We start from the raw sequence: 48387 nt of genomic DNA on the forward strand, positions 1-48387 counted from the left end.
CTGTAATCAAGATCGGCAAAACTCGTTTGGTGTGGCATGGCGTATTTAGAAGGTCGTTAATAAATCTATTATCTCAACAAACCTCGGGATTTGTTCAGCGGTTCCCTAGGGTATAGTCAATAATAAGCTCTTGTCCGGATAGGTAGTTTGTATCTTTATTTTGGAGATTATATGTCCACATCGCCTTGATACCCATATTCAAGCCGATTGGATCAATACGAGTAATGCCAAGAACAGGTTGAATTGCCCAGTAATTTCGGCCAATATTTGCAATGTTATCCTTATGATAATTTCCAGTTGGAGCAAACAAATCAAGTGCAACCACGCTATGTAATTTATTACTGAGCTGCCAGCCTAATACTCCTCCTACCGTCATATCCCCGATACCTGCTTTATTTTGAGAAACTTCTGGAGCAACCTTAACATTGAGGTTCACAATAGGCATGATCGTGTGAAAACCTAATGAGGCTCCTATAATTTTTACCGGTGTGATCCATACAATTCGAGGAACAATAGCGCTGGCAGTCACCTTAAAAGACGGGTGTGATACAACATCTCCCTCATTATCACGAATTTTATCAGCACTGTAATGCCGTCCCCACAGCATCCCGTAAACCCCGGGTTTAGGTAACGCACAACAGATATATTCCTCAGCCCCAAGCGGATAAATACTGCCTCCGCCCTCAGTAGCAAGTGCTGTACCAGTCTTACTTACTATTACCAGTACAAAAAGTGTGTGCCTATAGATCGTCATTAAGATAGATCAAGGTGACATTTCTGCCACTTCCTGATATGAGTCACCATTGAATAATTACTGCTACACAATTTATTACTAGGCGGTTAAGAAAAGTGAGCACAAAAGATCAGATAATAGTGGCTCTTAGTTCAACTTAAAAAAAACCTATTCCCAGATTGTTAAAGTATTTGCGCTCAAATATAGCTAAAAAAAGATCCTGGTTTTTTGTTACAGAAATGGTAGCAGCCATAATTACCAGATGCCATCATCACCTTCTTCTAGGCATGATCCATTAGCATCCAGACCGAATGGACACTCTATTTTTTTACCAGCAAGTTTTTTTTCATAATTTTCCCTTTCTCTTTCATTAATCGTCACCGTAGGACGACCACACGCAGCTATCAGCATAACTAACAGAGCAATAGTAACTGCGTTGATAATATGCTTCATAAAATACCTCCATATAAACTTTATACAAACCTTTCTTTTTGCCAGTCAGAGATAAATTTATCGAATGGGATTAATAGGTTATAGATGCAAGTATCGAACCTTCTGCTGGATAGGACCGATTTAGTCCGACTTGGTACTGGTGTAATAGAGCAAACTCCAACAAGGTCAACATAAAGCCGATCGGCTCAATGTTCTCCCATTTTTTTAATATTCTCATGCAATTATTCATGATGATTTCACTAAATTTTTCGATGTAGAATTGTCTACTGCTTCTTATATAGAATAAAGACTGATTTTTGGATAAGATTGCTCTAATAATGGAGCAATCTTATGGAATTTCTGAATGACATGGCCTTGTTCGTGGAAGTTGTCAAGGCCAGGAGTTTTCGGGGGGCTGCCGATATTATCGGAATGCCGAACTCAACCCTATCGCGTCGGATCAGTGCGCTGGAGAAGACGATCGGATTGCGTCTTTTGCATCGTACAACGCGCAGGATCACATTAACGGAGGCTGGTCAGATTTATTTTGAGCGCTGTAAACGTATCGTTGATGAAGCCAAACTCGCGCACGAGCAACTCGGCGAAATGCTCGAACAGCCCAGTGGCGTGCTACGCGCTTCGTTACCTGTAGATTTTGCCGTGACCTATATGGCACCATTGATCGCCGAATTTGCGAGGCTCTATCCGGGCATCGTCTTCGATTTCGATCTAACATCACGACGGGCCGATCTGGTGAGCGAACCTTTCGATGTAGCAATCCGCATCGGAGAACCGGAGAACTCGCAATTGATCGCACGTCCATTGGGCGTTCTCCCTGTGTACCTATACGCCTCGCCTCGTTATCTTGACCGCTCGGGAGAGCCTGCCGAGCCTGACGATCTGGCGCACCATGAGTGTCTGGGCATCAAGAAGAGTAATACGTGGACACTACACAATGAGGCACGCACCACCGAAGTTTCTATTGGTAGCCGATTCAAGCTCAACAGTGTCGGGATGATTTGCCGCTTGGCAGCGCTCGATATGGGCATCATCATGATGTGGGAAAAAATTGTCGCTGATGATCTTGCCAGTGGACGATTGTGTCGCGTACTACCTCAATGGCATGGGACTCCAGTATCCGTCTACGCCGTTACGGAAACTCGGTTACTACCCGCAAAAACACAGCACTTCATTAAGTTCCTGCAGAAACATTTAAGTAAGGTTTAACAGGAAGCCAAGATGAAAGCTCCGCTAGCTGCAGATTGCAATGTAAAACATTAGCTTGCGCCCTGGTCAGCGCCGACTGGACAAAATAGCGTGATTATGTAAGAGAGTATTTAATATTAGAAGGGAATTTCTACTGAAGCTCGCCACTACTATAATATCATTGTCGCATATTAGTATAGTTACTACTTTCTTACTTTCGCGTACAGCTATTAAGAAAACTCTAAGAATAAAACGTGACAAATCTGACAATTATTGGCGAGTGTTGGCGAGCACTGGCGATGTTAATATTAATGAAAACAATTAGTTAAAACACATATTAATCCGCAGGTCCCAGGTTCGAGCCCTGGTCGGGGAGCCGTCCATCGCTTGGATTTTTATCACCGCTGGCAATGTCCGCTTTCAAGCCGGGCCGGGGTGACCACAACTGCGCAGTAAAGGTAAAACCTGTATCAGAAGCAACTGTCCAGGCACTGATAGCTTGACTGCCGACATGGCCAATCTGAAACACCGCTTCCAGGTTCCAATCCCAATTCTTTGCAGAACCGAAAAGCCGTGTGCCGAAAGAATGCCTGTGTTCCCGTCCCTGCGCTGCTGCAAACCGACCTTGATCTCTTTCATAATAACCTAGCCAGTAGAGATCGATTTTGAGCGGCGCAATACTTTCCGGTGCGAATGTGGCATATAAGCCGTACAGCGCCTGCGACTTGCTAGTCACATCATCAAAAGCTTCCGGTTTATTGAAAACCGGACGAAAGGCGAGAGCATCAATGCGATATGGCCCCTGTTTCCAACTGGCGCGGCGCCATCGAAAGCAAGACGGATACTGGGACTCTCTCGTACCGCGATCAAGCGCGAGGTGCCCAAAATAACTTCCTGTCTGCCCGCACGGAGGGAAAATCTATCGCCGTTCCAAGCCAGAAAACCCTGCTGCAAGTCGATATTGCTTTGATCGGTGCTCTCTGCACCCCCACGGCGCCCAGATTCATCATAGGCCCCGAACTGCATGAACATCTGAGCATGCTTGCCGACACGTAGGTCGCCATGCATTAAGCCCCGAAACAGTGTATAGCTGTCACCCCTATGGCTGTTCATTGTGTTACCGATACCGAAATCCAGAGGCCAATAACCTTGGGCGCGCACGCGCGCGTCAGAACCGAGCGTAAGAATAGTTTCCTCGGTGATACGCCAGCATTTGGGTGTAATTTTGTTGCAATTTGACCCTCAGTTCTCCTCGAATCGTAGCGACATATATTCGGATGCAGCCACTGACAATGACATGGCAAACAGTACAACGGTAATCAGACTGGTTTTATATTTTCTGGCCGTCTGTTGGCACATATAGAGGTTTACTGAGCAAGCGAGGTTTTATATGCATCATATTACCCAGCACGAACAGCCGAGCACACCCCAGAAGCCACGCTGGTCACCAATATTCACAGCATCTTGATACGCACGTCCATGAGCATGTCCATGCAAGGAACAACTGATCCCGCAGCCGCAAGCTGTCTGAGCAAACGCATTTAATGCGGCCACATTAGCCGCAGGCTTGAAATAGCCGCTGTAGTGATTCACCGGAGACCAATCTGGCATGGCTGGTGGCAAGGGTGGAGAAAGCGCGCTGAATTCGTCATCACCGTAAACAATGCGCCCGCCGACGATCGTCAGCACCGAAACAAGATTGCGAATTTCGTCTTCCGGCACGCTAGAGTAGTCGGCGGACAGTACGGCGAGGTCCGCGTATTGACCGACTTTAATCTGACCTTTGATACCCTCCTCGTTCGAAAACCAGGTATTTGCCTGCGTGTACAGACGTAACGCAGTCTCGCGATCGACAAGGTTCGCTACCGGGTACAGCGAGAGACCGCCCAAAGTTTTACCACTAGTCAGCCAATAAAGGGCATTCCATGGATCGTAGCTGGCCACACGAGTGGCGTCAGTACCAGCGCCGACATTGACGCCCATTTGCAGCATACGCCGATAAGGCGGCGTGCGCTCCGCAGCTTTGCGGCCGTAGCGCTGCACGAAAAATTCACCCTGATAAGCCATGCGGTGCTGTATGGCGATACCGCCGCCAAGTTTGGCGATACGCTCAAGATTGGCATCGGTTACGGTTTCGGCATGATCAAAAAACCAGTGCAGTCCGTCAAAGGGAATATCCCGATTCACCTTTTCGAATACATCCAGCGCACGTGAGATGGTCTCATTGTAGGTGGCGTGCAGACGGAATGGCCAGTGATTACTGACAAGAATGCGCACCACCGCCTCCAGATCGTTCTCCATATTCGGCACCATATTCGGACGTGGCATGCGAAAATCCTCGAAATCTGCTGCAGAAAAGACCAGCATTTCGCCTGCGCCGTTATGCCGGTAGTAACTATCACCGTCGCCAGGTTTTCCCATCTTTGTCCACTTAGTGAAGTCGGCAACCTCTTCTCCAGCTTTTTGTGTGAACAGGTTATAGGCGATACGTAGGGTCAGCTCACCCGTTTGGTGCAATTCTTCAATAATCTTGTAATCGTCTGGGTAGTTCTGAAAACCGCCACCGGCATCAATGACGCTGGTTATACCCAGGCGGTTCATTTCCCGCATGAAATGGCGCGTGGAATTGAGCTGATACTCGTAAGGCAGCTTGGGACCTTTGGCAAGCGCCGAATACAGGATCAGCGCATTGGGCTCTGCCAGCAGCAGACCTATCGGTTCTCCGTTGGCGTCCTTGGCAATCAAACCGCCTGGCGGATTAGGCGTGTCACGATCGTAGCCGCAGGCGCGCAGTGCTGCGCGATTTAGCAGGGCGCGATCGTAAAGATGCAAGATGAAAACCGGGGTATCCGGTGCGACTGCATTGATTTCGTCAAGTGTCGGCAAGCGTTTTTCAGCGAACTGCATTTCTGTAAAGCCGCCGACGATGCGCACCCATTGCGGTGCGGGCGTGCGTGCTACCTGTTCTTTCAGGCGGCGCATGGCATCAGCCAACGAGGGGATGCCGTCCCAGCGCAACTCCATATTGTAATTGAGTCCACCGCGGATGAAATGCAGATGCGAATCGATCAGACCGGGAATGACGCGGCGGCGGTTAAGATCAATTACCTGTGCATGGTCATCGGCAAAGCACATCACCTCGTCGTCGTTTCCCACAGCAATGAAACAGCCTTTCGCAATGGCAACGGCCGTGGCTTGCGGATTCTGGCGATCCAGCGTCGTGAATTGACCGTTGTGTAGTATCAATTGGGTTTTGTGGTTCTGCATTGATGCACCTCGCGAAGTTTCAGCAAGCACGCCAGTTTTCGAAAAACAATAACGACGCTCCGGCTGCTTGCAAAATACGCCGACGGCGCAGGGTTACCGCGCTATCACCCATGTTTCATCCCTTTCGGAGCCTGACTATTTATTTCTTGGTAATGGCGAAGTAGCTCGTCATGAGGTTACGGTAGTTAGGCAGATAACTGGAAAATAAAGCACCCAACCCTTCGATATCATTACGCCAGTCGCGGTGCAATTCGCAAGCCACGCCAAACCAGCTCATCAGTTGCACACCGGAAGCTTGCATGCGTGCCCAAGCGGCGTCACGAGTTATTTCATTAAAAGTACCGGAAGCATCGGTAACTACGAATACTTCATAACCTTCTTCGATCGCAGATAACGCTGGAAAAGCGACGCAGACTTCAGTGACTACACCGGCGATGATCAGTTGCTTGCGGCCAGTTTTTTTGATCGCATTGACAAAATCTTCGTTATCCCAGGCATTGATATTGCCGGGACGAGCGATATACGGTGCAGTAGGGTGCATCTCCTTGATTTCCGGAACCAGCGGCCCATTGGGGCCTCCTTCAAAGCTGGTGGTCAGGATGGTGGGCAACTTGAAATATTTACCACAAGCTGTGATGGCTAATACGTTATTTTTGAACTCATTCGGTGAAAAATCCTGCACCAGCGAAATCAACCCTGCCTGATGATCCACCAATAGCAAAACAGCATCATCTTTAGAAAGCCGGTTGTATTTGAAAGTCTTGTTCATTGTAGTGCTCCTTTCATTGGTTGTTGTTATGCATTTTTATTCAATACAGCGCATAGAATCGGTCACTGATGATCTTGCCATCTTTCCAGTGCTGTACCGCTACTTGATCAAACTTCTTGTGGCCTAAATCTTTATGCTTGTATTCATAATGCCACTCGGTCATCGTGACGTTTTCTCCTACGGCGGTCGATACAATTTCCGATTTGAGCCATACTTCAACACCTTCGAATAATTCGGATTCTCGATCTTTGGCTTGTTTCAAGCCTTTCGCCACCACATCATTTCTTTCGACTACGATGCAATCGGGATGGTAATACTTATCCATCGATTCCAATATCTCGCCATTTAAAATCATCCGATTTAAGTCGTTAAGTTTTTCTTCCAAGGTCATTTTTATTCCTAATTCTTCGCTTTCTAAAAGAACTGCAACTTAGAAACAAGACTGTGTGGATGTTCGCCCACACCATGGCGTTGCTCAGTCGGTGAGAATTCCATGGGTCCAGCATAATCAACCAGCAAAAAAGGACTGGTCATAGGGCCCAGTATTGAATAGGAAAATAATGTGCGTACAGGAAAACCATCACCAACCCAGTGCTGATCTGTATTCCGTTGGATACGTAACAGTTTCTTAACGGATGGATCAGATTTTAATGTCTGCATAGCTTATTATCCCCCAACTAGATTTTGTGTTTACGTGATAGATTAATACCGTCAGGATAAATTACAAGTACGCACAAAAAGGATACTGCCACGCGAAGGATGTCAAATGTCAAAGAAAGAAGCCTGTTGTCCCGTAGAAGTGACGTTGAAAGTGATTGGAGGGCGTTGGAAAGTTCTGATTATCCATAGCCTATTAAACGGTACGATGCGATTTAATCAGTTACAAAGGGATTTAACAGGAATTACTCACCGTACCCTCAGCCGACAATTGCGAGAAATGGAAGCAGACCAATTAATTATCAGGAATAATTTCAACGAGATTCCCCCGCACGTAGAATATTCATTATCTCCGTTAGGACATTCACTTAAAACTATCCTGTATGCGATGGACGAATGGGGAAAAAATTATGATGCAGGAGGCAAATAAAAGTGAGTACTTTAAGTGTGTTACGAACTGCATCAGCTACTCTCAATACACTTGTGCTACACAGTGCCGTTGCAAATAGCCTATTTTCAGGTTTATCAACATAACAGTAAGACATCATGATACAAATCATCGGAATTACAGGAAGTCTACGTAGCGGTTCGTACAATACTGCACTGCTCTACGTATGGCCGCAGGACTAATGCCGAACGAAGCCAAGTTGGAGATCGCGACACTCAAAGGCATTCCGCTCTATGATGAAGATATCGAGGTCAATGAAGGTATTCCTCAAACAGTTATTGTGCTGCAAGAACAAATTGCTGCTGCGGATGGATTATTGCTGGCTACCCCAGAATACAATAATTCCATACCGGGCGTGCTCAAAAATGCGAATGACTGGCTATCTCGGCCACCAAGCAGTATTGCACGAACTTTCGGCGATCGTCCAGTTGCACTAATGGGTGCATCGCCCGGCGGATTTGGCACAGTCCTGTCTCAGAATGCCTGGCTCCCTGTGCTACGGGCATTAGGCATGCGTCCATGGTTCGGTGGACGGTTGCTCATATCACGAGCACATCACGTCTTCAATGAATCGGGTGAAACGGTAGATGAGGCAGCACATGAGCAACTCCGAAGTTTTCTTGCTGGGTTCGCCGAGTTCATCCAAGCTAGTAGTAGCCGCGCTGGAGATTGAGTGTTGCCAGAACCATTTGGCTATGTGCTTGCTCAGCGTAACGGGCGCCCGAAGCGGGATGCCTGCAGGGTGACATCTGCACGCTCCCAAGCTTTTTTGAAGCGCGCTTCGATAAGCCTTGCCTGATCATCCTTTTTTTGCGCGCGCAATGCCTGTATCAGTCCGTAGAGTGCCCAACCATTGTTACGATTTCGCCGCAAGTCTTCCCAGTAAACGGTTTCCGCTTCAGTCGGCTGACCTGCTTCCAGCAAGATAGCACCCAGTGCCAAGCGTGGCGGGAGATGAAATTCTGATGGCTCTGTATATACCAGGGCATCCTCTAGGCGAACCGCTTTTTCAAGGTATGCAATAGCCTGATCGAATTGACCGTGAGCAGCGGCAATTTCACCTGCCAGTACTTCAGGTGCGATACTAAGTATGGTGCTGGTAGTATTTTTAGACAACAGCGAATTGTCTAGTGACGGGTTTTTCATGATCTTGCGCAGCGCTATTAACTCCTGCTCAGCTTGTAGCGGTTGCCTCATCGCAACAAATGCTAGACCGCGTACATAATGCCAGCTCCCGGTCAAGAATGGATTGGTTGACGGTGGCGCAGGTTGTTCAAGAATTTCTTGCCAATGTCCAAACCTGGCTAATGCCCAATAAGGTGTCACGCGGAAAATAGCCGCTAATGGAATCGCTTTTAGCACTTCATCGTCAATTTTGCCAGCAGCTTGTTTGGCAGATTCGATTGCAATCTTGCTTTGACCATCCATAGTGGCTGCGAACCAGAGAAAGTGAATGTTGTGCGGATAATAGACCATCGGGTATACCCCTTGGGCATGGCATTGTGTAATGTAATTTTCGTCTGCCGCGATTGCCAATTGATTGCTTTTCATGGAATCGGCGTAGCGTCCGATCCGCTGATAAATATGCGATGCCATGTGTATTATGTGCCCTGCCTCCGGCATTAAGTTCAGCAAGGTATCGGCTGCCTTCTCTGCACGCTCAGGTGTACTGGTCGGCTCAATCAGGTGAATATACATGTGCAGCGCGCCAGGATGTTGCGGATTGCGATGTAATACATCTTCAGTAAGCGCGACGATTTCGGCTGTGCCTTCATACGGAGTACCGTCGAGCATCCAGTAGCCCCAAGGTCGCAAATCCATCATGGACTCGACATACAGCACCGCGATATCCGCATCATCCGGAAAACGCTGATGCACCTCCCGCATTGCCTCCGCGTAAGCCTTATCATTCGTTGTTCTGTGTTCGGTTTTTCCTGAATAGCGCTTTTCCAGTGCGCTGATGAGTGCTTGTTCCTTTGGCGAAGCATTCATCATCAGTGACTTGGCTTGCTGCATAATTTCCAAAGCCTGCGGCTCTTCGTTCGGCTCCATCATGGCGTTGATATTAGGACCGAGTACGAGTGCCTGACCCCAGTAAGCCATCGTAAGTCCGGGGTCAAGCCTTGCCGCTTCGCGAAATGCGCGGCGCGCCTCAGCATGATTGAATGCATACGCTAGATTGAGGCCCTGGTTGATATATTGCTGTGCCAGTGGATTGCGTGTACTGACTGGAAATGTGTGCGTACCCAGATTTTGCAGTCTAGGTATAAGCTGTCCGTCTGATTCAGTTGCTGCAAATGATTCAAAAGTACTTGCGACAACCAGGGTCAGAGTTAGTATTGCAAGGCGAAAAGTATGGGGTTGCATAATCATTACTCCCTTGATGAAAAATATTTTTCATGAGCGGCAAAGTTTTTGCATGCTATTCAGCCGTACTTGGATCAATCACGGATCTGATTTGAGAAATACGATTGGCTGGAAACTCGCCTTGTTCAGCATGTGCTCTAACGGTGGTCTCATCGGGGGCAATGTAGACGCAATAGACTTTATCGTCAGTTACATAACTTTCCAGCCACTGGATTCGTGGCCCCATACTGTTTAAGATACCGCATGATTTCTGCGAAATGGCTTTTAGCTCTTGTTGTGTCAGTGAACCTGCTCCAGGAATTTCGCGTTCAATAATATATTTTGGCATTTTTATCTCCTCTAAAATTGAATTAATAATATGACCGGTCGTCTATTTATTCGATAAAAAATAATCAAGCCCTAAAATAATCTTCCAGCAAATCCTGACAACATTGCTTAACCGGCGCAGATGATTTCTCTATTTGCATTCGCAGTAAAGCTCCTTGCCAGGCATTGATCAGCAAATCAGCCATTGCTTCGGACGATTTGTCTGACCTTACTGTTCCTTGCTGTTGCGCCTTGGCCAATCCAGACTGCAATAAATCTCGATAGCGCCTGATAGCCGATTGCAGGGATTGCTGACAAACATCGTTGGTGCTGCCGATTTCTCCCATCAGATTACCCAGCAGGCAACCGCCTTTAAATTGGTTATTTTCGAGTTCCACAATTAGCTCGTCAAAATATCTCCTGATTGCGTTTAGCGCATCCGTGTCGGTTTTGCTCAGATGTGTGGACAACCTCACAATAAAAGGATCAATATAGTGCTGAATGACCTCAGCACCAAAATCCTCTTTGCTGCCGAAATAATTATAGAAAGAACCCTTTGGAACGCTCACCGCATCGAGAATTTCCTGCAACCCGGTACCGTGATAACCTTGCTCAATAAATAAAGCGACGCCTTGGTTTAAGAGGTTTTCTCTATTGAGTTCTTTTTGGATCGATTTTGCCATACGCACACAATACGACCGGTTGTCTTAATTGTCAAATAAAATTTGTTAAACGCTTTTGCGGCAAGATGTAAATTGATGCATTTAGATTTCTCGCATGTTGACACCGGTCGAATATTGCTTAGATTTTTTTGACTGGTGGATGCCCAATCCAGCTTACTAATTGGCAATTGATTTAAACGTTAAACCAATAATGAATAAGTTTCAAGCACTGTATCAGTAGGGCAGACAAGAAGAAAATTGCATTTAATCGTTCCTGAAAGCTTTTTCAACGGGAAAACCATATTATGCAAGCGCTTCATACTTAGTATTTATAAAATATGGTCATTTAGAATAATTCATTTTTTTCTAAAGTATCCAGTTACTATATTGGATTGGATTTTTACAGTTTGAAAACTATTTCATTCTGGAGACCTATATTTTTAGGTGAAAAAGTATTGAAGTGCGATAACGCTTGTTCTATAAGGATTACAAGTTATGACTTACGAACATCACAAGGATATACAGCATAAACACGATCATCACACGAATCACCGTGCTATAGCGGCCGATCCCGTTTGCGGAATGCAGGTCGATGCATCCACAGCAAAATACCGTGCAGAACATGATCATCAAGCTTACTATTTCTGCTCTGCCCACTGTCACGATAAATTCGTTACTGAACCCAATACCTATTTAACCGGCAAGTCCCCAACCGGGGAATCCATGCCCGGCAATATTTATACCTGCCCCATGCATCCGGAAATACGGCAAGCCGGTCCGGGCAGCTGTCCGATTTGCGGCATGGCATTAGAACCGGCGGAAGTATCCCTCAGTGCCGGACCGAGTGCGGAACTTACGGACATGAGCCACCGCTTCTGGATTGGTCTCATATTGACCGCACCCGTTTTTATCTTGGAAATGGGCGGTCATCTGATCGGGCTGACGCATTTACTATCTCCTCAAACTTCCAATTGGCTACAACTGCTGCTGGCAACACCAGTCGTGTGGTGGTCAGGATGGCCGTTCTTTGTGCGCGGCTGGCAATCGATAACAAACCGCGCGCTGAACATGTTCACACTGATTGCGATGGGCACCGGTGTGGCATGGATCTATAGCATCGTCGCCACCGTTGCACCCGATCTCTTTCCCGATGCCTTCCGCAGCAGCGATGGATCGGTCGCAGTGTATTTCGAGGCTGCGGCGGTTATCACCGTGCTGGTGTTATTGGGCCAAGTGCTCGAATTACGCGCACGTGAACGTACTTCCGGTGCGATTAAAGCCTTGCTCAATTTGTCACCGACGACGGCCCGCCGTCTTGACGATGGCGATGTTGAAGTGGAAATCAACTTGGATCAGGTAGTAGCAGGTGATCGGCTGAGAGTTCGCCCCGGCGACCGGGTACCGGTCGATGGCAAAGTGATCGAAGGTAGTTCGAATATCGATGAATCGATGGTGACGGGCGAATCCATGCCGGTTCGCAAGCAACCCGGAGACCAGGTAATCGGCGGGACTATCAATGGTCAGGGCAGTTTCGTGATGCGCGCGGAAAAAGTCGGGCGTGAAACGATGCTAGCGCAAATCGTCCGCATGGTATCGGAAGCGCAACGATCTCGCGCACCGATTCAGCGCTTGGCGGACATCGTTGCCAGCTGGTTTGTGCCGTTAGTCATTGTAACTGCCATCTTGGCCTATGCCGCTTGGTCGGTCTGGGGACCGCCGCCCGCCATGGCATATGCGCTTATTACCGCCGTCAGCGTGCTGATCATCGCTTGTCCATGCGCACTGGGTCTAGCGACACCGATGTCGATCATGGTGGGTGTCGGACGAGGTGCGACCGAAGGCGTCCTGATCAAGAACGCCGAAGCATTGGAACGCATGGAAAAGGTCGACACGATCGTTATTGACAAGACCGGTACGCTGACTGAAGGTAAACCCAGGGTCACAGCAATTCACACTATGGACAATATCGGCGAAAACGAGCTGCTACACGTTGCAGCTAGCCTGGAACAAGGAAGCGAACACCCTTTGGCTGCCGCTATCGTTGCCGCGGCGAAGGAACGCTCAATCGTGCTGGTCAAGGCAGTCAACTTTGATTCACCAGTTGGCAAAGGTGTGCTCGGCAACGTCGATGGTCACCGGATTGTGCTGGGTAACAGCAAATTTCTCGCAGAATTGAATATCGATACCCGGGTGTTGGAAACGAAAGCAGATGAACTGCGTCAGGATGGGGCGACAGTCATCTTCGTGGCCGTCGATGGAACATCTGCCGGTATTGTCGCTATCGCCGATCCGGTGAAGGAATCGACACCCGCCGCTATCAAAGCTTTACACGCCGATGGCATCCGCATCGTCATGCTAACCGGGGATAACCGCACTACGGCTGAAGCAGTCGCCCGGCAATTGGGTATCGACGAAGTGGAAGCGGAAGTGTTACCCGATCAGAAAGCGGCAATCGTCATGCGATTGCGCGAACAAGGGCGAGTGGTCGCCATGGCGGGGGATGGTGTCAACGATGCTCCGGCTTTGGCCACCGCCGATGTTGGCATTGCCATGGGTACTGGCACCGATGTTGCCATTGAAAGCGCGGGGGTAACCTTGCTGCGCGGCGATCTGCTGGGCATTGTCCGGGCACGGCGCCTATCCGAAGCAACCATGCGTAACATCCGCCAAAATCTGTTCTTCGCCTTTATCTACAATACGGCTGGCATACCGATCGCAGCCGGGGTGTTGTATCCGTTCTTCGGTATTTTGCTATCGCCGGTTTTTGCCGCAGCAGCGATGTCGTTATCTTCTGTGAGCGTGATCGTCAATGCATTGCGGCTACGCGCAACCAAGCTGGAGTAAGTATGAAAAGTCTAAAACAACGCTTCTGAATTTTTAATTTTATATATTATATAAAGCGAGTACTATCTAATTCTGGCAAAGTTTTAGTTCACAACCCCAACAGTCAGGAGGTGTGTCATGGCAAAAGTTCTCGTTCTCTACTACAGCATGTATGGTCATATCGAAATTATGGCCAATGCAGTGGCCGAAGGTGCGCGCAACGTCGAAAACACCGAGGTTGCCGTCAAACGTGTCCCCGAACTGATGTCGGAAGAAGTGGCGCAAAGGGTTGGTGCCAAGCTGGATCAGCCAGCACCGATTGCAACGGTTGATGAACTCCCAAATTATGATGCCATTATCTTCGGTACGCCTACACGCTTCGGCAATATGTGCGCGCAAATGCGCAATTTCCTGGATCAGACAGGCCGATTATGGCTTAACGGCGGGCTGATCGGTAAAGTGGGCAGCGTGTTTACGTCGACCGGTACGCAGCATGGCGGTCAGGAAACCACGATCACCTCGTTTCATACTACCTTGCTGCATCACGGCATGATCATCGTGGGCGTTCCCTATTCCTGTCAGGAAATCATGAACATGAATGAAATCACCGGTGGCTCTCCCTATGGCGCTAGTACGCTGGCCGGTGGCGATGGCAAGCGTCTTCCATCAGACAATGAAATAAAAATTGCGCGCTTTCAGGGCACTCACGTTGCGCAAGTAGCCAGCAAGCTAGCTCGCTGACGGAAAGTTTGGAGAAAGAGAATGCGCACACTCTCCCGTACTTTCCAATCGTAGAAATTTCAAACGATGAACCCAAAATCGCCAGCGCTTTCGCCCGTTCTGTTTTTACCGCACGGTGGCGGGCCATTACCGGTTCTCGGTGACAAAGGGCATGAAAAAATGGTTTCTTTTCTAAAGGAAATCACCAGTGAGCTGGGTGAGCCAGCAGCGATTTTAGTCATTAGCGCACACTGGGAAGAGGAACAAGCAACGATAACCAGCAACAGCCAACCCGAAATAATCTATGATTATTATGGATTTCCTGCCGAAGCCTACACCATTCAATATGCAGCACCGGGTAATCCCGGGTTGGCGAAGGAAATTCACGCATTGTTAATGGCGAGCGGTATACCGGCGAGGCTTGATGAGCAACGCGGTTTTGATCATGGATTGTTTGTGCCGCTCAAGCTTATGTTTCCGCAAGCCCGGATTCCATGCATTCAGCTATCGTTACTCAAAAATTTGGATCCGAGAAAGCATATCGCTCTTGGAGAAGCGATTGCATCGCTGCGAGAGAAAAATATTCTGATCATCGGTTCAGGCATGTCATTTCATAATTTGAAAACGTTTTTCTCTAACAATATCGATAGCAGCAAAGAAAATGAAGGATTTGATCACTGGCTGATTGAAACATGCACTGATCCAGCGATTTCACCCGAAGTGCGCGAACAACGATTGATCGAATGGGAAAAGGCTCCGTTTGCCCGGTTTTGTCATCCGAGAGAAGAGCACTTATTGCCCTTGCATGTTTGTTATGGTGTCGCTTGCGCCGGTTCTTCCATGGCCAAAGTTGTATTTAATGAGCAGATTATGGGCAAGAAAGTGACGAGCTTGCTATGGCAGTAGGATCCTGGAATGGAGAATTAACATGAAAAAAACAAAATTGGCAAATTGCATATTCAGCTGTCTAGCTGCAATCATTGTTACGATAAGCAGCGCATGGTCGGCACAGGATGAGAAAAACAATCCCGGATTTGCATGGAAGGATGGCGCGGAAATTTACGCCAAAATTTGTGCGTATTGTCATGAAGCCCATGTAGGACCGCAAATTCGCAATCGCGAACTTCCCGCAGCCTACATCCGCGCAATCGTGCGTAATGGGAACCGGGCCATGCCAGCTTTTCGCGCTGCAGAAATCGATGATGAGTCATTAGCCAAACTGGCGGATTTCATTTCAAAAAAAGAAACGCAGCATTAAGGAGGTCACATTTTATGGATGAAAAGCGGCGTATCCTCATCAAGGGCATGGTGACTGGCGGAACCATGCTGGCCTTCGGTATTCCCACCATCGCTCAAGCAGCATCCATCAGCCAAACGCTCTCCGGTAGCACGCGCAACTGCCAGTTGTTGCTGGGAAACACCTCCATCGATAAAGCATTTGCCAAAGGTGCCCAAGCCGCTTGCAGCCGCTACATCGATTACCATCAAAGTACATTACCGGCATTCCCATTAGAAGACGCGCTATTAACCAACCCGCTACGCATCGTCGATTTATTGATGCAATCCCGCAATATGCGTTGGATTGCCGTCATGGATTACGCCAGCGCAGCCATATTCACTGAATTGGTGAGGAATTTTGAAGGACGCCTGCTTTCATTGGGCTCACACATGTCTTCGTCCGGCAATGACGCTTCCTTTCCTACACGACACGTGTGGACTAGCGCATCACCGCCGTACAGCGCCGGGGGATTACTGGCTTCCTTGCTCAACCAAAATCAGCATGATTTCTCCATTGTCGAAAATTTTCTTGAACAAACGGTGGTTGATCGTGCAATGAAAGATTCATCGTTAGCGGGATTTTCGTCTTATTGGTTGGCAAAGCAACCCGCAACTCATTTGCATTGCGCCGGAGTATCTCCGCTGGAAGCAGGTCAACTGATTGGCTGGAAAACATCGGAAAATTGGAAATCGGTATCATCCCGGAGCGATGAATCTTCCAATGATCGAGACAAAACAACGGCGGGTGCAACAATTGAGCAGCTCCGGTTTGACAACTGGATAGAAGCTACCGGTTACGCGGTCGTGGCCACTGCAATAGGTATGGGAACGCATCAGGAATCTTGTTCCAGCCGCGCATTTGTATATCGATCCGGTCAGCGCAATCTGGATCATGATGGCTTGGCGGGAAATCATTTTGTTTCGTTCGTAATCGACGTGTAGGGAGAACACAGCATGGCCAGTCAATATATTGCATTGCCCAAAGGCGTATCGGAAAAAAACTTCGATGCGGCCATCCGTGATTTTCGCAAGGTCCTGGGTGATACTTCCGTACTCACCAGCGCGGAACAGCTTGCTCCCTACATCAAGACCATGATGCCGGTTCCTGATGCCGACCATACGCCATCCGCAGCATTACTGGCCACCACCGTCGAGCAAATCCAGAAAATCGTGGCAATTTGCAATCAATACAAAGTGCCGGTCTGGATGATTTCCACCGGGAAAAATCTGGGCTACGGCTCGGCCGCTCCGGCAGAACGGGGTCAGGTGGTGCTTGATCTCAAGCGCATGAACCGCATCCTTGAAGTAGATAAGGATCTGGCCTTTGCCTTGGTTGAACCGGGTGTGACTTATCAACAACTCTACGATTACATCAAAGAACACAAATTGGGTTTATGGCTATCCATGCCCGCCCCTTCCGCCATTGCTGGGCCAGTGGGTAATACACTGGATCGGGGCGTGGGTTACACGCCTTATGGCGAGCACTTTTTGTTCGCTTGCGGCATGGAGGTCGTGCTGGCGAATGGAGAAGTGTTGCGTACCGGCATGGGCTCAATGCCCAATTCCAACACCTGGCAGGTATTCAAATGGGGCTATGGCCCCTACCTGGATGGCATTTTCACGCAATCGAACTATGGCATCGTCACTAAATTCGGTTTTTGGCTGATGCCTGAGCCACCGGCATTCAAGCCGTTCGTCATCCAATACCAACACGAAGAAGACATCGTGGAAATCGTAGAAACGATCCGGCCGCTGCGCATCAGCGGGGTCATTCCCAACGCTGTGGTCATTGCCCATGCGCTCTATGAAGCGCCGGTAAAAGCCAAGCGGAGTGATTATGTATCCGGGCCGGGTTCAATCCCGGATGAAGCCGTCTACCGAATCATGAAAGATCATAAACTGGGGATCTGGAATGTCTACGCGGCGCTCTACGGCACGCAGGAACAAATCGATGTGAACTGGAAAATCGTGACACAGGCATTCGGTCAATCCGGCAAGGCAAAAATTCTGACGGAGCAGGAAGCAGCGGATGATCCTGCATTTGCTTATCGCGCCAAGCTCATGCGTGGAGAAATGACGTTGACGGAATTTTCGCTATATAACTGGCGCGGAGGTGGCGGATCGATGTGGTTTGCGCCGGTTTCGCAAGCACGTGGCAGTGAAACCCTGAAACAAATGGCGCTGACCAAGCAGATTCTGGCGAAATACGGACTGGATTATTCGGGCGAATTCATCGTTGGCATGCGCGATATGCATCATATCGTCGACGTGTTGTACGACAAGACCGATCCCGAACAAACGAAAGCGGCTTATCAGTGTTTCGACGAACTGCTGACGGAATTTTCCGCGCGGGGATATGGCACCTATCGCGTCAATACGGCCTTTATGGATAAAGTTGCAGAAACCTATGGTCCAGTACAACGAAAAGTACACAAAACACTCAAGAAAGCGCTGGATCCCAACGGCATCATAGCACCTGGAAAATCCGGCATTCGCTAACTTTATCTTGAACAATCATGAAATAACGATCCCAAAGCGGAGGTGCACGTGAAAACAATAAAGGCAGCCGTTGTCCGCCAGCCAGGCGGGCCTTTCCAGATAGAAGAACTGGTACAGGATGAGCCACATTTTGATGAAGTGCGCGTGCGCATTGTAGCAACAGGAATGTGCCATACCGATATGGTCGCGCGCGATCAGCTTTATAAAGTGCCGCTTCCCATCGTGCTTGGGCATGAAGGATCGGGGGTAGTCGAGCAAATTGGCAGCAACGTGAAGAAAGTCGCCGTTGGCGATCACGTGGTGCTGACTTATATGTGGTGCGGTCACTGCAAGCCTTGCTTGAATGATGATCTGACTTATTGCGAGCATTTTTATGCCCTGAATTTCAATGGCGCACGCGAAGATGGCAGCACGTCAACTTTCACAGCCGGTAACACTGCGGAACCCATTCACGATCATTTCTTTGGGCAGTCGTCGTTCGGCACCTTTGCGCTGGTGCATGAGCGTAACGTCATCAAAGTACCCAACGATGCACCTCTGGAGTTGCTCGGCCCGTTGGGCTGCGGCATTCAGACCGGCGCGGGAGCCGTGATAAATGCACTCAAGGTGAGTCCGGGCAGCAGTTTCGCGGCTTTTGGCGGCGGTGCAGTGGGACTAAGTGCCGTGATGGCGGCACGGGCTGCCGGTGCTACCACCATCATCTCGGCGGATGTGGTTCCTGCGCGCTTGGCTCTGGCGATGGAACTCGGAGCCACGCACACCATCAACAGCCGGGAAACCGATCCCGTCGAAGCGGTTCGTAAAATTACCGGCGGTGGCGCTGATTTCGCGTTGGAATCCAGCGGACGCCCAACTGTGCTGCGTCAGGCCATCGATGCGCTGGCGATCCGGGGAACATGCGGCATTGTCGGCGCGCCGGCGTTGGGCACCGAAGCGAACTTCGATGTGAACAGTGTGATGACGACGGGGAAGCGCATTATCGGCATCATCGAAGGCGATAGCAAACCCGATCTTTTCATTCCGGCGCTCGTCGAGCTTTATCAGCAGGGAAGATTTCCTTTTGACAAACTGGTGAAATTTTATTCCCTCGATCAAATCAATCAAGCCGCTGAAGACAGCGAGAAAGGCATCACGATTAAACCGATTATCCGGTTGCAGTAAAATTTACCAACTTTCCTCCAAATAACTTCAATTGGATTTTGGGTAAAACAAACAGGAAGAATGCATTATGGAAAATAAACAAGAATCTCCACCGCCTTATTCAAATTTCGATCAGCTATTGATCAACGGTCAATGGCGGCACGGCAGGGGAACAAAGGTTCTAAGCGATTTGAATCCATACAATGGCACTATTCTTGCCGAAATTCCACATGCCAATCGCGATGACATGGATGAAGCCTATCGTGGTGCCGCAAAGGCGCAGCACGAATGGGCGGCATTACTGCCGGGCGAGCGCGCAGCCATCATGCGTCGCGCGGCGCAGATCATGGAAGCGCGGCGCGAAGAAATTGTGTCATGGATCATTCATGAGTCCGGTGGCACGCGCATTAAAGCCAATCTGGAATGGAATGCCGTGCATGGCGTACTGCTCGAGGCAGCCACGCTGCCTTATTTGGTGGAAGGCCGGATTCTGCCCGCCGATATTCCCGGCAAGGAAAGCCGCATGTACCGTAAACCCGTCGGCGTTGTCGGTGTGATTAGCCCTTGGAATTGGCCATTCCAGCTCACCGCTCGTTCCGCAGCACCCGCGCTCGCGGTCGGTAATGCTGTCGTGGTCAAGCCAGCCAGCGATACTCCGATAACGGGCGGATTGTTGTTTGCAAAAATCCTTGAAGAAGCAGGATTACCTCCAGGTGTACTCAGCGTTATCGTGGGCGCAGGCAGCGAGATTGGCGATGCCTTTGTCACTCACCCTATTCCTCGCGTCATATCGTTTACCGGCTCGACGCCCGTTGGCCGCAATATCGCAAAGCTAGCAGCTGAAGGCCCCATGCTAAAGCGGCTTGAGTTGGAGCTGGGCGGGAATGGTCCGTTCGTGGTATTGAATGATGCCGACTTGGGGCAAGCTGTGGAAGCTGCCGTGTTTGGTAAATTTCTTCACCAGGGCCAAACCTGTATGAGCGTTAACCGCTTCATTATCGAGGATCGGATTCACGATGAGTTCGTCGAACGCTTTGCCGATCGTGTGCGCCAATTGAAAGCAGGTGACCCGGATGCGCCTGATACGATGATCGGACCCATTATCAATAAATCCCAGTTAAGTGGCCTGCAACAACGGATTCACGATGCCATTTCAGCAGGGGCGCATCAAATGGTGGGCGGCGAAGCGCAAGGATTAGTACTTCCACCGCATGTATTTTCTCAAGTCACCAATCAGATGCCGCTGGCGCAAACCGAATCATTCGGCCCTATTGCACCAGTGATACGCGCACACAATGAAGCCGATGCATTGAGTATCGCCAATGACACCGATCTTGGGTTGGCTGCCGCGGTGTTTACGCAAGATGTCGAACGCGGCCTTCGATTCGCACAACAACTTGAATCCGGCATGGCGCATATCAATGACCAACCGGTCAACGATTTACCTTATAACCCATTCGGAGGTGAAAAGAACTCAGGCGTCGGCCGTTTCAATGGTATCTGGGCTGTCGCAGCATTCACGACTGATCAATGGATCAGCGTTCAGCATAAACCGCGTCACTACCCATTTGACGCGCAAGTCATTAAATAATTTCGTGAGAAAAAGACGACTGTTAGGTAGTAGAAAGACTGAAACCATCTTCCAGATATTTTATAGCGATCATGATAAGTTGGCTAATTATTATGACAACGCAATCAAAGAAATGACCACGAAAGCCACAGAAAAAAAGAAAACCTTACAACACTATGAAGATAAGAGTCAATACACCATGGAAGAGGAGGACAGGATTTCCAATCACATGCCACGGCCAATTTACGCTATTATAAGCAAGTTGCACAAGAAGCACAAAAACAGGCTCATTTTCATCGAAAGATAGCGGCAGAATTGTTACAATGCGAATATGCAAAGTCGACAGCAGCACTTGGCCAACTCGGCGATCATGCAAGCGAAACCGAGCTAAATTCTGATGTTAACAATTTGTAAACACCTAAAAAATTGACTTTGACTTTGTATTTAACAAGATAAAGAACCGCAGTAGGAATATTTGATTCAAAGCAGAGCGTTTTCAAAATGCCCAAGGCAATAAAAACCTTGGGCATTTAATTTTCCTTACCGGTACCTAATCATCCAAATCTAATCATGCAGTTCTATATTGACTGAATATTTGATCAGACCAGAGGTGAGATCACTATTGATTTAAGAATTTAATCGTCAAAGATTTCAACCAGCTTGTCATTTTCATCGACTTTTATCTCAATTTTCTTGCCGTCAGCTTCATAAATGACAATACTTCTTTCTGTTTCCTCTCCACTTTTAAAACTTCGCCGCTTTGTGCGTGCTCAGTGATTGATTGCTGTACTTTGGTCAATACCCGAGACCATTCAACTTTCTCTTCATTACAGTCAGCATAAACTTAAAGTCGGGAATGTCAATGGTATCAGCACAAAAATTGCGAACGCCTTAATATTTATTATGATTCTCTTTTTTATTTACGATAATGTAACTAAATTTCAGTTGCTTGATTAAAATTAAATAATGATTGAAGATTTAAATCCGCATTAGCGCGCATCTCAATGCTACGTATCGCACGAGCAATGCATTGTTAGATATTGGAGAAGAAGTATTTTTTGCATTGAAGACTGATGATTAATACACTGAAACCAAAATTGGCAAAGCGGATGGGATGCCGATGGTAAAGATAACATTCCTGCATGAATCAAATTTTTGAGTGTTCTCAACGCTCTTCGGTATAGAGAAATTGTCGCCTGTAGATTTCGATAACAGGCTGCCTTGAGCTGAGTCAGAGCAAGGCGGTGTCACTGCAATATTCGTCTCAAGCCTAATTACGACAATTCATAACAACCCTCATTTAGGAAATAAAATGGCTATAAAACCAAAGATTATAATTTCGTCGCTCGATGCAATAAGACTGGAAAAGCTTATGGACGCATTGCCCGATTCCACATTCCCAGACAAAGACGATTTGGAGGCTGAACTTGCCCGTGCTGAAGTGGTAGATCCTAAGGAGATTCCGTCAACCGTGGTGACAATGAATTCAACCGTAAGATTCAGAATCGAATCTACTTCCCAAGAGTTTTATTTAACTCTGGTATACCCAAAAGATGTTAATACCAGGGGTGGTACAATTTCTATACTTGCGCCGGTAGGAAGTGCGCTGCTTGGTCTTTCCCAAGGTGATGAAATTGAGTGGCCGAAGCCTGGCGGCGGAGTGTTGCAAGTGCACATTGAAGAAGTCACATATCAACCAGAACGATCCGGTGAGTATCTTCGCTAAAGGCTCCTACTCGGAGCCTGGTGTATCCTGTTATTTTAATGGCCGTTAGCCAAATTTAGCAGTAGCCATACTATTTCCTGCGATTCTGTTTTAACCAGTTAATCTGAGACACGGTGGTGTAACTTGGATTATCGGGGGTAGTCAGAAGAAAGAAGCGATAGGTAAGTTTCCTAGCGGTGGCTGGGCACGTATCGATCCATCAAAGCAAGCAAATGAAAATCCTGTCGCCCTTGGATACTATGGTATTGGTGGATATGAGGAATCGAACCCACAGAGATTAAAAAATAAACACGTCAAGGTTTGACATCATTTATAGTTGGCATATTATTAAACCATATGGTTTAATGTTTATTAGATTACGATACGGTTTTTCAGGCGCTGATTGATAAAAACGGCATTAGAGACCAAGTAGCGTAAGCGAATGTTAAAAACCATTAGCAGTGTCGCAGCAGGCTTAACTCATAAAGGAGTGCTAAACAAATATGAATACGCCAATAATAAAAAAAGATATTGTTAACAAGATTATTACTGTGGAACGAGTTTTTGTCGCCCCCAAAAACCGAGTGTGGAAGGCGTGGACAGATAGTGCATGGCTTGATAAATGGTGGGCCCCAAAACCTTGGACTGCTATAACCAAGTCTTTTGACTTTAGCGAGGGTGGGCATTGGCATTATTGTATGTCTGGTCCAGGGGGTGAGAAGATATGGGCGTGGATGGAGTTTGAGTCTATTGAACCAGAAAATAGTTTTACCGCACAAGATGTTTTTTGTGATGACAAGGGTAAACTAAATGAAGAAATGCCTAGAATGCATTGGAAAAATGAATTTAGAGATAATGGTGAGGCTACAACAGTTCTTGTGACGATTACTTTTAATACCATAGATGATATGGAAAAAATTATTGCAATGGGCTTTGAAGCAGGATTTTCACTGGGACTGAGTAATCTTGATGAAGTTTTAGGTGTTCAACCCGGCGGGTCCCGCGGCTTAACATTCGGCGACAAAGGAGAACACGTATTGAATCAGACAGTCATACCGCAGCTGCGGATAACGAATGCGGCAGCTAGCCTGTCGTTTTACGTCGACGGTTTGGGCTTCGTTGTTGATTGGAAGCATCAGTTCGAGCCGGGATTCCCTCTATTTGTGCAATTAACCAGAAAAGATCAGACTATTTTTCTTACGGAGCATACTGGGGACTGTCAGGTAGGTGGTGCCATCTACTTCGTGGTTCCGGATGTTGAAGATTGCTATCATGAATTCACTAATCGTGGCATCACCACTATTGAATCGCCCCATGACACTCCGTGGGAATCTCGAGAAATGGTGGTAACAGACCCGGACGGTAATCGTTTGCGATTCGCAACGTATGTTGCTGCCTAACAATCCATTCAAGATGAAGTCTTATTATTAAGCAATCATATAACCAATTAATTTTAAAATATTATGTCAACTGTCAGTATCTATCTAAATTTCAATCGCACTACCGAAGAAGCCTTTAACTTTTATAAATCAGTTTTTGGGACAGAATTTATGGGCAATATTGCTCGTATGGGTGATGTTCCATCACAAGATGGAGCGCCACCACTAGCCGAAGCTGATAAAAATTTGGTGATGCATGTGGCCTTACCAATCTTGGGTGGCTTTTTGCTAATGGGAACAGATGCTTCAGAGTCAATGGGCTTTAAGCTAGTTCAAGGTAATAATGTTTATATCAGTTTACTACCGGATACACGAGCAGAGACCGACAAACTTTTTGCTCTTCTTTCAGAAGATGGAAAAATCGGAATGCCACTGCAAGAAATGTTTTGGGGTGATTACTACGGCTCTTTAACTGATAAATTCGGCGTGCAGTGGATGTTCAATTGTAGTGAGAAGAAGTAAAAATAAACAAACAGGAAACTTAAATTAGGTGAGGCCAAACTTTGCGTATTTTGTGTGTTTAAGCAATGACAACACAAAATTGAACGGGAAGCAGCTGTTAAGAGCCAGCGTAATCAGTATAAGAACGAAGGATGGACGAGTTCACTTGAAAAACTCTCGACTAGCTTAAGGGAGAAAACTTAATAAATAATAAAATATAAATTATATGCGAAGACTTGTTACCTCAATATTCATGAGCTTAGACGGCTATATAGCGGGCCCAAAAGACGAAATGGATTGTTCACTAAAAATTTCAACGACGAAATAGGTGAAGAATTGCTTAGTCAGCGTGCACAACAGGACACGGTGCTGTTGGGAGAAACAACATATAAATTCTTTGCTGATATCTGGCCGGAAGAACCTAATACAGATCCTTTCGCAAAACACATTAACCAAGTCAAGAAAATTGTCTTTTCAAAAACCCTCACATTTGCACCTTGGGGACAATACAAAGCTGCGGATATCATCAACGGTAACACCTTGGAAGAAATTAACAAATTAAAAAAAGAGCCTGGCAAAGACATTGTCATCATAGGTAGCGCCAATCTGATTCAAAACCTCGCAGCCCTTGATTTAATAGACGAATATCAGATCATGCTTGAGCCCATTATTCTTGGAGGCGGCAAGCCATTGTTTTTGAATTATAAGGATCCTGTAGATTTACAGCTATCAAAATCCAGGGCATTTACCAATGGTGCTGTCGCGCTTTATTATCAGCCAATAAAAAATACATGAATTATGCGTTTCCTGACACTTAGTATCCATTACTCCAAGCCTGAACATACAGAAGAGCTTTTTGAAGCTATAAAGAAAGTGGCTGATGTCGCTCGTGATCTTGAAGGAATTGTTGCAACTGGTGCGCATCTTAAGAAAGGGTGGTTGTTTTGATGCTCTGGGAATCTCCAGAGCCGCCAATAAAAGCAAACAGGTGCTGAAACACTCATCATGCAATCAGCATTGACACAATAGAGCGACAGGTACCTAAGAATTTCCTGAATCTCGTTCGCTTTGTCTAATAATGATGAAGATGTGTGCGCACAAAGGATAGGTAGAACAATCTCGATGAGATTCACTTGTATATTACGTCATCTATCTTATATAACTGGCTATTTTTAACTATATGGTTGAATATTCACTAAATTACGATATGGTTTTTCAAGCACTAGCTGATAAAACACGGCGCGACATTGTGTGCCGCACACTAGGCTCCGACTGTACTATTTCAGAACTCTCAGAGAGCTATCACATGAGTTTTGCGGCAGTTGCCAAGCACGTTAACGTGCTTGCACGTGCACATCTTGTGCACAAAGCGCGGCATGGGAGAGAGCAAATTGTGCAAGCAAATGTTAAAACCATAAGCAGTGTCGCAGCAGTACTTGTCACATATGAAAACATGTGGGTAGCGCGATTTAATCGCCTCGACGAATTGTTGCAAGAGTAGCACCCAATAATGTGAACTACCGCATGCTAACATACCAATCAAACAGGACTCCAGATTAGCAAAATATTCGCCATCTCGCTTCGGCAACCACTTATGCAGAACGGTCTTACCGTGCATATCCACTCCATGAATCTGAAACACTTCTTTAGCCAAATCAATGCCTATCGATGTAATCTTCATACCGTACGCTCCTTCCTATTTAGTGGGCTTTATTGCGCCACTAATTTGATATTTTGATGCGTTTAGGATAGTGGTGGCGCTCAGCTGCATGATCAGCTTTTGGCAGCTCGCATGCGCGATTAATTGGCTGGCTTAGAGACTATTCACGATCTCTGAAAAAAATACTTAAGCTGGATTTCTAATATCTGTATTTTGATCGCCTTAAAATTTATTTAAGCCCAGAAACAAAACTATCGTACTGCGGCAATATGTCACATGTTTAAAATCCTTCATCGCAAGGATAATAGTTTGCATTATTAATCGCCGGGTTAATTTTTCCTTACTATCATTCATAGTTTTTTGATTATCAAAACATTTTCATGAAAACGCCTTCAACCACGACTATCAGTACGGCAGTAATTGATGCATATTACCGCGAGCATCATAGTTGGTTGGTTAATTGGTTAAGGAAAAAAGTAGGTTGTCCACATCAGGCTTCCGATCTTTCCCATGACACTTTCGTACGATTGCTTTCACTGCAGCAATTGCCCCATCTGCTTGAGCCTCGAGCCTATCTGCTGGTTACTGCTAATCGACTGATGATTAATTTGAACCGAAAACATAAAGTCGAGCAAGAAACCCTACGCTGTTTGTTCACCCTAACATTTGAGCAAACCTGCCAAGATGTAGCCTATGTTTTCGCTGTACGCCAGTTGCTAGAACGGACTCTACTCATGCTTATTGAAGAACTTGATGAACGATCACGACAAGCCTTTGTGATGGCGCGTATTGACGGAATGACTTATGCCGAGATTGCTCGGGTCATGAAAGTATCTGAAAGCCGGGTTAAACAACATCTCGTCAAGGCCCTTGCTTACTGTCATCAGCGCCTATATCAATTTAAAGCAGAGATGTATGTCTAAAGTAGATGGAACGAACAGCACGTCTCTGAGTGAACAAGCCGCTGAATGGGTCATTCTTTTATCTGACGGTGAAATCAGCCATGAGCTGCGCACTGATTTTGAAACCTGGCTAGCACAAGATTCGCGTCACAGGGAAGCGTACGAGCAGGTTGATCATCTTTGGCAAAGCTTAACTCCCCAGAAACGTCAATCGCGAAAAGGCATCAAGCTCGTTTTAAGTATTGTTCTACTTCTGTGCGGTCTTCATGGGCTTCCACTTTCTGAATGGTTAGCAGATGAGCACACCAGTATTGGTGAAATCCGTCGCATTGCTCTGACAGATGGCAGTCATATCACGCTCGATAGCAACAGCGCGGCAGATATTGCATTCGATACGCAACAACGACGTATCATCCTGCGCCGAGGCCGTCTGCTAGCGGAAGTGGCACCGGATTTCTCCCTCAGTCAGCGGCCTTTCATAGTAGAAACCCGCGATGGCACCGCTCAGGCATTAGGAACGATCTATACCGTTGAACAATCAGACTATGACAGCATCGTCAACGTCATCGAGTCGCGGGTTGACATCGCAAGCCACGCCCGGCCACATCAGCCGATTACCTTGCAGGCCGGACAAAGCATACGCCTAGATAGAAGGCAGCTTTATCAGCCTGAAACTACCTCCACCTCTGCCACCAGCTGGACGCAAACCAGGCTGATTTATCAAGATGCCTCACTGGATCAGATCATCAGCGATCTTGCGCGCTACCAAATGGGTGTGATTAAAATCAATGAACAAGCAGGTCAACTCCGATTCACGGGAGTTTTACCCGCTGACGATGCGGAAGCAGCATTGATTATTCTAAAAGACGCATTACCGATTCACATCAAACAGTATGGCAGATGGCTGGTCTGGATTGATTTGCAAAAGTAAATTACAAATAGGCTTCGGCTATAATTCTTAAGTTTCCAGAACAAAATCCCTTTCTAACCAAATAACTGTTCTCTCTTTCTGACATCCATCTCCCCGCAGTCGACTGCGGGGAGATGGTATTTTTTGCTTCTCGAAACCATCTACCGAAAAAAATTTTATAAAAGCTACCCGAATTGTCGGCTCGCTTGTCATGGGTAATAGAAATATTAATTTCTATTCAATAATAGGAAATCCCATGGCACTAAAAAATAAAATAGCTTCAATATATAGCAATAGCACCGTTTTCCTAAAACCTGTTCTATTCATATGTTTGGTTGTATCAGTAAATGCTTCGTACGGGCAATCAGAAAACGAGCAAGCCATTGAAATCAATATTGCCCCACAACCACTCGGTCAAGCGATCACGCAACTTGCCACGCAGACGGGTTTGTTGATCGGGATGGATGCCAGTCTGATTGCAGACAAACAAGCTGCTGCATTAAAAGGGCGATATACTCCGGCTCAAGCAATAGTGCGACTCCTAAGCGGCAGTGGACTTATAGCAGTTGAAACTGCATCCGGCCGCTACATCGTGGAATTGGCACCAGCGGACCCGCAGAGCAAAAATAATCCAGACCGGGTACGGTTACCTGAGATCACAGTGACCAGTTTATTGGATAGTAATTCACCCTACAATACGAGTTATCTCCGCTCCAAAGCCACCGCTGCAACTAAAACAAACACGCCGGTCATAGAGATACCCGTATCAATTCAGGTGGTACCCAGAGCAGTATTGGACGACCAAAAATCGCTCACGCTAAAAGATGCTTTGCAAAATGTCAGTGGGGTGCAAGCAACACCTACACTTGGCAATGACACAGGATTTAATATCCGCGGATTCAGAAACGATAGTAATTACCGGAATGGATTGATTGCCAATGGAGGGAATGCCAATTTTCCGACAGCCTTTGACACCGCCAATCTGCAATCCATCGAGGTACTCAAGGGGCCAGCTTCGATTCTTTTTGGACGTATAGAGCCGGGAGGGATGGTCAATATCACGACTAAACGACCGCTCGCTATACCTTACTACTCATTGGAGCAACAGTCCGGATCTTACGATCTTTATCGTACGCAGTGGGATGCAACCGGGCCTGTCACCAAGGATGGCTCTTTACTTTACCGTTTCAATGGTTCTTACCTAAATAGCGAATCCTTCCGCGAGGCCATTTTTAGGGATCGCATCATGGTGAGTGGCAGTTTGACTTGGCGTCCTACTCAAGCAACCGAATTGACATTGGAAGTGGAAGGGATCCATCAGAAAGGGCAGGTAGATTTTGGTATACCGGTCATAGGCAGCCGACCAGCGCAAATACCGATCAGTCGAACCTTTGGTGATCGCAATGATCCAGTTGATACGGATGCCAAAGTTCATGTGGGAACCGAATTTACGCATCGGTTTAATTCCAACTGGCTCGTCCGGAATCGTTTTCTGATGACGGATATAGATCAGAATCAGACATTCTTCAACCCCGCACCGGCTTTTGGGGATGCATTGCGCGACAACCGCTTTCTTGATCGCAATATCTTCCGTCAACGGCACCATCTGCAGTCATATGCGACTAATCTGGATTTGAACGGAAATTTCGGTCTTGGATCGACCCTTCACGAGGTATTGCTCGGTTTCGATTATCTACACTCTCAAACCAATTACTTCATGGCCGGAGAATTCAGCACTCCCGCTCCCGCGCTGACAGTTGATATTTTCAATCCGATGATCACGGCTACCGATCCCTCAATAATCAGGCAAACGCTGCAGGAGAACAATCGTTACAACGCCTTCCAGGATGAATGGGCCGGGGTGTATTTTCAGGATAGGATCACGCTTTGGAATAAACTGCATATACTTGCTGGTGGACGGTATGACTGGGTATCTGCGGGTCGTAGCTTCAGTCCGGCTTCATTCTCGGAGGCTGAGAAAAATGTCCTAAGACGCAAGGATGAAGCCTTCAATCCAAGAGTCGGAATACTCTACCAATTGCTAACGCAAGTCAGTTTGTTTAGCAACTGGACAACTTCTTTCGCTGCCAATAACGGAGTGTCAGCAACCGGTGCTAGTTTTGATCCGCAAATAGGCGAGCAATTTGAAGCAGGAATCAAGACCGCGCTTTTTAAGGAACGGTTAATCACAACTTTGGCCTTTTATTACTTAACCAGGGAAAACATTCTAACCCGAGATCTGAGTGCGCCGGATCCGCTTGACAGTATTGCGGTTGGCAAGCAACGGAGCAAAGGGATCGAACTGGATATTTCCGGACAAGTCACGGAGGAATTGAGTGTAATCGGCAGTTATGCCTACACCGATGCTGAGATCATCCGCGATAACTCGGGCTTTCAGGGCCATCGTTTACCGCAAGCTCCCAAACATGCGGGTAGTGCATGGCTACGCTATATCGTGAAAAAAATCCATCCACTCAATGGCTTTAGTTTTGGGATAGGCGTATTCGCCGTTGCTGAGCGGGAGGGAGATATTCAGAACACATTTAAATTACCAGGCTATGCCCGTCTGGATGCATTTGCCGCCTACAGCACGAAGTTGGGTGCAACGCGTCTTACAACGCAAATCAATGCTCGGAACGTCCTTGATGAACGATATTACGAATCAAACGATCCAGCTTCTAACATCGGGCCTCGACTGGGTGTCTATCCAGGCGCTCCTGTAACCGTTCTGGGTTCATTGCGTCTCGAATACTAAATTCACACAGTGATCTATCAGTTTGTAACCCATGCGCCTACTTCGATGACACAACCTACGCCAGAAGTATAGGCAGTATAAATCAAGACATAGGGTTGTATGTTCTGCGCAACTAACCTGACAGGTGCCTCAAGAAATAAAAAAACATGTCCGGTTTAGGTTGTTTAAAGATAGTAGATATATATCAAGAAATTCTAGTACAGGAGAAGCAATGACACGCCAGTTTTGGGTTCAAATCCACCGTTGGGCAGGACTGAGTATGGCTGCATTTCTGATTATCGTGGCAGTAACAGGGAGTTTGCTGGCATTTTATCCTGAACTGGAACGCTTGATCAATCCTCAGCTCTATCCCAAGCAGGTTTTGGAAAACAAATTGGATATAGCTACGCTCGCGGAATTAGCACAACAACGGGTTCCATACGGCCAGGTAAACGCGGTTTTAATGGAAGCCAATGAGGAATCTACCGTGATTAGCATGAATGCTCGGCCAGATAGCAGCGGTCAATTGAGCGAACTTGGATTTGATCAACTGCTGGTTGATCCTTATACCGGAGAAGAGTTAGGCAAGCGTCAGTTTGGTGCGATTTCCGAAGGCATGATCAACTTCATGCCCTTTATTTACAAAATGCACTACAACCTAGCACTGGGCAATTTTGGTATGTGGATCCTTGGTACTTGCGCATTGATCTGGACGCTCGATTGTTTTATCGGCTTTTATCTGACATTGCCCCAAAGGCGTAAACCACCTTCCCCCCTGACCTCTCTCCCAGTAGGAGCGGAAAATAAAAACATCTGGCTGCGTTGGCAGCCAGCCTGGAAAATCCGCTGGAAATCGAGTCGATACAAACTCAATTTCGATCTACACCGTGCCAGCGGCTTGTGGCTTTGGCTGGTTTTACTCATCTTTGCCTGGTCTAGCGTGTATATGAATTTATGGGACACGGTATATACCTGGACGACCCGTACTGTATTCGATTACAAAGCGCCTTGGACCGAGTTTCCCAAACTTAATAAAGTATTGGAAGAACCCAAAGTAGGTTGGCGTCAGGCGCAAATGATTGGCGAGCAGCTAATGGCCGAACAGGAAAAGGCTCATGACTTCACTGTCGAACGGGTTGTTGCATTAATACTGGATCGTGAGCGTGGTATCTATCATTATGTCGCCCGGAGTTCACGCGACATTCAGGACAGACGGGGCGGCACACGTGTGTTTTTTGATGCTGACACAGGTGAGTTCAAGCTGGTTTTATTGCCGAGCGGTCAATACAACGGCAATACTGTGACCAGCTGGCTTTATGCCTTGCATATGGCGAATATTTTTGGACTATCGTATCGTATTTTCGTATGCGCGCTAGGTCTCGTCATCGCGATGCTGTCAGTTACCGGAATTATCATTTGGATGAGGAAACAACAGGCACGCGCCGGCAAGCGCTCTTCGTGAAATGAATGAAGCTCCGCCCTCTCACATATCTCACTTACAAAGCGACTACGAGAGTTGTTGAAAAAGTCGAGTTATATTTGTATGCGATTTGGGACAATTGTTTGATACGTGCAGGGCGATAATCGGAAGATATGCGCCTCCTAGCCCAGCCGCCGGAAAGAGGGAAACACGGGAGTCAAAAATAGTCTTGATGAAACTATCTCAATTTAGTACCGCTTCAACGAGTTTCGATAATGAAAATTGCCAAAGAATCCATAAATTTCGTGAGCAATTAGTTAAGTTTCTAATAGAAAATGGACTGCCCCGATTGAAGCAGCACAACACTACTATAAGGGTAACCTAAAGAATGGGTTATGTTGACAAGAGAGATGAACTTGCTACAGTAGGCAAGCATCAGAAGCCGCTACTGAGATATTTGTTGGGTGGACGTTGTGCCAGAAGGCAAAATTACTTATTTCCCAATAACGGTAAAATGCAAAAATAACGAGACGGTTATTTTCTCAGGGATTTTATGACCTACGTGTAAAGTTCGAGATACAGAGATGATGAAGGCAATATCCGCTCCGCGGTTATAACCTGACATCAACCCAATACTTTTATAAAGCTAGACAAAACTTGAAGGAGCCAATATGAGCAGCTACGCGACGCCGAACCTTCCCTCCCGGTGCTTTGACGTAACGTCACGCTTTTACACTCGTCTTGGCTTTGTCGAGACGTGGCGTGATGACGATTGGATGATCCTTGAATGGGAGGGCATCGTACTGGAGTTCTTTTCTCACCATGAGCTTGATCCCTTGACGAGTTGGTTCAGCTGCTGCTTAAGGCTGGATGATATTGATGCGTTTTACGCACTTTGTAAGACTGCAGGACTCTCTGAGAAAAATGACGGTCACCCACGGCTCCATTCGCCGACAATCGAAGCTTGGGGTGGCAAAATTGGGGCGTTAATTGATCCCGACGGTAGCCTTTTGCGACTAATACAGAACTAATTGTTTCGATTGACTCGTCTCTCAACCCCTAAACGTAGGAATCTAACTTTTTCCGGATTCTTCTCGGAAGAACCGCAAGATATGTGCTGTAATACAGCGCTCTCTTGGCAAGGAAGACGCCGCGCTCTTCCGCTGCACCCCTCTCGGTTTAGCACTCCCGAAATTTATCCATTCATCCCATTAAAATGTATCGCTGTTTTGACCACTCGCAGAAGAAGCTTTTCTGCTCTTCAATTCTTCCATGAACAATGAGAATTCCATGCTCCTCTGAACCTCATCGACAATTTCAATGATATCAATCACTTGCTGATTGGATACCGTGAATATAACAACGTAATGCAAAGCCATTAACAAAACAGTACACTAGTTATTCTCAATCCATTGTTTTCACTTTAATTTTATTATCTTTAATGAATCTACACTTAGATCACCTTTGTTTACTTTATAACGCAACTCAACCATGCCAGAACCCATCTGATGAACAGACATCAGGCACAGAACTGGGCTTAGCACTCTTCGAGGGAAAAGCGGTTTACCCTTGCCGAGAGTAGCCGAACCAACTTGGATGATAAGTTCGTCCAGTAAGCCAGCATCATAGAACTGGCCCACGAGATCTCCGCCGCCAACTATCCAGATGTTTTTGGTACCAGCAGCAACTCGCATTTCAGTGTGGACGTGTTGCACATCTCCAGTGACGAATCGGATGTTCGCACCTTCGATTATTGGAAGCTTGCGACTAGAGAATATCCAGGCTGGCTGAACATACGGCCACGTTGAACCAGTCTCAGCGGCAATCTTTTCTGCGTTGCGCACCATCCATTCGTAAGTCGCTGATCCCATTGCCAACGCGCCCACATCTAAAATGAACTTTGGATAGCTTGAGTCATTCAGGTCGCCAAGTGGAAACAACCAATCAAGTGAATCATTCTCAGTAGCAATGAAACCGTCGAGACTTGTTGCCGTGAAGTACTGAGTTTTCATTCTTGTATGCAGTTCCTAAATAGATTTCGTGCGCCTAACGCCTGAGTTAAGCCGACGTGCGTAGCGGAAGCCTCAAACACATGACAAGCTTCACCTGCCATTTGTTTGGTGTAGCGAAGCGGGGTTCGGCTTGAATGAATTGTTAGCGTGGATCTTCACCGCAGGATCTTCTCCAGCGCTTTTCCTTTCGCAAGCTCGTCAACTAGCTTATCCAAATATCGTATCTTCTGCATTAGCGGATCTTCGATCTCCTCCACGCGCACACCACAAACTACGCCTTTGATGAGCAAAGTTTTTGGATTAATAGCGAGAGCTTTAGCAAAGAATGTTTCGAAGTCGCTGTGTTGTTCGATCTGCTCTTTCAAGCCTGTCTGATTGTAGCCAGTCAACCAGCAGATGATTTGGTCCACGTCATCTTTCGAGCGATTCTTATTCTCCGCCTTTTGAACATACAGCGGATATATCTTAGAAAAGGCTGTACTGAAAATCCGATGCTTAGACATTCTCATTTCTCCAATGGCTCGAGGATTCGTGTGTAGCCTTCAAGGCGCTAACGTCTGAGTCAGGCGGAGAAGTTCAGCTGCCAGGACACACCAAACCGATCATTGACCCAACCGAACCACTGACTGAAGCCATAGTTGCCCAATGGCATCAGGATTTGGCCACCATCTGAGAGAATGCCAAATACGCGTTCTAACTCCTCTATTGAATCAAACTCCACGAAAGTAGAACTCGAAGGCGTGAACGTGAAGCCATGCATGATCGGACTGTCGGAGCACATGAACTCGCGGCCACAAAGTGTGAACACTGCGACTTTGATAGAACCAGCCGGACCAGCCTCACCTTGAGCATAACGCTCGACTCGTACCATGCGGGAATCAGGAAGCGTAGCGAAGTACAGATCCAGTGCGGTTTGCGCACTGCTGTTTTGGAACATGAGGAATGGTCTGACCGTTGTCATCAGGCACCTCGACTGAAAATAAAATCGCATGATAACCGCGACTCCGGTTGAGCGCAATGTTAGGTCAATGTTGGAATCGTCCCTATGAATTTGTTCATTGATCTGCCTCAGGAGACCATTCCATGCTTGGAAAAAACATTGCAGCTAGATTGACATATTGACGATGGCTTCAACTACTTCGTCACTTAAATCTCCGTGCCTGATACCACATGGTATAGGAAATCTAATGGAGTTTTCTTGAAGATTTCTGATTACTGATCAAACTGCTAATCAGAAATATTGCCAATACTCAATCAAATAAATTTTTACATTATTTTTACGCTTTATCCCTTCAATTCAACTTCATTTTTACACACGATTGTTCATACTGCACAAGTAGATAACTTTTTGAGAAAGTAAATGGATATTAATGATTGTCTTTGTTTTGTCATTTTGTCGGTAGTTGACCATAGAGTTGATCGCCAACTACTATCATGAGGAATAAAAGATGAACTGGATTTATTGGCTAACCGGTATTCTTGCTGTCTTATTGTTCATATATCTGCTCTACGCATTATTCAACGCTGAGGATGTGGCATGAATACCTCATCTTGGATACAAATCGGTTTATTTCTTATTGCCCTCTTTGCAGTTGCCTGGCCTTTAGGCTGCTATCTCGCCAGCATATTTGATGAGCAGCTAACACGCCGCTTCATTTGGCTGGATAAATTTGAGTATGGATTCTGTCGTTTAATTGGCACTAATCCAGCAGAAGATATGCCATGGCAGCGTTATGCAACAGCTATCGTGCTATTCAATGTTATAGGCGTGGTTGTTGTGTATGGCTTACAACGTTTTCAGAGTGAATTGCCTCTGAATCCTCAATCACTCGGCGATGTTTCTTCAGACTCGGCTTTCAATACAGCAATATCATTTGTCACCAATACTAACTGGCAAGGTTATGGCGGCGAATCGACGATGAGTTATCTGACACAGATGCTCGCATTGGCAGTACAGAATTTTGCATCAGCAGCAACCGGAATTGCAGTAGTTATCGCATTGATTCGTGGCTTTACGCGAAGGAATGCTGCTGGTATCGGCAATGCCTGGCTCGACTTATCACGTGCAATATTCTATGTGCTATTACCATTAGCTTATGTGTTTGCATTAATTCTAGTAAACCAAGGAGTTATTCAGAATTTCAATGCTTATCAAGATGTCAAGCTGATAGAGCCGCTTGAATATGCCGTACCGAAAAACAATCTTGATGGTCAGCCGTTGCAAGATGACCATGGAAACGTGATTACGGAAACAATCAAAACAGATAAACAGAAAATTGCGATGGGGCCTGTCGCATCGCAGGAAGCAATTAAATTGATCGGTACCAACGGTGGCGGTTTTTTCAATGCAAACTCAGCGCACCCTTTTGAGAACCCAACACCGCTCACTAATTTCCTGGAGATGATCAGTATCTTCCTGATTCCGGCCGCACTGTGCTTTGCTTTTGGTCAAATGGTCGGGGATCAGCGGCAAGGATGGACGATTCTCGCTGCGATGACCACGCTATTCATTGCGCTGGCAGCTGTTGCGCTGTGGTCTGAATCCCACTCGAATCCACTTATCACCCAACTGGGTGTGGATGGCTCAATGGGCAATCTTGAAGGTAAGGAAATCCGGTTTGGCATCATTTCTTCCGCATTATTTGCGACAGTCACAACAGCAGCTTCTTGTGGAGCTGTCAATGCAATGCATGATAGTTTTCTGCCATTAGGCGGTTTAATTCCGATGGGATTGATGATGCTGGGTGAAGTTGTATTTGGTGGTGTTGGTGCGGGATTATATGGAATGCTCATATTCGCCATACTCGCCGTTTTTTTATCGGGATTGATGATCGGACGCACACCGGAATATTTAGGTAAGAAGATCGGCGTATTCGAGATGAAAATGGTGTCGATAGCGATCCTAGTTGTACCATTGCTGGTGCTCGGCGGTACCGCAATCGCCGTTGTTACTGAGGTAGGCAAGGCAAGCATAGCCAATCCGGGCACACATGGACTCTCCGAAGTGCTGTATGCATTCACTTCGGCTGGAAACAACAATGGATCTGCGTTTGCAGGACTTTCTGCTAATACATCTTTTTACAACATTCTGCTTGCTATCGCGATGTGGTTTGGGCGATTCGGTGTCATCATTCCCGTACTAGCCATTGCCGGAAAATTAGCAGCAAAACCAAAACTTACTGTAACGAGCGGAACATTACCCACACATGGGCCATTATTCGTCGTATTGCTCATCAGCACAGTAATCCTTATCGGGGCGCTTAACTATATCCCAGCACTAGCACTTGGCCCCATCGCCGAACACTTGCAATTGTTTACTCGCTAACGGGTAGGAGCACTTATTATGAAGAAAACACGCCCCCTTCCATTATTCGACCCGGTATTGATTAAACCGGCGCTCATTAATGCGTTCAAGAAACTTACCCCACAAGCGCAATGGCGTAATCCGGTGATGTTTATAGTCTGGGTTGGTAGTGTCCTCACGACGATATTGGGTATTGATGCCCTCGTTGGCCATGGCGAAGCACCAGCGGGATTTATTTTTACAATAGCTGCATGGCTATGGTTTACCGTTTTATTCGCCAATTTTGCGGAAGCACTCGCTGAGGGTCGAGGCAAAGCTCAGGCAGCAGCCTTGCGCGGTGCGCGGAAGAATATTATTGCAAAGAAATTAGCTGAACCTAAGCACGATGCAAAAATTACGGCTATCGACTCCATATCGCTACGAAAAGGCGATATCGTGCTCATTGAAGCAGGCGATTTCATTCCGGCTGATGGAGAGGTCATTGAGGGCGTTGCTTCTGTTGATGAATCCGCCATCACCGGCGAATCTGCACCTGTTATCCGCGAATCGGGTGGCGATTTCTCAGCAGTTACTGGCGGTACGCGCATCCTATCGGATTGGCTGGTAATTCGCGTGACAGCCAATCCAGGAGAGGCATTCCTGGATCGCATGATTGCAATGGTAGAAAACGCCAAACGTAAGAAAACGCCAAATGAGATAGCGCTAACTATTTTGCTCATTACGCTCACACTGATATTTTTATTCGTATGCGTAACGCTATTACCGTTTTCAATCTATAGTATTAAGTCAGCAGGATCGGGTTCCCCCGTATCCATTACCGTTTTAGTTGCACTCCTGGTTTGTCTTATTCCGACGACAATCGGCGGCTTGCTGTCAGCGATTGGTGTAGCTGGAATGAGCAGAATGATGCAAGTGAACGTGATTGCTACTTCTGGGCGTGCCGTTGAAGCCGCTGGCGATGTGGATGTATTGCTGCTCGACAAGACGGGAACAATCACGCTGGGTAATCGACAAGCATCCGCTTTCTTACCAGCAACCAATGTTCAGATTAAAGAATTAGCTGATGCCGCGCAACTCGCATCGCTGGCCGATGAGACACCAGAGGGCCGATCCATCGTAGTACTTGCAAAACAAGATTTTGGGTTGCGCGGTCGTGAATTGCATAATGCAATATTCGTTCCTTTTACTGCGCAAACACGCATGTCCGGCGTAGACTTTGGTGATCGCAAGATCAGAAAAGGCGCAGCAGATACAATTCGTGCCTATATCGAAAACCTAGGGGGTACTTTCCCTGGCAGTATCGAAGTGCTAGTTGATCAAGTATCACGTCGTGGCAGCACTCCTTTAGTCGTGGCCGATGGCGCTCGCGTACTCGGTGTAATTGAACTCAAGGATATCGTTAAAGGTGGTATTAGAGAGCGCTTTAGCGAATTGCGAAAAATGGGCATCAAAACAGTGATGATCACGGGTGACAATCGCTTAACTGCCGCTGCGATTGCCGCTGAATCTGGTGTTGACGATTTTCTCGCTGAAGCCAAACCCGAAGACAAGCTGAAGTTGATTCGGGAATATCAGGCACAAGGGCGGCTGGTTGCTATGACCGGTGATGGCACCAATGATGCGCCTGCTCTCGCGCAGGCTGATGTCGCTGTTGCCATGAACTCCGGCACCCAGGCAGCAAAAGAAGCAGGGAATATGGTTGATCTAGATTCTAATCCAACTAAACTGATCGAAATCGTTGAAACCGGAAAGCAAATGTTAATGACACGTGGAGCATTGACAACTTTCTCAGTCGCAAACGATGTCGCCAAGTACTTCGCAATCATTCCCGCAGCATTTGCCACCACGTATCCACAATTAAAGATGCTCGATATCATGCATCTACACACGCCTGCATCGGCGATTCTTGCGGCGGTGATCTTCAATGCAGTCATTATTGTGTTTCTAATCCCATTGGCGCTTAAAGGTGTGAAATATCAGGCATTGGGTGCTGCTTCGCTATTACGAAAAAATTTACTGATTTATGGTCTGGGTGGTTTGCTCGTTCCATTTGTCGGCATCAAACTAATTGATGTCATGTTAGGTTTTTTAGGCCTCGTTTAGCCACAAATCAGGAGTTATGATGAAAAATCTGATTCGCCCAGCCATTACGCTATTTATTTTAATATCACTCGTCACTGGCTTACTCTATCCACTTGCAGTTACCGGTATTGCGCAAATCGCTTTCCCCGAGCAAGCCGCTGGCAGTTTGCTTAAGCGAGGTGATGAAATTATCGGTTCCACTCTTATTGGGCAAAGCTTTTCTGGGTCTACTTACTTTTGGAGTCGGCCTTCTGCAACTTCTCCCATGCCATACAACGCGTCAAATTCAGGTGGTTCAAATCTGGGGCCAACCAATCCGGCATTGATAGAGGCGGTCAATGAGCGTATTAAAAATCTGCGTGCAAATCACCCAGAAAAAGAGGAAAAAATCCCGACCGATCTCGTGACTGCGTCAGCAAGTGGCCTGGATTCCCATATTTCACCCGCTGCAGCGTATTACCAAGTCGAACGCGTTGCAGCAGCTCGCAACACCGATACGGCGATAGTCAAATCACTGGTTGATCGATCGATTGAAACGCCACAGTGGGGTCTATTGGGCGATTCGCGTGTCAATGTCCTACGCCTTAACTTAGCCCTGGATGCATTGGAAAAATAATGAATGAAGAGCGCCCTGATCCCGATCAATTGCTAGCGGAAATAAAAAGAGAAGAAATTGCTGCACAGCGAGGTAAATTAAAAATCTTCATCGGTGCTTGTGCCGGAGTGGGTAAAACATACGCTATGCTCAATGCTGCGCAGCAACGGATAGCTGAGGGAATCGATGTTGTTATCGGAGTGGTTGAGACTCATGGGCGAAGTGAAACCATTAAGCTTTTGGAAAAATTCCCGGAAGTATTGCCATTACGCAAAATTAATTACCGGGGAAAATCACTTGCCGAGTTAGATATTGATACTGCATTACAACGGACGCCGCAGTTAATCATCGTCGATGAACTGGCACACACTAACATCGAGGGCTCAAGGCATGTGAAACGCTGGCAGGATGTTGATGAGCTATTAGTGAATGGAATCAATGTTTATACCACACTGAACGTTCAACACCTTGAGAGTTTGAATGATGTGGTTGGCGGTATTACCGGCATCCGCATCTGGGAAACAATTCCAGATCGCTTTTTTGATAGCGCCGATGAGGTGACATTAGTTGATCTGCCACCGGACGAATTATTGGAACGGCTCAAAGAAGGCAAAGTTTATATACCTGAGCAAGTTGAGCATGCGGCCAAAAATTTCTTTCGTAAAGGCAATCTGATTGCATTGCGCGAACTCGCTTTGAGGCGCACGGCTGATCGTGTTGATTTACAGATGCGCGCCTATCGTGCCGATCATGCAATCGCTAATGTTTGGCAGGCACGTGAACGTATTATTGCCTGTATCGGGCCCGGCTCGATTGGTGACAAACTGGTGCGCAGCGCCGCTCGCTTGGCGAATGAACTGAAAGCCGACTGGCTAGCAGTATATGTTGAAACACCAGCACTTCAACGTTTATCTAAGGCTGATCGGCAACGCATTCTTGATCACCTCAAGCTCGCTGAAGAACTCGGTGCAGAAACAGCTACGCTCGCTGGCAGTGATTTAATTGCCACATTGATTGCTTATTCACAAAGCCGAAATGCCAATAAACTTGTCGTCGGCCATCCTACAGATCTGCCGTGGTATCAACAATGGCATCCGCGTTTTATCGATACACTTGCTCGATTCTCCCCTGATATTGATATCTATGTCGTAGGTAACGATAAACCCTCTCAGATTAGGAGCCGGGTAATTAACATGGGCACAATGAAATGGTGGAACTATGCTTGGGCCACAGCCGCTTGCGGAGTAACGACTATATTGGCTGCAGGATTGTTGCGCATATTTGACTTATCAAATGTTGTCATGTTGCTCTTGTTGACGGTTGTGGGTGTTTCAATCAGATTCGGTCGAGGGGCTGGTGCATGGGCAGCAGCATTGTCAGTCTTATTGTTCGATTTTTTCTTTGTACCTCCGCGATTCTCATTTGTTGTTTCCGATGTGCAGTATTTTTTCACTTTCACCCTGATGCTATTGATCGCTCTCATCATCGGACAGCTTGCGGCAAAACTGCGATTTGAAGCAACCACTGCCAATATACGCGAACGACGTGCGCAAGCATTAGCAGCTCTTTCCAAAGAGTTGTCCGGTGCATTAACCGTTGAGCAAGTAGTCGAGATTGCAAATCGGCATGTAAGCGGAACATTTAATTCATCAGTGGCGGTATTTCTTCCCAGTAGCCAAGAAAAAATCAAAGTAGCTGGTACCTCATCTTCTCAACCGATAGCTGATACTGCTGTTGCGCAATGGGTCTACGATCACCAATTGCCCGCTGGCTTTGGTACACAGACGCTGTCTGCAGCTGTTTCTCACTACTTGCCCTTGAAAGCCCCAATGCGTACTCGCGGAGTACTCGTTTTGGAAGCAAAAAATTTACTTTTCCTAGATGAACCGGAGGAAAAGCGCTTACTTGATACCTTCGCAGCACAAATTGCATTGGCCTTGGAACGAGTTCACTATGTCGAGGTCGCGCAGGATGCCTTAGTTTTAATGGAAGGAGAACGGCTGCGTAATTCACTGCTTTCAGCGATCTCACATGATTTGCGTACTCCACTGACTGCTTTGGTAGGATTGGCCAGTACACTTACCGATAGCAATTTACCAGAAAACTCCCAAAAGGAACTTGCCATTGCTATCCAGAACGAAGCACAGCAAATGTCTGATCTGGTCACCAATCTGCTCGATATGGCACGATTACAAACTGGTGGCGTGAAGCTGAAAAAGGATTGGCAGTCGATAGAGGAAATCGTCGGCAGCGCATGCATGCAACTGCATCGCGTGCTTGCCACACATAAACTGGTTATCTCAATTCCTCCCAACTTGCCCCTATGTGAGTGTGATCCGATTTTAATCCAACGAGTCATTGTCAATTTATTGAGCAACGCCGCCAAGTTTACATCCGCTGGCAGCATAATCACAATTTCTGCGGCTGCTGAAAATAATGAAATGGCTATTGTGATCGAAGATAACGGGCCTGGCTTGCCTCGCGGCCAAGAAACCAGGCTATTCGATAAATTCACGCGCGGGGAAACCGAATCGAACAAGCCGGGTGTTGGTCTGGGGCTGGCGCTCTGTAAAGCGATCATAGAAGCTCACGACGGAAAAATTTTCGCAGAAAATTGCATCGATAGTGGAGCCCGTTTCACGATAAAACTACCATTGGGTATTGCTCCAATGCCGGAAGAACTTCTGTGAAAGCGCCTCGCATTTTGATTATCGAAGATGAAAATCAGATTCGTCGGTTCGTACGTATAGCTCTGGAAGCAGAAAATTTTGATGTCATCGAAGCGGATAGCGGTACGCGGGGTTTAATTGAAGCCTCCACTAGGCAACCTGATCTTGTCATTGTTGATCTTGGTTTACCTGATCTCGAAGGAAAAGAAGTCATTCGGCAAATTCGTGGTTGGTCGGAAATGCCTATTGTCGTGTTGTCTGCCCGCGATCGCGAAGAGGAAAAAGTTGCCGCTCTTGACATAGGAGCTGATGATTATTTGACCAAACCTTTCGGCATGCCGGAACTAATCGCACGAATCCGAGCCCATTTACGACGACGTCAATCGAATGAAAATCAGGGTGATCCTATAGTGCACTTTGGCGACGTAATTGTTGACCTTGCAGCTCATGCAGTAACCCGTTCCGGTGTTGATGTCCATCTCACACCGATTGAATACCGATTACTACTTTCTCTCATCAATGTGCGTGGACGTGTAGTGACACATAACCAGCTCATGCTCGCGGTGTGGGGGCCAAATTACTCAGAACGCTCACATTATCTACGTGTCTATATGGGGCACTTGCGACAAAAATTAGAGCATAATCCGGCTCAACCTGAATTTCTGCTTACTGAACTCGGGGTAGGTTATCGGTTAGTATAAGACAATAGTCTCCGAACCATTTTCAGCTTAATTCAATTGCCTATTATTAACTATAGAGCCCCAATCAATAATGGTTTGAAAGTCCCATCGATTCTCCCGCGATGATACTCGAGTTAGATTTTCTCAACTTTTTATAAACTAGATCCATGATGACCAATACCACTTCAGATCATACTGTCCGTAATTTTCGCGAGGTGCTTTTCTGGCCGGTGCAAATGATGCCGCTTGCGGGTGCCAGAAACGCACAACCTCACTGGGAATTGTTGGCACAGGGCGGCAAAGACAACCCATGGCGCAGGCTGGAGGACAGATTTCAAGCGGATGGGCTTGATTTTGATGAACGGCACTACAAGGAATTCGTTACCTTCTTGCCCTATGTTCAGCGCTTTATCTATGGCGAAACCCGCAGTCGTATGTCCGATAATGCGTCCGATCTACCCGGCGGTTCGGCAATCAAAATATTCCGAAGATGTGGGGTTTCCGCCTTGCGACTGATTCTGCGCGAGGGCGAAGAACCCATCACGCTGAATGTAGAGCATATCGAACTCTGGTTTTTCGATGACATCAGCGTAGCTTTTCTCAAGGTGGAATTATCCGCCACCGATCTACCGTTCACCTGGGTATGCGACTTGCTGTACCGTTTTGGCCGCGCCTACCCTACAGGCTGGGATGAAAACGGCCATGGCAAGCATAATGTCCACCGAGCTGAGTGGCTGTCAGCAGATGGTGCAGTTCTCGCCGTGTCAGATTCAGATAACCACAAAAAATTTCTCTCCTACACCCGAGAGCGTCGTTCACCAGGTATTTCAGAACACTGGGATTTTCTCCTGCGCCCCTTGGTGCTGGATCCATCGAAGGAAACCGGCATCCTGCGCTACCGCCAGATCGAATACCACCGAATGCCATTGATGGCCTTCCTGGCAGTGGACAATCCGCGCGGCATAGATCGGGAAAACTGGTTGCACCTCGGCCTGGTCGCCACCCTTCCTCCCGATGAGGCGTTGCCAACGTATGATCCAGACGTGGCCGAGTTCGAGTCACGCTACTGCTATGACCGCTTTTGGACCGACACCGAGACAGGCCCCAACACACGTTTCCTCTGCACCGGTCGCGCCTTCCTGGTCGTTGGAGATGCGCATGACGATTATTTCCATGATAAGGCACGTGGCATCCTGGCCCAGTTCCGTCACCAGTATGTTTTGTTGTTTTTGATTACACATTTCCATCGTGCTTCGCTATTGGTATTTTCCAACCGCATAGCAGATGCGGTGCATGACCTGGATATTCGCGAACCGCAATCTATAAATCGTTTCCGGCGCAGGATTTACGCCGGTTTCGAAGCTTTCTTGCGCTTCACCCATCGTTACTGGTATCACGAGCTTTCCGAAAGATCCCACGTACAGTCGCTCTACCGCTTGTGCAGCAAACATCTGAGCAATGATTCCCTGTACCAGGAGGTGAAAGAAGATCTGCGGGACATGAGCCAGTATCTCGACAGCAACACGCAGCGCCAGCAATCCACCACAATCGTCCGCCTCACCGTGGTGACCACGTTCAGCATGATCGGGACAGTGGCTACTGGCCTGCTCGGCATGAATCTCATTGCTGAGGCCGACGCACCCATCTCCACTCGCCTGACTTATTTCTTAGTCACCACGCTGATTACGGCACTACTTATGTTGTTGGCCATTCTCAAGTCAAAGCAGCTCTCGAGTGTAATGGACACACTGGCTGATGACCAGAAAAGCTTGCGCACCCGCCTGGCCGGACTGGGCAAGGCATGGCAGCGCAACCCTCCCAAGCCTTGAATGATCAATGTTCTGCTACCTTTAGGCGTCATCTGCTTATTACTACTTTAAGAAACTCGGAGAAAGTTGATTCGCGGATTCCACGGACCGCTTCGGTGGAATTGCCCGACATACTTGCCGATATTGTACTAAGGTTATTTTCTTAATAATGTTTCCATACTGTTTCCATTTTTTTCTTCTCTGTGTCTCACAAGTAACACCGCAGGTTATGGGTCTTCCGTGAGCCATGATGTGGCGGATATGATTGACTTGGTGCTCTGTTCCACATATTGGGCAGTAATGTAAATAAGAATCCTTGCTGCCTCTCCTGTTCACGCCCGAAGAGATACTCTCGATCTTCGCTGCATGCGCGGTGGAAAGAATAGCGGACAATACTTCGTCATATCGAGTGTCATCGGACGTAACTTCCAATCGCATATGATCTTCACGCTGGGCAATGCGAGTCCCACAGTACCAGTCACCGAGTTCAGCGATACATGTGCAATGTGGCACCTGAGCAATTACCAATTTATTTGCACCCGCGATAAAAACCATTTTACGTATTGCCGGCATATCCGATGCACCTATTACGATTGTGATGCGTTTCATGCTATTACTCCTTCTCTAACAATTTCACGAAAACACAAAACAAATGTTAGAAGAGACAGCATAAAAACGTTGTAAATTACTAGCTACTGCCTGCAAAGAATTCGTATATAAATAGTCGGTTCTGAGAAATGTCTCAGACTCACATGAATACTGTGTTTTAGGCAATAATCCAACCTTTTAAACCCCTGAAGATATAATATCGGCATTAAAGCCTGAAGAAAATTAAAGGAACTCCAGATGGCGACTGACGATTTTTTCGTCCCTGGCTCGATAAAATACAATAAAAAAAGAACCTTCTATTTTCGGATTACATATCTATTTATTGTTGATCTAGGAAAAATCAGATCAATGATTCTTTTTACTCCGCCATTTATATAGCGGTATTGCTTCCTTTCTACATTTCCGCTGCTAACATTTAGACCTCAGAAATTTTGAAGTAGCAAAAGCCGCGACCATTCCTTCAATCGAAGTGTCCATCCAACGCACTGGGCGTATATAAAATCCGCGACAAATTTTACGGATTTTTTATAGTTACACGTTATCTATTTACAGCATTTTTATATTTTTCACTCTATATTCAATTACTTGAATAACTAATTAGCCTCCAAAGGAATATTCGATGGAAGCTTAGAAGATAGAGATGAAAAGTATTGTGTTGGTTGCTTGTCTGCTGACAAGCGCAAGTGCTTTCCCGCAAGATAGCAACAAAATTATAATTAATGCCCCCTCTTCTCCATTAACCTTTGGAGCCTATGCTGAAACTTATTATAGCTACGATTTCAATAATCTAATAGATAACACCAAGCCTTCGTTTATCTATAGCTTCAACAAAAATAACGAAGTTTCGGTAAATTTGGCTTCTATAAAGGGGTCATACACAACCGACAGCATCAGGGCCAATCTTGCTTTGGCAGTAGGTACTTACATGAATGCCAATTATGCGGCTGAGCCCGGTATATTAGGAAATCTCTACGAAGGCAATGCTGGAATAAAGTTACCTGGAGGAAATAACCTGTGGCTGGATGTCGGTGTCTTCCCTTCGCATATCGGCTTTGAAAGTGCGGTGGGAAAAGACAATTGGACTTTAACTCGAAGCTTGGTAGCTGAGAACACGCCATATTTTGAATCCGGTGCCAAAATCAGTTACACCTCTGACAATGACAAATGGTTTTTAAGTGCACTAGTTCTGAATGGTTGGCAGCACATCAAACCAGTGGATGGAAATACTATTCCTGCATTCGGGACCCAGATTACTTATAAGCCTTCTCCAAGAGTAACCTTGAATAGCAGCACTTTTCTCGGCAGTGACAAGACTGACAGTGCGAGGCAAATGCGCTATTTTCATAATTTCTACGCTATTTTTAAATTGAATGATACGCTCTCCACCACTATCGGTTTTGATATTGGCATCGAGCAAAGGACCAAAGACTCCTCAAATATGAATACTTGGTTCAATCCTACAATGATTTTGAGATATACACCCACAATAAAAACTGCTGTTGCAATCAGGGCGGAATATTACGATGACAAACACGGTGTGATCATCGCTTCAGATACTTCCAACGGGTTTAAGACATGGGGTGTCTCCGCCAATTTTGATTACAACATCACCAGCAATTTACTGTGGAGAATTGAAGCAAGAACGTTGCGGAGTAAAGGCGATATTTTCATTGCAAAAGATGGTTTCGCAAGTGACGCCAATACGTTTATTACTACATCATTAGCCGCCAGCTTCTGAAGAAATTGTCTACAGACTTGGGAATAAAACTCCAGTTGAGCATTTGCAAACCAATAATGGATTAGCAATTGCCATAATGCTCCCCACTATAACAAATCTATCCGATGACGAATTAATCATTACGAAAAGCCTTAAACGCAAAGAAACAATCGCTCGGAATTAGGCTAATGGCCTCAATATGTTTATATCCTGGACCGATTCGACTTACCTGATCGTTTCGCGATGGAGTGTTCTTTCTTCAATTGAATCAGATCCCAAAGATTCCCGTAAAGATCCTCGAACACCGCGACCACCCCATAGCCCTCTTCCTTGGGTGGCCTGATGAACGTGATGCCTCTGGCGATCATGCGATAGTAGTCCCTCCAGAAATCGTCGGTATTAAGGAACAGGAAGACTCGTCCGCCCGCTTGATTCCCGATGAACGGCAATTGCTCCGGCTTGGATGCCCTGGCGAGCAATAAAGTGGTTCCCGCGGAGCCAGGCGGCGAGACGACTACCCAGCGCTTGTCCTGTTCCGGCAGGTAAGTATCCTCGACAAGAACGAAATCTGTAAGAAATCTCAGAGTTGTTTACAGAGAAGTTGATTGAAATAAGCGTTGAGTATTTCATAAGGGGTTGCATTATTCAAACTCTTATGAGGCTTAACGGTATTGTAGAAGTTAATGAAACGGAGAAGCTGAATGCGTCGATCGGCGCAGTCTTTAAAGTGAATCTTGCTGTGCCACATATCCATCAGTGTGCGGATAACCCGCTCAGCTTTACCGTTGGTCTGCGGACGATTGACACGAGTAAACTTCTGACC

The 48387-nt window shown here is 46.8% G+C and carries 45 protein-coding genes and 1 pseudogene; 29 read left to right on the plus strand and 17 right to left on the minus strand.

Annotation, left to right across the window (positions count from 1 at the left end):
* Positions 1-94: 94 nt before the first annotated feature.
* Together DU481_RS09760 and DU481_RS09765 are read right to left on the minus strand one after the other, a co-directional pair.
* Entirely contained in the window at positions 95-754 is a 660-nt protein-coding gene (locus DU481_RS09760; protein WP_350134101.1) for a SphA family protein, read from the minus strand.
* A gap of 234 nt (positions 755-988) precedes the next feature.
* Positions 989-1186, minus strand: a complete 198-nt coding sequence (locus DU481_RS09765; protein WP_350134103.1) for a hypothetical protein — start codon at positions 1184-1186, stop codon at positions 989-991.
* Between the two features lie 330 nt (positions 1187-1516).
* On the opposite strand from DU481_RS09765, the gene DU481_RS09770 reads away from it, so the two are divergent.
* Positions 1517-2392, plus strand: coding sequence for a LysR family transcriptional regulator (locus DU481_RS09770; RefSeq protein WP_350134105.1), 876 nt, complete (start codon positions 1517-1519; stop codon positions 2390-2392).
* A 316-nt stretch (positions 2393-2708) separates the two neighbouring features.
* On the opposite strand, the pseudogene DU481_RS09775 reads toward DU481_RS09770, so the two are convergent.
* The 5 genes and pseudogenes from DU481_RS09775 to DU481_RS09795 form a co-directional block, all read right to left on the minus strand.
* Positions 2709-3532 (minus strand): annotated as a pseudogene (locus DU481_RS09775) (alginate export family protein).
* 234 nt (positions 3533-3766) lie between these two features.
* Positions 3767-5638 (minus strand): amidohydrolase, encoded by a 1872-nt coding sequence (locus DU481_RS09780; protein WP_350134107.1) that lies wholly within the window; start codon positions 5636-5638, stop codon positions 3767-3769.
* Positions 5639-5777: 139 nt separating this feature from the next.
* The gene (gene ycaC, locus DU481_RS09785) at positions 5778-6407 is read right to left on the minus strand and encodes an isochorismate family cysteine hydrolase YcaC (RefSeq protein WP_090322421.1); all 630 of its coding nucleotides are present in this window, start codon (positions 6405-6407) and stop codon (positions 5778-5780) included.
* A 40-nt stretch (positions 6408-6447) separates the two neighbouring features.
* Positions 6448-6798 carry a nuclear transport factor 2-like protein gene (locus tag DU481_RS09790; protein ID WP_121167146.1) on the minus strand — a complete coding sequence of 117 codons (351 nt, stop codon included), beginning with the start codon at positions 6796-6798 and terminating at the stop codon, positions 6448-6450.
* 23 nt (positions 6799-6821) lie between these two features.
* The gene (locus tag DU481_RS09795; protein ID WP_350134109.1) at positions 6822-7067 is read right to left on the minus strand and encodes a hypothetical protein; all 246 of its coding nucleotides are present in this window, start codon (positions 7065-7067) and stop codon (positions 6822-6824) included.
* A gap of 106 nt (positions 7068-7173) precedes the next feature.
* Here DU481_RS09795 and DU481_RS09800 point away from each other — a divergent pair, with 106 nt between their 5' ends.
* On the plus strand, positions 7174-7494 hold the full coding sequence (locus tag DU481_RS09800) for a winged helix-turn-helix transcriptional regulator (RefSeq protein WP_090322429.1): 321 nt from the start codon (positions 7174-7176) through the stop codon (positions 7492-7494).
* A 199-nt stretch (positions 7495-7693) separates the two neighbouring features.
* Positions 7694-8185, plus strand: a complete 492-nt coding sequence (locus DU481_RS09805) for an NADPH-dependent FMN reductase (RefSeq protein WP_350134111.1) — start codon at positions 7694-7696, stop codon at positions 8183-8185.
* 32 nt (positions 8186-8217) lie between these two features.
* Here DU481_RS09805 and DU481_RS09810 read toward each other — a convergent pair whose 3' ends face one another.
* The 3 genes from DU481_RS09810 to DU481_RS09820 form a co-directional block, all read right to left on the minus strand.
* Complete coding sequence (locus DU481_RS09810; protein ID WP_350134113.1) at positions 8218-9879, minus strand: tetratricopeptide repeat protein; 1662 nt, start codon at positions 9877-9879, stop codon at positions 8218-8220.
* A gap of 55 nt (positions 9880-9934) precedes the next feature.
* A complete protein-coding gene (locus DU481_RS09815) occupies positions 9935-10207 on the minus strand; it encodes a DUF4242 domain-containing protein (protein WP_350134115.1) in 273 nt (90 codons plus the stop codon).
* Positions 10208-10271: 64 nt separating this feature from the next.
* The gene (locus DU481_RS09820; RefSeq protein WP_350134116.1) at positions 10272-10868 is read right to left on the minus strand and encodes a TetR/AcrR family transcriptional regulator; all 597 of its coding nucleotides are present in this window, start codon (positions 10866-10868) and stop codon (positions 10272-10274) included.
* A gap of 474 nt (positions 10869-11342) precedes the next feature.
* Between DU481_RS09820 and DU481_RS09825 the strand changes: the two genes are divergently transcribed.
* The 8 genes from DU481_RS09825 (at position 11343) to DU481_RS09860 (ending at position 20898) form a co-directional block, all read left to right on the plus strand.
* Positions 11343-13691: a heavy metal translocating P-type ATPase gene (locus tag DU481_RS09825; RefSeq protein ID WP_350134118.1), complete on the plus strand. Its 2349-nt coding sequence runs from the start codon at positions 11343-11345 to the stop codon at positions 13689-13691.
* A 117-nt stretch (positions 13692-13808) separates the two neighbouring features.
* Complete coding sequence (gene wrbA / locus DU481_RS09830; RefSeq protein WP_350134120.1) at positions 13809-14411, plus strand: NAD(P)H:quinone oxidoreductase; 603 nt, start codon at positions 13809-13811, stop codon at positions 14409-14411.
* A gap of 66 nt (positions 14412-14477) precedes the next feature.
* Positions 14478-15296, plus strand: coding sequence for a DODA-type extradiol aromatic ring-opening family dioxygenase (locus tag DU481_RS09835; RefSeq protein WP_350134121.1), 819 nt, complete (start codon positions 14478-14480; stop codon positions 15294-15296).
* A 22-nt stretch (positions 15297-15318) separates the two neighbouring features.
* A complete protein-coding gene (locus DU481_RS09840; protein WP_350134123.1) occupies positions 15319-15648 on the plus strand; it encodes a c-type cytochrome in 330 nt (109 codons plus the stop codon).
* 14 nt (positions 15649-15662) lie between these two features.
* Complete coding sequence (locus DU481_RS09845; protein ID WP_350134125.1) at positions 15663-16610, plus strand: hypothetical protein; 948 nt, start codon at positions 15663-15665, stop codon at positions 16608-16610.
* 12 nt (positions 16611-16622) lie between these two features.
* Entirely contained in the window at positions 16623-18167 is a 1545-nt protein-coding gene (locus DU481_RS09850; RefSeq protein WP_350134127.1) for an FAD-binding oxidoreductase, read from the plus strand.
* Positions 18168-18215: 48 nt separating this feature from the next.
* The gene (locus DU481_RS09855; RefSeq protein ID WP_350134128.1) at positions 18216-19328 is read left to right on the plus strand and encodes an NAD(P)-dependent alcohol dehydrogenase; all 1113 of its coding nucleotides are present in this window, start codon (positions 18216-18218) and stop codon (positions 19326-19328) included.
* 67 nt (positions 19329-19395) lie between these two features.
* Positions 19396-20898: an aldehyde dehydrogenase family protein gene (locus DU481_RS09860; protein WP_350134129.1), complete on the plus strand. Its 1503-nt coding sequence runs from the start codon at positions 19396-19398 to the stop codon at positions 20896-20898.
* A gap of 347 nt (positions 20899-21245) precedes the next feature.
* On the opposite strand, the gene DU481_RS09865 is transcribed toward DU481_RS09860, so the two are convergent.
* Positions 21246-21407: a hypothetical protein gene (locus DU481_RS09865; protein ID WP_350134131.1), complete on the minus strand. Its 162-nt coding sequence runs from the start codon at positions 21405-21407 to the stop codon at positions 21246-21248.
* 782 nt (positions 21408-22189) lie between these two features.
* On the opposite strand from DU481_RS09865, the gene rnk reads away from it, so the two are divergent.
* The 10 genes from rnk to DU481_RS09920 all read left to right on the plus strand — a co-directional run bounded on the left by rnk (position 22190) and on the right by DU481_RS09920 (position 33119).
* Positions 22190-22603: a nucleoside diphosphate kinase regulator gene (gene rnk, locus DU481_RS09870; protein WP_350134133.1), complete on the plus strand. Its 414-nt coding sequence runs from the start codon at positions 22190-22192 to the stop codon at positions 22601-22603.
* Positions 22604-23085: 482 nt separating this feature from the next.
* On the plus strand, positions 23086-23982 hold the full coding sequence (locus DU481_RS09875) for a glyoxalase superfamily protein (protein WP_350134135.1): 897 nt from the start codon (positions 23086-23088) through the stop codon (positions 23980-23982).
* A gap of 63 nt (positions 23983-24045) precedes the next feature.
* Positions 24046-24483 carry a VOC family protein gene (locus DU481_RS09880; protein WP_090321511.1) on the plus strand — a complete coding sequence of 146 codons (438 nt, stop codon included), beginning with the start codon at positions 24046-24048 and terminating at the stop codon, positions 24481-24483.
* A 276-nt stretch (positions 24484-24759) separates the two neighbouring features.
* Positions 24760-25257, plus strand: a complete 498-nt coding sequence (locus DU481_RS09885) for a dihydrofolate reductase family protein (RefSeq protein ID WP_350134137.1) — start codon at positions 24760-24762, stop codon at positions 25255-25257.
* A gap of 1245 nt (positions 25258-26502) precedes the next feature.
* Complete coding sequence (locus DU481_RS09895) at positions 26503-27045, plus strand: sigma-70 family RNA polymerase sigma factor (protein WP_350134139.1); 543 nt, start codon at positions 26503-26505, stop codon at positions 27043-27045.
* Positions 27038-27955, plus strand: a complete 918-nt coding sequence (locus DU481_RS09900; RefSeq protein ID WP_350134141.1) for a FecR family protein — start codon at positions 27038-27040, stop codon at positions 27953-27955. The genes DU481_RS09895 and DU481_RS09900 overlap by 8 nt, the downstream gene beginning before the upstream one ends.
* Before the next feature lie 310 nt (positions 27956-28265).
* Positions 28266-30689 (plus strand): TonB-dependent siderophore receptor, encoded by a 2424-nt coding sequence (locus tag DU481_RS09905; RefSeq protein WP_350134142.1) that lies wholly within the window; start codon positions 28266-28268, stop codon positions 30687-30689.
* Positions 30690-30900: 211 nt separating this feature from the next.
* Positions 30901-32130, plus strand: coding sequence for a PepSY-associated TM helix domain-containing protein (locus DU481_RS09910; protein WP_350134144.1), 1230 nt, complete (start codon positions 30901-30903; stop codon positions 32128-32130).
* A gap of 422 nt (positions 32131-32552) precedes the next feature.
* Positions 32553-32645, plus strand: coding sequence for a DUF1428 domain-containing protein (locus DU481_RS09915; protein ID WP_218131669.1), 93 nt, complete (start codon positions 32553-32555; stop codon positions 32643-32645).
* Positions 32646-32759: 114 nt separating this feature from the next.
* The gene (locus tag DU481_RS09920) at positions 32760-33119 is read left to right on the plus strand and encodes a bleomycin resistance protein (RefSeq protein ID WP_107804194.1); all 360 of its coding nucleotides are present in this window, start codon (positions 32760-32762) and stop codon (positions 33117-33119) included.
* 387 nt (positions 33120-33506) lie between these two features.
* On the opposite strand, the gene DU481_RS09925 is transcribed toward DU481_RS09920, so the two are convergent.
* The 3 genes from DU481_RS09925 to DU481_RS09935 all read right to left on the minus strand — a co-directional run bounded on the left by DU481_RS09925 (position 33507) and on the right by DU481_RS09935 (position 35061).
* Positions 33507-34100: a dihydrofolate reductase family protein gene (locus DU481_RS09925; RefSeq protein ID WP_090321534.1), complete on the minus strand. Its 594-nt coding sequence runs from the start codon at positions 34098-34100 to the stop codon at positions 33507-33509.
* 155 nt (positions 34101-34255) lie between these two features.
* A complete protein-coding gene (locus DU481_RS09930; protein WP_350134146.1) occupies positions 34256-34603 on the minus strand; it encodes a DUF2200 domain-containing protein in 348 nt (115 codons plus the stop codon).
* 59 nt (positions 34604-34662) lie between these two features.
* A complete protein-coding gene (locus tag DU481_RS09935) occupies positions 34663-35061 on the minus strand; it encodes a VOC family protein (protein WP_350134148.1) in 399 nt (132 codons plus the stop codon).
* A gap of 487 nt (positions 35062-35548) precedes the next feature.
* On the opposite strand from DU481_RS09935, the gene kdpF reads away from it, so the two are divergent.
* The 7 genes from kdpF to DU481_RS09970 all read left to right on the plus strand — a co-directional run bounded on the left by kdpF (position 35549) and on the right by DU481_RS09970 (position 45259).
* Positions 35549-35641: a K(+)-transporting ATPase subunit F gene (gene kdpF, locus DU481_RS09940; RefSeq protein ID WP_090321543.1), complete on the plus strand. Its 93-nt coding sequence runs from the start codon at positions 35549-35551 to the stop codon at positions 35639-35641.
* The gene (gene kdpA / locus DU481_RS09945; protein WP_350134150.1) at positions 35638-37425 is read left to right on the plus strand and encodes a potassium-transporting ATPase subunit KdpA; all 1788 of its coding nucleotides are present in this window, start codon (positions 35638-35640) and stop codon (positions 37423-37425) included. Before kdpF ends, kdpA begins: the two co-directional genes overlap by 4 nt.
* 18 nt (positions 37426-37443) lie before the next feature.
* The gene (kdpB, locus tag DU481_RS09950; RefSeq protein WP_350134152.1) at positions 37444-39507 is read left to right on the plus strand and encodes a potassium-transporting ATPase subunit KdpB; all 2064 of its coding nucleotides are present in this window, start codon (positions 37444-37446) and stop codon (positions 39505-39507) included.
* Positions 39508-39526: 19 nt separating this feature from the next.
* The gene (kdpC, locus tag DU481_RS09955) at positions 39527-40102 is read left to right on the plus strand and encodes a potassium-transporting ATPase subunit KdpC (RefSeq protein WP_350134164.1); all 576 of its coding nucleotides are present in this window, start codon (positions 39527-39529) and stop codon (positions 40100-40102) included.
* Complete coding sequence (locus tag DU481_RS09960; RefSeq protein WP_350134154.1) at positions 40102-42771, plus strand: DUF4118 domain-containing protein; 2670 nt, start codon at positions 40102-40104, stop codon at positions 42769-42771. Before kdpC ends, DU481_RS09960 begins: the two co-directional genes overlap by 1 nt.
* Positions 42768-43451 carry a response regulator gene (locus DU481_RS09965; RefSeq protein ID WP_090321557.1) on the plus strand — a complete coding sequence of 228 codons (684 nt, stop codon included), beginning with the start codon at positions 42768-42770 and terminating at the stop codon, positions 43449-43451. The genes DU481_RS09960 and DU481_RS09965 overlap by 4 nt, the downstream gene beginning before the upstream one ends.
* Before the next feature lie 146 nt (positions 43452-43597).
* Positions 43598-45259, plus strand: coding sequence for a hypothetical protein (locus DU481_RS09970; protein ID WP_350134156.1), 1662 nt, complete (start codon positions 43598-43600; stop codon positions 45257-45259).
* A gap of 42 nt (positions 45260-45301) precedes the next feature.
* Here the strand turns inward: DU481_RS09970 and DU481_RS09975 are convergent, their stop codons facing one another.
* Positions 45302-45847, minus strand: a complete 546-nt coding sequence (locus DU481_RS09975) for a hypothetical protein (RefSeq protein WP_350134158.1) — start codon at positions 45845-45847, stop codon at positions 45302-45304.
* A gap of 640 nt (positions 45848-46487) precedes the next feature.
* On the opposite strand from DU481_RS09975, the gene DU481_RS09980 reads away from it, so the two are divergent.
* Positions 46488-47585, plus strand: coding sequence for a porin (locus DU481_RS09980; protein WP_350134160.1), 1098 nt, complete (start codon positions 46488-46490; stop codon positions 47583-47585).
* Positions 47586-47767: 182 nt separating this feature from the next.
* On the opposite strand, the gene DU481_RS09985 is transcribed toward DU481_RS09980, so the two are convergent.
* Together DU481_RS09985 and DU481_RS09990 are read right to left on the minus strand one after the other, a co-directional pair.
* Complete coding sequence (locus DU481_RS09985) at positions 47768-48148, minus strand: VOC family protein (protein ID WP_502889940.1); 381 nt, start codon at positions 48146-48148, stop codon at positions 47768-47770.
* On the minus strand, positions 48145-48387 hold a 243-nt coding region (locus DU481_RS09990; protein WP_350134162.1), incomplete at its 5' end, for an integrase core domain-containing protein. The genes DU481_RS09985 and DU481_RS09990, both read right to left, overlap by 4 nt.

It is taken from the genome of Nitrosomonas sp. (assembly GCF_040240425.1).
Taxonomy (GTDB): domain Bacteria; phylum Pseudomonadota; class Gammaproteobacteria; order Burkholderiales; family Nitrosomonadaceae; genus Nitrosomonas.

Bases quoted from the DNA above. Each gene is read 5' to 3' on its own strand.
- DU481_RS09770 (WP_350134105.1), top strand. From the start codon at position 1,517: ATGGAATTTCTGAATGACATGGCCTTGTTCGTGGAAGTTGTCAAGGCC.
- DU481_RS09935 (WP_350134148.1), bottom strand. From the start codon at position 35,061: ATGACAACGGTCAGACCATTCCTCATGTTCCAAAACAGCAGTGCGCAA.
- DU481_RS09840 (WP_350134123.1), top strand. From the start codon at position 15,319: ATGAAAAAAACAAAATTGGCAAATTGCATATTCAGCTGTCTAGCTGCA.
- kdpF (WP_090321543.1), top strand. From the start codon at position 35,549: ATGAACTGGATTTATTGGCTAACCGGTATTCTTGCTGTCTTATTGTTC.
- DU481_RS09980 (WP_350134160.1), top strand. From the start codon at position 46,488: ATGAAAAGTATTGTGTTGGTTGCTTGTCTGCTGACAAGCGCAAGTGCT.
- DU481_RS09845 (WP_350134125.1), top strand. From the start codon at position 15,663: ATGGATGAAAAGCGGCGTATCCTCATCAAGGGCATGGTGACTGGCGGA.
- DU481_RS09900 (WP_350134141.1), top strand. From the start codon at position 27,038: ATGTCTAAAGTAGATGGAACGAACAGCACGTCTCTGAGTGAACAAGCC.
- kdpC (WP_350134164.1), top strand. From the start codon at position 39,527: ATGAAAAATCTGATTCGCCCAGCCATTACGCTATTTATTTTAATATCA.
- DU481_RS09910 (WP_350134144.1), top strand. From the start codon at position 30,901: ATGACACGCCAGTTTTGGGTTCAAATCCACCGTTGGGCAGGACTGAGT.
- DU481_RS09835 (WP_350134121.1), top strand. From the start codon at position 14,478: ATGAACCCAAAATCGCCAGCGCTTTCGCCCGTTCTGTTTTTACCGCAC.
- DU481_RS09970 (WP_350134156.1), top strand. From the start codon at position 43,598: ATGATGACCAATACCACTTCAGATCATACTGTCCGTAATTTTCGCGAG.
- DU481_RS09960 (WP_350134154.1), top strand. From the start codon at position 40,102: ATGAATGAAGAGCGCCCTGATCCCGATCAATTGCTAGCGGAAATAAAA.
- DU481_RS09880 (WP_090321511.1), top strand. From the start codon at position 24,046: ATGTCAACTGTCAGTATCTATCTAAATTTCAATCGCACTACCGAAGAA.
- DU481_RS09790 (WP_121167146.1), bottom strand. From the start codon at position 6,798: ATGACCTTGGAAGAAAAACTTAACGACTTAAATCGGATGATTTTAAAT.
- DU481_RS09865 (WP_350134131.1), bottom strand. From the start codon at position 21,407: ATGCCCAAGGTTTTTATTGCCTTGGGCATTTTGAAAACGCTCTGCTTT.
- DU481_RS09975 (WP_350134158.1), bottom strand. From the start codon at position 45,847: ATGAAACGCATCACAATCGTAATAGGTGCATCGGATATGCCGGCAATA.
- DU481_RS09795 (WP_350134109.1), bottom strand. From the start codon at position 7,067: ATGCAGACATTAAAATCTGATCCATCCGTTAAGAAACTGTTACGTATC.
- DU481_RS09850 (WP_350134127.1), top strand. From the start codon at position 16,623: ATGGCCAGTCAATATATTGCATTGCCCAAAGGCGTATCGGAAAAAAAC.
- DU481_RS09930 (WP_350134146.1), bottom strand. From the start codon at position 34,603: ATGTCTAAGCATCGGATTTTCAGTACAGCCTTTTCTAAGATATATCCG.
- DU481_RS09860 (WP_350134129.1), top strand. From the start codon at position 19,396: ATGGAAAATAAACAAGAATCTCCACCGCCTTATTCAAATTTCGATCAG.
- DU481_RS09805 (WP_350134111.1), top strand. From the start codon at position 7,694: ATGCCGAACGAAGCCAAGTTGGAGATCGCGACACTCAAAGGCATTCCG.
- DU481_RS09920 (WP_107804194.1), top strand. From the start codon at position 32,760: ATGAGCAGCTACGCGACGCCGAACCTTCCCTCCCGGTGCTTTGACGTA.
- DU481_RS09825 (WP_350134118.1), top strand. From the start codon at position 11,343: ATGACTTACGAACATCACAAGGATATACAGCATAAACACGATCATCAC.
- DU481_RS09895 (WP_350134139.1), top strand. From the start codon at position 26,503: ATGAAAACGCCTTCAACCACGACTATCAGTACGGCAGTAATTGATGCA.
- DU481_RS09760 (WP_350134101.1), bottom strand. From the start codon at position 754: ATGACGATCTATAGGCACACACTTTTTGTACTGGTAATAGTAAGTAAG.
- DU481_RS09810 (WP_350134113.1), bottom strand. From the start codon at position 9,879: ATGCAACCCCATACTTTTCGCCTTGCAATACTAACTCTGACCCTGGTT.
- kdpB (WP_350134152.1), top strand. From the start codon at position 37,444: ATGAAGAAAACACGCCCCCTTCCATTATTCGACCCGGTATTGATTAAA.
- kdpA (WP_350134150.1), top strand. From the start codon at position 35,638: ATGAATACCTCATCTTGGATACAAATCGGTTTATTTCTTATTGCCCTC.
- DU481_RS09875 (WP_350134135.1), top strand. From the start codon at position 23,086: ATGAATACGCCAATAATAAAAAAAGATATTGTTAACAAGATTATTACT.
- DU481_RS09800 (WP_090322429.1), top strand. From the start codon at position 7,174: ATGTCAAAGAAAGAAGCCTGTTGTCCCGTAGAAGTGACGTTGAAAGTG.
- DU481_RS09925 (WP_090321534.1), bottom strand. From the start codon at position 34,100: ATGAAAACTCAGTACTTCACGGCAACAAGTCTCGACGGTTTCATTGCT.
- DU481_RS09815 (WP_350134115.1), bottom strand. From the start codon at position 10,207: ATGCCAAAATATATTATTGAACGCGAAATTCCTGGAGCAGGTTCACTG.
- DU481_RS09765 (WP_350134103.1), bottom strand. From the start codon at position 1,186: ATGAAGCATATTATCAACGCAGTTACTATTGCTCTGTTAGTTATGCTG.
- rnk (WP_350134133.1), top strand. From the start codon at position 22,190: ATGGCTATAAAACCAAAGATTATAATTTCGTCGCTCGATGCAATAAGA.
- ycaC (WP_090322421.1), bottom strand. From the start codon at position 6,407: ATGAACAAGACTTTCAAATACAACCGGCTTTCTAAAGATGATGCTGTT.
- wrbA (WP_350134120.1), top strand. From the start codon at position 13,809: ATGGCAAAAGTTCTCGTTCTCTACTACAGCATGTATGGTCATATCGAA.
- DU481_RS09820 (WP_350134116.1), bottom strand. From the start codon at position 10,868: ATGGCAAAATCGATCCAAAAAGAACTCAATAGAGAAAACCTCTTAAAC.
- DU481_RS09780 (WP_350134107.1), bottom strand. From the start codon at position 5,638: ATGCAGAACCACAAAACCCAATTGATACTACACAACGGTCAATTCACG.